Raw genomic sequence first — 57,671 nt, forward strand, 5'->3', positions numbered from 1 at the left:
AGAGACATCGTCTGTCTCGATCAGATAGTTATGGAGTTTGATAAAAAATGCGGCATCATCATTTTCATCGTAAGGAGCCGACAAGAGCAATTCACGCAGAAAGTCTTTAAGTGATACCTTTTCAAAAACATTATTTTTTACAGGAAGGTAGATAAAAACTAATCTGTTTGAAAAATTATCAATAAAGATGTCACGCTGGCTGAACACGAAGTTCTCGATATCCATGCCGGTTTCCCGGGCATCCACCAGTATTTCAGCAATGTTGAGGAAGCTATTGTATAGCTGTTCTTTCGTTGCTGGCGTGGAATTCAGCATTTCAAGCGTGTTATCGGAAATCATGTCATAGCGAAGAAAGCAGTTATCTCCCTCAAGAATCGCAGAACATGGCAGAATTCCCGGAATTCGGCTCGTCCTCAAAAGCTCAACCTGGCTGCCATCGATGTCTGCCTTGCTTCCAGCATGAAAATAAAGGAATTTCGAAATTCCATAGCTTTCTAATTTAAAATCCGCATGTTTGATCATCGCGCTTCGACTCCAATTTTGAATTTATGTATGATTTTCTTCCTGAAAAGGGCTCGTTTTCAGGACTTATATTATTTACTTACATTTAGAGCACTCTAATTTAGCGGTTTCCGGCCTTATTTAACGGTTAGAGTAATTTATTTAACGGTTGATCATGGTTTAGATAGGGTTATCCGTAACCAGCGCATTTTTAATCCCCGTTAGACTGCAGTTAATCCCCGTTGGGTGCTGGATAATCCCCATTGAGTGACGGATAATCCCCGTTGATGCTTTTCCCACGGTACAGGGGTTATTTTACAGAAGGGCAAACTGCACCAGCCGCTTGCCCCATACCCTCTGTAAAAAGTGATTACTTAAAAGAGCTGGCGTTGTTGTTAATCGCAGTTTCTGCAGTGTTGTAGTTTGTGACAGTGTTATCCAAGAATTTGGCGTAGCTGTCGACGACCTGGCGATATTCTTCAAATCGTGGTGCAAGTGAGTTGAAGTTGCCGCGGATGGTGTTGGATGCGTCGGAGTTCCATGATGACGCTAGTGCGTTCATGTCCTTCTTGATTTCTTCTAATCTAGTGGATAATTGCTGGTTCAGGGTGCGGATTTGGCCCGCCGTTTTGCTAACCTCGCCGAGCGAGATTTTGATTCCATCTCCTGCCAATGTATTTCACCTCCTGCGTTATGTTATGGATTAGTTGCTCAATCTCTTAGCCTGGTTAATGACTTCCGATTGAGTGTCGCGGTATGTCTTCGCGCTCATTTTCAAGAACTCAGAGTACTGTCTCATCAACTGAGTCATTTTGTTAAAATCGTCCATGAAACCCTTGATTTGCGCAGTGTATGCCTGGTTATCAGCACCCTGCCAAGCAGCAGCCATGGCTTCAACTTCGCTGAAAAGAGCTTTGTAGTTTCTTTCATAGTCAGCTGCCTGCTGGTCAATTTTGTTAGCAGTCGTTTCAAGCTTTGCTGGTTCAACAGTGATTGATCTTGCCATTCTTTTCACCTCCTTTAAAGCGGTGTTTATATATGAACTCTAAAAGAGTCATATTCTTCTATCTTCAAACATCGTGAGGCCGAATACCGTTCCCATGTCACACCTGGGACACGAGAACCGTCCCCATGTCCCCCATGTCCCCAAAGAGTCATATTCTACGTAACTTGTAGCTTACATAGCGGTATTTTTCCGCGGACCGGCGCAAACCCGAGGCCGCTTTTACAGAACCGATGCCTTTAAACTCATGGCCGAGGCCATTCGAGATGTCCTCGAGCTCACGGGCGATGGCGTTCGCTTCTGCAGCAATCCTATTAATCTTGCTTCTCACTTTCGGATCCATTGTCTACCCCCTGATTGAACCAGCTTTTCCGGCAAGATACCTTTCACTCTGCTGTAAAAGCTCTGCCGTGCGGTTCAGGTAATTGATGCTTTCTGGAATCCGGATATCGAAAGATGAGGCGATATCCGCAGCGAGGACATTATCCAGTCCCATGACACCCGCTTCCCAGTACAAATCGTCGATCATATCGTTCAGCTGGGCGACACGCCTCTGTACCGAGCGAAGCCGATTGGCGTAATAGAACAGCCTTGGGATGTCGACTTTTATATAGGGTTCGACGGGGAAGTTGTTGCCGTTCAGGCTGTCTATAAAACTGCCGATTTTAACAGCGGCCTTTGTAATAAGATCTGTAAAAAATGAATTTACCTTCTCCTCAAGTTCTCTCTTTGCCTTTGCCAAGCCAACGACAAGCTTCACTGTCTGCTCCCTGATAAGATGGGCAGCTGCAGTCATTGCTTTTGCCGTATAATGCATGACATACTTCGCTGCATTGGCAACAACGTAAGCGGCCTTATAAGCCTTTATTGGCGTAGAGGTAGAAAGTCCATAAAAGATGTCTTCAAAGATCATATTGTTTAGAACATACCTGCCAAACGATTGTCCGTTCTCATATACTCGATATTTTCCATTCTCATCAAATCCTGCACTGCTCGTCAGGGAATGGGGATAAAATGGATCCTTTATATCATAATCCTTTTTAAGACCAATCGTTTTATCGACATATGGCACTTTGCCAAGCTGAGAGACTGGATCATACGCATAGACGATAAAATCATGCCGGTCTCCCATTAACACCTCTCGCTCCTTCTGTGATAAGGACCACCAATATAACGGAGCAGCATTTATTACATATGCCTTGGTGTTATCATCCAGGTTGTTAATGAAGACGTAATCAGCCAAATTGCCACCCTTTGAATGACCAAGCAACAGCCTTTCACCTGATGTATCAGACAAATATTTTTGATAAAATGCATTCGCTTCCTTCTGTTGCGTTATTTCCACTCCCATTGAAGCTTCAAAGTTGGAGGTCCAATCCGTCCTTAGGTGACCCATATCCCCCATTGGCTCACTGCCTCTAAAGACTGCAGTTGCGTTGCCACTATTATCCTTAAACGAATAGCCTACAAAGCCTGAGTTGGAGTCGACTTCCGAATTATTACCTGTGTTTGGGTTATGGTTTTGGTATCCCGAAAGTGTGAGGTTTTTTAAATTGGAACCATCGTATTTAGCTTCCATATAAGCCTCTATTGCCTTAAAGCTGTCTTTGCTTGGATCTGCCTGCAGCTTGGCTACTGACCAAATAGTATCAATTGATTTACCATCCAACTCTTTATCTGTCGGCAAATCGTAATATGAGAGCATTAATAAAACATTTTTTTCCTCTTCAGTCAGATTATTAATGGACATAAAATCACCCTTCAGACTTATCGTAGTGTTGGGCTATTTCATCTGGAGAATTGATTCCAGTTAAATTGTCTACCATTATAGTGCCGTAGACATTGGCCTTCAGGTTTGACCATGGGATATTGTTAATATTTGAGGTCCTCATGTAATCTGAGATATCCTCAGATTCGTCCACAAACCCTACAGAAACTCCATAAAATTTCGTATTCTCTTTTTTCAGAGCCTCCAGAAGATTATAAACAGGTTCTGCATATTTAGAGATATCCGGCTCTCCCTCTGTTTTAATCGCGATTTTAACAGTAACATCAACTTCTTTATTCTCTGTAACATACTGTGAAAAAGGAATGTCAATCATACTTGGATCATATTTATCTCCCTGGGCTAAGAGCAACGTTTTATATTCAACTTCTTGGCCAAAATCACTTTTTATTTGCTCACTATACTTAGCATCCAACTCTTTTGACCACTTGGATAGGACATAGGTATCGTAAAACACCCCTGCCTCATTTCTGCTTTCACCCGCAATGAATACTAATTCTGGTTTACCCTCAGGATGGGCTATTACTTTGTCTTTTCCGTACATTTCTGGAAAAATGTCGCTGCCCTCTTTGGTACTTTCTACTTCAAACCTCTCTGCGTAAACCTTCTCTAAATGATCTACTACCTTACTCTCCGAACTCATACACCCCGCACCTCCCATAATCACGAATAAAATTGCCGCAGTCAGCTTGATCCACTTCTTCAAGTTCTTCACACCTTCCGTTTTAAAAGCAGGGACGGTCCGGTTTTGATAACCGCCCCTTGATCCAATATTCAAATTCTATGAGACACGAGAACCGTCCCTGCGTCGCGTTCAATCCAGTGGGACACGAGAACCGTCCCCATGTCCCAGCGTCCCTAAATCAACATCAACTTTGCACCGTTCATCAACCCGATCTCTTCGACGGTCTGGTTGATGTTTAAAATGGTGCCGGTTTTGCGGTCACAGAGGATGGTGTCGGGTGTTGCTGAGAAGTATCCTTGTGACAGTTCGGTCATGGTTCCTGCGAGCAGGTAGACGACTTCGTGCAGTTTGCTTTCGAGTGGCAGGAAGACGTCGTATGATTTTTCGGAGGCTGGGATGAAGACCTCTACGAGCACCTTATCCATGGTACGCTACCTCCTCTTGTTTGCTTTGTACTGAGGATAACAGCTTCACAAGTGTTGGTTTTCCTTTTGTCACAACATAGCCGAAGTCCGGCGGGATTTCCTGGTACATATCGTTTGTCACCTTGCCAAGCTTCATCACATATTGGTCAGTGATGCCGTTGCCTGCCCAGATGAAATCGCTAAGCGATACATGCTGCTTGAACCAGCTTTCGAATGAGACGGAGCTCAGTTTGTCGGCGCTGTCTGAGATGATCAGGTTCACATTGAGGCCATTGCCCTTTTCAAGGAAAACCTTGAGCTTATCCTGGCCGTCCGGCGACAGATACATCATCAGATCGGTGAAGGAATCAATGATGCAGGTGATGTTGCCGAACACTGGCGGCTGTTCGCCTGCTTCAATAGCATCCTTCGTCGTGTTATTCCGGTGGACGAGCGTGTTGAACAGGTAGACAATCGTATCTTCAAATTCAGTTGACTCGCAAATATACTTGTAATCTTGCGTGCGGCCAGCCGCGAAGTGCTCATTAGGGTCGATGACGATCAGCTCCCTGCCTTCCGTAGCGGAGAACATTTCAGCGACGCCCTGCATAAAGCTTGAGCACTGGTCATTCTGCAACGCGGTGACGATGTTTACATAGTTGCCAAGGAAATCGAAATGAGCTGTTTTCAGCGAGTTTTTCTCAATGCCGACTGGCACTTTGTTGCTGTTCATATTTTTTGCTTCATCACGCAGGTAGTTCAGATCGACTTTCTCAGGAAGGATCGGAACGCGCATTGCGGCCGGCTGCGTCCATGATTCCCGCAGGCTGTTGCAATAATCGGTGATGAAGGTATACATATTGTCCATATCGCTTGTGATATGGGCCGTCTGGAATTCATATGTTGTATCACTCTTGAAAATGCCTCGGCCCTTCGATTTGGAAGGATACACTCCGTCTGTATTGCCCAGTACGCCCGAGTATTCAGTCTGGTCATTCAGCTGGAGCACATACATCTGTTTAAAGTTCTGCAGCAGCCTGTAGCGTATCGCCCCTGTATTGATTGCGCTGACGATGAAGTAAATGCCATACTTCAGGCCCTCACGCGTCAGGAATGAAACACCTTCCTCAAGTTCCTCGAACATCTCGGAGAACGCTGCGTAGTTGTGGATCGCCACAACGATCGATGGCAGGCTCTCACCGGACATTTGGTTGTATGTGATAAAATCTCCGCCGTAATTCGAAAGAAGCTTCTTTCTCCGTTCAATCTCGCCTGTAAGCATCTTGAACAGATTGTGAATCTTCTCGCTTTCATGTGACAGCATGACATCGCCAACATGCGGTGCTTCCTTGAACCAGACAAGTGTCTCGGAACCGAAGTCCAGCAGGTAAAAATTCACTTCGTTTGGCGTGTGCTCTTCCATTAGCGAATATAGCATCGTCGTCAGGAAGGTCGTTTTTCCGCTCCCTGCGATTCCATAAATAACAGCATTGCCTTCATGGGTGATCGGCATCCGCATGACCATCTGCCTCTGGTTCGCTGGATCATCATATTCACCGATGATCGGGTTCAGTTCGAAGCCCTGCTGGACGACAGTATATTTCTTTTTCAGCTTATCGACGTAAATGAGCTCAGGAATCGGCTCAAGCCATAGCTGGCGTACCTTGATGTTCTCCTGCTGTGCCATCTTTGCAAGATATTCCGTGATTTCATCGATTTGCTTCGGCGGATTCTTGACCGACGTTTTGCGCTTGTCGATACGGGCATTTTTAATGACGCGTCCGAGGTCATCGATGACAACGACGCTGTCATCTTTGTGCTTTTCAACCCTGTCAGACGGATAGTAAGGCGCACCGGCCCATGCTGACTGTCCTAGCTCGAACAATTCGTTGAAGCCGACCTGGAGATAGAAACGTCCGGTCTGCTTCAATTCTGCGGCATCAGGACGCTTAATGACCTCCATACTGTCCGCTTTTTCCTGTACCTTCAAAGAGATACGGAATTTACTGTTGCTCCAGATTTGGTCATCGACGACACCTGATGGCTTTTGCGTTGCCAGGATCAGGTGGACGCCAAGGCTTCGGCCGATACGCGCTGCACTGACAAGCTGATCCATGAATTCAGGCTGCTGTGCCTTCAGCTCAGCAAACTCGTCGGAAATGATGAATAAGTGCTGCAGCGGCTCTGTAACCAGTCCTTCGCGATATAGTTTCTGATATTTATAGATATCGATGTTACTTTGATCAACAACTCTGCTCGTTTCGCTAAAGATAGCCTGACGGCGCTTCAGCTCACTCTGAATCGAAATAAGCGATCGGTTGACGGCGGCTCCATCAAGGTTTGTGATCGTCCCAGCAAGGTGCGGCAGATCCTCAAACGCATTGGCCATACCACCACCCTTGTAGTCAATCAGGATGAACGCAATCTCGTCCGGGTGATAATTGACCGCAAGCGATAAAATGAACGTCATGATAAATTCACTTTTTCCAGAACCGGTCATCCCGGCAATCAAGCCGTGCGGGCCATGGTATTTTTCGTGCAGATCAATCATGAATGGATCGCCCTGCGTATCGACGCCGATCTGAGTTTCGATCGTATGGACAGGATTGTTTTCCTTCCATCTCGTGAGCGCATTGAGATGCTCGATTTTACCGACACCAAACATTTCCAGGAATGTCAGCATATCAGGCAGGGTATAAGCTTTCTGTGAGGTATTAAGCTGGATATTGGCCAATTTTACGGCAAGATCTTCGGCATCCTCCTCCAAATAGCTGTCAGCATTAAAACCTACATACTTACCAGAGATATCATCCTTGTCATAGACCTTCGAAAAACTCTTGTCTAGTTCGATGACATTCGTACATTCCTTTGGCAGGTTTTTCAGCTCATCATAAAGGGCAATGAAGCTGAATTTGATGTTCTTCTTTTCTTTTAAAATAAGATTGATCATTTCGGCCTTCGATGCGAGGCTCTTGCTCATCGAGAAGACAATATAATGCTGATCGACTTCTGCAAGGTCTTCCTCAGCGAGCGCCTGGCGCGCAGTGATTTCTTTTTCAAAATAAGCCGAGAGCTCCTTGATTTCATTTGCATCTGTGGCAACGAAACGGATTGTCTTGCCATCATCCCAAACATGCGGCAGCCACTTCACGAAGTTCCACGTATCATGCTCGTGTTCGTCATAAATGAACACCAATTTTAACTCGTCATAGCTATGCAGTGCTGTCAGCTGAAAAATCAGCCCCTGGACGAAGCTCTTCACTTCTTCCCGTCTGCCAATGATTCCGGTGATCCGTTCCTCTGTCAGGTCAACCGTGACCGGAACATCCTTGAGGATTTGTGGCTTATCAACAATCTGGTAAAGCTCATCCTGAAGGTTATCGTCCTCAAGCATGAAGCGTTTTTCCGGATACTTGATTTCTGCGTTTAAGGGCAGGTCACCTATTCCAAGACGCACTTTCAGAAAATCATTCTGTCCTATCCCGCGTTCCCACAGGTTCCGCTGGCGGCGCTTGATCCTCGTCAGGCAGTTTTCCAGCGTGACGTGATTCTCTAACAGAATTTCACTCTGGTGCTTGCACTCATCCGCAATTACCTGCTTCATTTCCGCAAGGTATTTCAGATATTTTTCCTGGCGAATGCCTTCGAGTTTGATGCGGCGCTTTTTCTCATATTTCTTTGTCAGGATCGGCCAGAGCACAGTCCCAACCATCATGCTGATCGACATAACGAGCATTGGCAGCGCTTGAATAATATCTCCGTCTCTGCTCATGACGTTCTGTAACATCAGGAGTCCTGTGAACAAGGAAGCCATCCCCATGGTGATCGACGGTCCCAACAATAGCATGAGTGGCGTTTCGTCAGGGTTTTGCTGCTGCGGCGGCGGATCGATTTTAATGGTCGTTTCCTCAATATCCCGTTTGAAGCGCGGGGAACGGTAAAACAGCTGATCATTTTCTTCTTCAATATGTATTTCATCGAGGTTGATTTCTTTTTTCACTACCGGTTTTTCAGCAATAAAGGAGTTAAACGCGTTCCGGTCAAGGAACACGGATTTATGAGGATTGTTCAGCGACAATAGGCGGCCATTGAAAATAATTTTAAGACCCATGATGAAGATGACATCTCCTACATCCAGCACCTTCTCTTTAATTCTCTCACCATTAACATAGGTACCATTTGAACTGTTGAAATCTTTGATGACAGCCTTGCCATCGTCGCTGCTGTATTCAATGACACAGTGTGAGCCGGATACAAGTTTATTCGAAAAACAAATTTGGCTGTCCTGTGAGCGTCCGATTTTAATGACATTACTGGTGGCGATATGTTTTGTGAATTCGTTGCGATCCGCCGTTTGCGGCTCGACATAAACTAGCGCGGATTGATCATTGTTGCGGTGAATACTATATGTTTTGAATGGTTCTATGAGGACCTTTGATTGTATTTCGTTTGCGGTATCTTTCAAGAATGCATGTTTATTAGATTTTAGGTACCAGCGGCCATCTTCCGCCTCAACAGCCAGCATATCTACTGGGTTATGGTCCTTATCTTCAGTATTCAGTATGTATCTCCCGGTTACCCGTTCGGGCAGCACGAGGTCAAACGCCCGATTGCGGTCAAAAAGTGTGAGAATCAACTCCATACCCCCATCCCAAAATATTTCTATTCCTATAGTATGTATAGTGGTAATTTCATATTTTTTACCATTTTAGCTCAAAAAGTGTAATTTTACATCAAACCTTTGGTTCATCTCTAAATATATAAATATCTTACAATATCAGGAATTATATTCAACTAATTACCCCCTTAATTGGAAAAATAGGGATATTAGTCCTAGTTGAGCTTTAAGTGGTTTCGGATAAAATGAGTTTCAGGTCGGAACTAATATTAAGACAATAGTAAAACTAGTTCAATTTACCCTCATAAAATACATTTCAAACCTCAATATATCTAAAATATCCCAAATATTATCCTTAAATTTTACATTTTTCATGTGTTATTACTGGGATTTTTTTCAATAACGTAATATAATCTAAGAATCTAAAACGAGCAGGTGATCCAGATGAAGATTAATGTTGGCCAGGCGTATTCACAGGCGAATAGAATCAGTGATTACGCGCAAGATCTAAACGATATCAAAAGCAGGCTGCAGGACTTCAAGGGGAATCTAAACAGCGGATGGCAGGCCCAGGAGATGGTTTATATCAATAACGCCATCAACAGTATCAGCAGGGAAATTTCCGAACTTCAGACACTTCTTTTTTCGATTGGCCCTGATATTGTGGCAGTCGCGAATGAGATAAGAAGGGAAGAAGAGGCAAGAGAGGCAGCAGAACGAGCAGCTGCAGAAAAAGCAGCGGCGGAACGGAGGCCAGGCTAAAAAAAACTGGGCTACGATAAAGCAGCTAGGGGCATGCCGGCACTCAAGGACCGGCATGTCCACTTTTACGCATGATAAAAAGGCGGCAGCCTCCGCTATGTATAAAAGCAGAATCATACACGCCTTTTGTGGCGATGCCCGGCTTTTCTAAATCTAAGCTGGGCATTTTTCATTTTGTTGTCGGCAATGATCACACAGCTGAATTACGGTCCCTCCAATCTGTTAGTTTCAATACTTTTTCACTTAACCGGCTCTTCTTCCCTTTCCTCTTTGCGGTACTTCATTTTCGTGGCTTCCCCGCCTCTCAGATGGCGGATTGATTTATGATAATCAAGGATTTCTTTTACTTCATTGGCAAGGTCAGGGTTGATCTCAGGCAATCTTTCTGTCAGGTCTTTATGGACTGTACTTTTGGATACGCCAAACTCCTTCGCTATGACGCGAACTGTTTTTCTCGTCTCCACGATATACTTTCCAATCTTGATTGTTCTCTCTTTGATGTAATCGTGCACACCACTCGCCCTCCCTAAATTGGATGTGAGAAGTGTGAAATGAGACTCGCTTTTATCTGCTAATACTGTATTCCGCAAAAGTTGCATTGCGGCAGAAGGTTGGTCCTTCTGGATATTACTAAGATTAATCATGTCCCCGGCTGAATCCTCATATTGTTCAAACGACTCCTCACCTCAAACACTCTCTTTGTCAGGTTTGTAACATTTTATTAGCTTGGTTGAGGATATATGCACGAAAAAAGCAATAGGGACAAGGTATAGTGAAGTTTTTTGAAAAATACAACTATTTTAAAGGAGAAAAACTTTCCTATATACCCATATTTATGTACATAAAAACCTGTTTCTAAGCGAATTTCTGTTGAGGAGTTATTTTTCATTGGGGGAGAAGCAGACTTGATTACCTACAGACAAACTAGAAAACAGAGAATCAGAGAGCAGAAACGCAAAGTGACTTTGAAACGAAACAGAAAACTGATTGGCGTAGCGGTAGCCGGATCGGTGGCGGCAGGATTGATGCTTGGTATCAGTCAAAAGAAAACAGATGCAATAGGGTCCTCTTATACCGTCAAAAAAGGCGATACACTATACAGCCTGGCGAAGGAATATGATACATCGGTTGAATTGCTGAAGGAAGTAAACTCGTTACCTTCAGATATCATTAAAACAGGACAGAAACTAGAGGTACCTGTAGAGGCTGAAGCGGGGATTTATATCGTTAAAAAAGGCGATACATTGTTTTCCCTTGCTAAAAAGTACGGCGTTACCGTCAAGGACTTAAAAAAGGAAAATAAATTGGTCACCGATTCCATTTATGTTGGACAAGCCCTTTCAGTACCAACCCATGGCTTTGAAAACAATGAAGGAGTTTACGTGGTCAATCCAGGGGATACATTGTTCAATATCTCCCAGCGATTCGGTGTAAGCTTGAAAGAATTAAAGCAAGCTAGTGGTCTGAAGGAAGACATGGTGCTGATCGGCCAGCAGCTGGTCATTCCAGGGGAAATTGAATTCATGGAAGCAACAGTTACAGGGGCAGCGGATAATTTCACCGTTGAGTTTGAGGCGGACGGTAAAGCCATTCCGTTGAAGGTTTCCTATAAGACCGCACGGAAGTATGAGGAACTGGCAGGACAACGAGTTGTCGTTATATATCGCAATGGTGCTTTAATTAATATTCAATAAAACAAAATGCTTAGAGTTTCTCTAAGCATTTTTCTTATATCCATATGAGATAATAAACACCCGCAGCAATCACTGCTATTGACATGGCTGCCGCACTTTGTTTAACACTTTTATCCAGGAGATCAAGACCACCATAAAACCAGCCAATAAATAGTATAGATGCCCCGGTGTGCTGAATAACGGGATTAAAAGCAATCATCCCAGAAAACATCAAAGCAAAACCTATATATCTAAATCCATCGTCCAGGTAATATAAGGGGTTTTTTAGCGAGGCTTTGATTTCCGCTTGCTCCTCTTCATTCATCTTCCTGTACATCCGTATAAAACGGACAATTGGTACACCCCACAACAATACCAAAAACACTATTTGCACGGCATCCATGCATTTCCCCCATTTTCCATGACAAGTAGAATAAAACTACATTTTTACAAAATTGCAAAATACATATTTTTACACTATCAGCATTATATGAGATGATCAAGACAGAATCCACCTCGAATCGCCGAGCGATATGCCTTTTTCCTAATCAAATACTTTCGATCACGTATCGCTGGCCGATATATCCGTTTCCACTTAAAACTGCATCGACCTCATCTGGCTTTCGGTAGCCTTGATCAGCTCCCCCCAGGTGGAATGCCCCCGGTCTTTGAACTGTTGCAAGAGTTCAGTGAACAGGTAAGCTGTAGTCAATGCATCGCCCACCGCACTGTGGCGTTCATATATCCGTGTGCCAAATGCCATCGCGTATCGTTCCAAGTCACGCATATCATATGAGGGAGCAATAAAACCAATCAGATCGAGTGTATCGATGGTGAACAGCTTTTTCAGCGCCAGCATTTCCCGTTTTAGTTCACTTTTCAGCACGAGGTGATCGAAGCCGACATAATGGCCGACGAGGCATACTGCCTCGTGCGACCCAACATAGTCAAAGAAGTCATGTATTGCCTCTGTTGCCACCGGTGCTCCCGTAACTTTGTCATTCGAAATCGATGTCAACTCCATTATTTCCCGAGAAATTTGTCGCTCCGGGTTCACATATGTCTGGAAACGGTCATTTTCCTCCACCTTCAGCCCCCTTACCGGCACACCGCCAATTTCAATGAGCCGGTCAGTGGTCGCCACCTGGAATCCCGTCGTCTCCGTGTCGAAAACAACAAACGTAAGATCATCGATTTTAGTCGATAAAGGAATCTTTTCATACCTAAGCGGGCAGGAAATATTCTTCCGTTGAAAAAACATGCCAGCCTCCTTTCACGGTGCCTGTTTTCGTTAAGATTTTGCCGGATTTCTTTCTTGTTTTAGGGGCGCATTGACAATCATCATCCGAATCTCAAAAATCCCTTTCTAGTAATATGTGCGGCCTCTGAACTTTGTCGAAACGATATTACACTGAGAATCTAGCAAAAACCATTCCTTGAAGTTCGCGGAGTGTTCGCAGGCTCAAGATTAGTTCTTCTTTTTGTCTGGTCGACATGGTGGCAAATGATAGGACGGAGCTGCCGCCATTATTGCCCCACCTTTGCCTGATATAAAGGTCTAACACGTGGCTGAAGGCTTCTTTGAGGTCCTCTGTGTACCCTTCGGTAAAGATACCCTTTTCTTTTAAACTAGCGATTTTCTCTAGTGGCGTTCCCGGGATTCCTCCGTAATAAAGTGATAGGATTTGCAGGCTGTGGTGGAAGGGAAACAAGATTTCTTTTTTCATATCAATGCTCTTCCTTCCGAGCTTGAACAGCGCGCGGATTGGTTCATCCAGCGTCGGGATTTCCTGCTCACGTTCGGCCTGGACCATCCGATACAGGAAGATTTTTGAGCGGTCAAGCAGCTCGGCAATTTTTGCTTCGAACTCCACGTCTAGCACTTCGCTCCCCGCTACGAAACGATAGGAGAAAAAGTTTTGTGCCAGCAGAAGATTTTCGTTTGTGGACTGCAGCATCCACTTCCTGACGCGATCCTGCCATTGTAGCAGCGTCCCTCTCCACTGCTCCTCACTCGACATCATCAAGCCCTTGCAGCGAGCGTAGCCGGCTGCCTCCAGCCTTGCAGTGATCTCCGCTCCTAATTTTTCAAAGTAGCCATGTTCACTCGTTTCTCCATACACAAGGAAATGATCCTGATCCGTCAGCATGAACTGTTCCCCTCGGCCTGCAGAACCCATTAAATAAAACGCAAAAGGTGCTGGGGGCTCCAATCCTTTCTCGCAAAGTGCCTTAAGAGATAGTTCGACTGCTCTCCCTATCAATCGGTCGTATAATTTCGTGATGATATCAAGCAACGCTAGAGGCGGAACTCGGTCTCGCAACAGCGTTTCGGTAATTTCATAGATTGCTGCCTTGATCTCAGGAAGGCTCGTTTCATCGGTCTCTTCAATTTTCTTTATTGTCCTCATCACACTATCATTCTTTTTCCGGAGCAAATCGGTCAGTGTGACAACCCCGGAAATTTTCCCATCATCAACCACCGGCAGATGCTTGATTCCGTTCAGCAAAATTTTCGATAACGCATCGTAATAGTAAGCAAACCTGGATATCGTTACGGGTTTCTCCGTCATCACTAGCCTGGATGGCTCTTCAACAGAAATTCCCTTCGCCACCACCCGACCGACGATGTCCCGTTCGGTGATGATTCCTTTTAACTCTTGCTGTTCCACGACAAGTACCGAGCTTGTCTGTGAATCGGCCATCTTCTGCGCAGTTTCTTTGATGCTTGTTACTGGAGAAACTGATACTATTTCTTCAGTCATCAGATCCTGGACCCTCGCTAAAATCGTCTCTCCCTCGCCAATTCCCTTCGCCATTTTCACCTGCTCCGCAAGTGATCCATAAACATCTTTCAGCCTGATCGAAACCTGGGACAGCAGGTAATCATGGACATCCTGATCATCCCACCTTTTTGCCAGGACGGAAAAAGGAATCAGCAGTGCCTGAACATCGTCTACAGACCTGACCTCGACATTGGCCTGTGGTTTATCGGCACTCGTAAATCCGAGGAACTCTGCCAGACTTGAAAACCCAACAATTTCACCTTTTCGGATGACTTCAAGGACTTCTTCCTGGCCGGCGGCATTTTTCACGAACACCTCAGCAATTCCCTGTAAAATCAATAAAAGCCCCTGACGTGGTGTGTCCGTCTTGAGCATCATTTCTTTTTTTACATAGGTAAGAGCTTCGCATTCCTCGACAAGGGAAAGGGCCGTGCGTTCATCCACCCCCTGAAACAGGGGATGGAACTGCACAGCCTTCCAAATTTCCTTATTAAGCTTTTGTTGCATCGTCATTCATCCAAACTTCGCCGTTCTTATAAGTCATCTGTTCAGGATAGCGAAGGTCGAGTACTTCCTCCTGAATTTTTTGCGATGGAGCCGGAGTCGCAAGTGAAACAATGACGTTCGCAAGGAATGCAGCTGTCGCGCCGAATACCCCAGCACCAGTATCGATGATGCCAAGAATCGTGAAACCGCCGTATTTTGCTGCGAAAATGTATCCGAGTGTCACAGCAAGACCGATGAGCATACCGGCGATGACACCTTGTGAATTCGAACGCTTCCACCATACACCAAGGATCAGGGCTGGGAAGAACGTTCCGCTAGCAAGAGCGAAGGCCCAGGCAACGATTTGCGTGATCGCTCCCGGAGGATTAAGGGCGATCAAGCCTGCAAACAATGTAGCGACAACGATTGAAATACGCGCCACATTCAGGCGAGTTTTTTCCGTAGCGTTTGGCTTCATGACACGGTAGTATATATCGTGCGCAAAAGCTGATGATATTGCGATCATCAAGCCGCCGGCTGTAGAAAGGGCTGCGGCCATAGCGCCTGCCGCTACAAGGCCGATGACGAATACCCCTAGGTTTGCGATCTCAGGTGTAGCCATAACGACGATATCGTTGGAGATGATCAACTCACTCCACTGAAGGACTCCATCGCCATTTCCGTCGGCAACTTGAAGCTTTCCAGTATCGACCCATGTTTTGGTCCAGGCAGGAAGCTCACTGATTTTGCTGCCTGCTACCTTTGTCATTAGGATGAAGCGTGAGAACGCCGCATAAGCAGGCGCTGACAGGTAAAGCAACCCGATGAAAAGAAGTGCCCAGGCGCCTGACCAGCGAGCAGCCTTCATCGTTGATACAGTATAGAAACGGACGATTACGTGCGGAAGACCCGCCGTACCGGCCATCAATGTAAACATAAGGGCAAGGAACTGCCATTTCGTGCCGTTTGTAAATGGCGCGAAGTATTCCGAGATACCGAGTTCACGATCAAGCTCTCCCATTTTTCCAACGAGCTCACCGTAAGAAAGCCATGGAAGCGCGCTGCTTGTAACCTGGAGAGACATGAAAATGACCGGAATCAAGTACGCAATGATCAATATGATATACTGCGCAACCTGTGTCCATGTAATCCCTTTCATACCGCCAAAAGCAGCGTATGTTGCGATCAGGACCACACCGATCATCGTGCCGAGCTTCGCATCGATTTCGAACAGTCGCCCGATAACCACACCGGAACCGGAAAGCTGCCCAATCGAATAGGTAAAGCTGATGATGATCGTTGAAATCGCCGCGATGACGCGTGCCGTATGGCTGTTGTATCGGTCACCAATAAATTCAGGAACCGTGTAGCGGCCGTACTTCCTGAGCTGTGGCGCTAGCAGGAAGGTCAGGAGCAAATATCCGCCCGTCCAGCCCATGATATACGCAAGGCCGTCATAGCCAAGCAGCATGATGGTACCGGCCATCCCGATAAAGGATGCAGCACTCATCCAGTCAGCGCCAATCGCCATACCATTAAAAATTGGCGGAACGCCGCGACTGGCAACATAGAAGTCAGACGTCTGCTTAGCCGTATTGTAAATCGCAATCCCGATATACAAACCAAATGTAGCTAAAATAATAGATAATGAGACCAAGAATTGTGTATCCAAAGTTCTCCCCCTTATTCAAACGCTCTTTTTTCTTTCTCCGTGACTTAGTGGTCCAGGCTCTTTCCTTCGCTCAGCTTGACGTTCTTCTCCTCATCGATTCCATACTTCCTGTCAATTCCATCGCTAAGTTTGGCATTGACAAACAGCAGGATGATGAATGTTACCACTGCACCCTGCGCTCCCATGAAATAGTGGAACGGGAAGCCTCCGATTGAAATCTCGCTTAGCGGCTCGGCAATCATCACTGTGCCGAACGAAACGAGGAACCAGATGATGAAATAGATGATCATGTTACGGGTCTTTTCACGGAAATACGCGTCAGCAACTGACTTATCAATTTTCTTCACATTTACACCCCTTTGGTTTTGCTAATCCCCTTTGTATAATCCTTCATGAATGACAGACACAGCCTTACAATTGAAAGCTTTCTTCACTCCTTTATTTATGGATTTGAATTATAAGCTCTGTTAAACACGGCTGTTGATTTTCGTTCCAGGCGCTTCGCTTTCCGCGGGCAGTCCGGGAGCCTCCTCGGCGCTTCAAGCGCCTGCGGGGTCTCCCGATGACTTGCTCATCCCGCAGGAGTCTTCGCGCCTTCCACTACAATCAACAGGATGTAAAAACAAAATTTAGCTTTAACAGAGCCAGATTATATGAACCTTGTGTCAAGCAAGGTTTATAACTATTTCTGTGGAAAAATGATATGGAATCTGGATGAATTAACTCAAGCTGAAGATGAATTTTAGCGTTTCGAAAAATGGTGCCGGTACCATGATGATCTGGATGAGGAAGTAGAGAAATATGCTCAGGAACGGGACTGCCAGGAAAATTAACTTGTTTTTCTTTAAGCCAAGGAAAAGGCTTATGCCGGTAATCACCAGCAGGCCGATTAAAATGATCACGTTGATTCCTCCTGTGTAAAAGTTAATGACGATATATTTGCATAGATGTGAATAAAAATTATTTAACTAAATCTTTAGAAAATTTAATTTAATTATCCATATAATGTCCAGGCAGGTCAATACGTTATTTCTAAAAAATGTAACCGCTTTCTATGTCGATATTTTTCCGGTCGTGGAAAAAATGTGAGTAATCATAAGGATTTACGGGGATATGAGCCCGAGGTGTTTGTCGAAAAAATTTTTTTAGCTGGTGCGGTATATTTCCCATAGTTTTGTATCGTTTGTAATGATTTTACAGAATAGTAAAAGGAACACTCTCCAGCGAGTGTTCCTTCATTAGAATATAATTTACCAACAGGCAATTGCGCCGTCGGTTCTCATTTCCGTTCCGCCGGTCAGCACGCCGGTTTCTGGATTGCGGACGATGACCTGGCCGCGGCCGAAGCTTCCGCCATCATATGCTACCTTCATCTTGTGCCCGCGTGAGGCGAGCTCCTTGACGATATGGTTCGGGAAGTTGTGCTCCACTTCGATTTGCTTGCCTTCGATCCATTGCCAGCGCGGTGCATCAAGCGCCGCCTGAGGATTCAAGCCAAAGTCAATCATATTCATCGCCACCTGAACATGCCCCTGTGGCTGCATATAGCCACCCATCACGCCGAATGGACCAACTGCCTGGCCATCCTTTGTGATGAAGCCTGGAATGATCGTATGGTATGTCTTCTTGCCCGGAGCAAGCGCGTTCGCATGACTTGGGTCAAGCGAGAAGTCATGTCCGCGGTTTTGCAGGCCTATTCCGGTGCCAGGCACGACAACCCCTGAGCCGAAGCCCATGTAGTTACTCTGAATGAAGGAAACCATGTTGCCTTCTCCATCCGCAGTCGACAGATAAACCGTTCCGCCTTTAGGAAGAGAACCCGGTTCAGGCATTCTAGCCTCATCGCTGATTTTCGCCCGAGCATCCTCACCATACTGCTCTGATAGTAGATCGGCTACCTTCGCCTGCATCGTATTAGGGTCGGTGACGTATTCCTTGCCGTCCGTGAACGCCTGCTTCATCGCTTCTAGCTGATGATGGACGCCCTGGACGTCATCACGATGGGTAAACTCATAACCTTTTAAAATATTCAATGCCATCAAGGCAACGATTCCCTGTCCATTCGGAGGGATTTCCCAGACTTCGTGCCCGCGGTATGAAACAGAAATCGGCTCTACCCACTCAGGGTGATAGTTTTCCAAATCGGATTTCCTCAGGAAAGCACCCGCTTTTTCAGAAGCTTCTGAGATTCTATCAGCAAGCGCCCCCCTGTAAAAGCTTTCTCCATTCGTTTCGGCGATTTCCTGGAGCGTGTTCGCATGGTCCTCCGATTTCCACATCTCGCCCACCTCAGGAACCTTGCCATTAGGAGCGAACACCCGGAACCACTCATCGTACTCCTCGCCCTGGAAGCGAGTCTTGTATGCATTGTAAGCACCCTTCCAGTATTTTGCGAGAATAGGAGTCAGCGGGTACCCATTGCGCGCATAATCAATCGCCGGCTGCAGCACTTCCGTAAGCGGCAGGCGACCAAATTTCTTCGATAACTCTGCCCAGGCTGATGGTGCTCCCGGAACTGTAACCGGAATCCAGCCATGTGAAGGCATTTTTTCATGGCCAAGCTCTTTCACTTTCTCAATCGAAATTGATTGTGGAGCAGGACCGCTCGCATTCAAGCCATACAGCTTATCTTTTACCCAAACAAGCGCGAACGCGTCGCCGCCAATCCCGTTAGAAGTCGGCTCAACAACCGTCAGACAAGCCGCTGTCGCAATCGCCGCATCAATCGCATTGCCGCCTTTTTTAAAAATATCAAGCCCAGCCTGAGCAGCAAGCGGCTGTGACGTAGCAACCATCCCATTGCGGGCCACTGACGCCATCCGCTGGGAAGGATAAGGATATGTATGCAAAGACATTTAGATTCCCCCAATATATTTTCGTCTTACGAAATATTATAGCAAAATAGCTGAAAATTCGAAATAAAAATTCTCGATAAAAAAGCCCGGCCAGTTCCGGCCGGACTTATCTACATTCCACTCTGTAATTTCAACTCATAAAATTCCTTCACTCGTGTGACAACGTCCTTTGAACCTGAATCTTCAATCATCATTGCGACGATCATGTCGGTGGATTGCAGGTTGTAGGCGACGAACCATCCTAGTTCTTTGCCCTTTTCGCCCTGCTTCTCTTTGATTTCCGCTGTGCCTGTTTTACCGGCTAATGGATAATTGGCGATCAGGCCATTGTGGGCGGTTCCTTTTGGATCGGTGATGACCTTTGTCAGCATGTTGCTCAAAGCCGCTGCATTTTCGGGGCTGACCACGCCTTCCTGCCACACCTGTCCCTGCTCATCCTCCATATTCAAAATCGGCTTAACAAGGTTGCCCTCGTTTACCAATGGTGAATAAGTGGTTGCAAGATGCAGGATATTCATTTCAACCTGCCCCTGTCCGTAGGCTGAGTCCGCCAGTCTGATTTCGCTGTCAATCTTGCCGATTTGTGATGGCTCGATTGGATAGAGATATTCAGGCTGATCTTCAAAGCCGAATTTCTTCAAGCCTTCTGCAAAAGTATCCTTGCCCATCCCAAGGGTTGCCCTCGCGAAGTAAATGTTATCCGAATAGATCAGTGCTTTTTCAAGGTTGATGCTTCCTTTTACATCTGAGTACCTTGTTACTTTATAATTGCCCCATGATGCGTCCTTCTGCCACTGCTTTTCGTTGATTTCAAATGCTGTATCAAGCTTCAACTTATCACTTTCAAGACCGATTGCCGATGTGATTGGCTTGATTACCGAACCAGGCACATAGGTCAGCTTGAATCTATTAAGGAATGGTTTTAATGGGTCCTCTTCTAGAATTTTGCGTTTGTTTTGCGAGATTCCGAGCGTCATTTCATTCGGGTCAAATCCTGGTGCACTGACCAATGCCAGCGTCTCACCTGTTGTCGGATTAATTGCCGATGCCGTACCCGCTTTTCCTTTTAGCTGGTCGTATAACTGTTGCTGGGCCACGACATCAATTGTCAGCTTGACATCCTGCCCATTCTCCACCGGTTTTTCAGCAAGTGTTTTGACCGTGCCGTCTTCTTTTACGATTGAAATCCTGACTCCGTTTGTTCCTTTTAACTTTTCTTCAAGCACCTGCTCCAAACCGCGTCGGCCAATGATATCAGTGCTTGTGTACCCTTTGCCCTCAAGTTTTTTTAGATCGTCGGCAGTTACCGGCCCAATATAGCCCAGCAAATGGGACAGCGCTTCCCCGTAAGGATATTCCCTTGCCCCTACCATCTGGCTGGTTACTCCATCGAGCGCAAACAATTTTTCATGGAGAGCTTTATCCGTCTTCGAAACTTTTTTCAACGGCACGAACAGATCAGGTTTTACCCAGCCTGCATTCATCGCCTTGTTGATACTTTCCTCAGTCATATCGAGCAGTTCCGCTAGCTTTGCAATTGTCTGATCTTTTGGCTCGGCCAACTCACTAGGGACTACTCCGACCTGGACAGCTGTCCCATTGATCGCGAGTCCATTACCTGAACGGTCAAGGATGCTGGCCCGTTCTGCCTGGACATTTTTGAAGCTGATTTTATCTCCTGCTTCAAGCTCCGGGAAGATATATGACGTATTCCAATCGACATACCAATTTGTTTCTTTTTCACGTTCTTCTTTTACAAGAACAGCATTATGGTCGAATTCTATCGGACCAGCAGCGCTATTCATTTTAGCCGAAAAAGGAAGTTCCGCGTTCGCCTCATGTTCTTGTTCTTCCTCAGGCTGTTTATAGCTTACCCTCAGCTGGTCAATCTCCAAATCTTTATAAATTTTATTATAGCGACTGACGAATTCCTCCTTAGTGATGGAATCCTTCGCTTTCTCTGATAAAAATTCATACATTTCTTCAAACTTCTGGTCGTTCCAAAGTTTTACGTATTGAGAAAATCGTTCTTCGGGAGTCGGTTCCTTGCTGCAGCCTGATATGATGGCGGCGATTACGACCGACATGATTATAAATAAAGCACGTTTCATATGTATCCCTCCTCTTGTCTGATTTTACCATAGAATTGCCATCGAGATAAGTTTGGAGTTTTTCTGATTAATCCCATAAAAAAACCCACCTTTATAGCAAGGCGGGTTCCAAAATTTTATTTTTTATTAAGAGTTTGTTGAAGTATCAGAGTCAGTTGAAGAATCTTTGTCTTTATCTTCTCCTGCGTCCTTATCTTCGTCTTTTTTATCAGATCCGCCTTCAGCAGGCTTGTCTTCCGCTGGAGTTGTGCCTTCAGCATCTTCCTCTGAGCTTCCTTCTACATCTTCTTCGGCAGCATCTTCAGACTTGCCTGCATCTGCATCAGAAGAAGCTTTCTCTTCTGCCACATTTGCATCCTGCAATGCGCTTAGAGGCTTGTTGAAGAACTCATGCGGATTGACAGGGACATTGTCCTTGCGGATTTCAAAGTGTACGTGGTTGCCAGCCTTCTCATTGATCAGGCTTGTTCCGGACTTCGCAATGACTTGTCCTTGCTCAACCTCGTCGCCAACCTTAACTTGGTAGTCTTTAACTGACTGATATTGTGTTACAATACCTTTGTCATGCTCGATTTCAATGACATTTCCAAGCACTGCATCTTCCATGACATTTGTGACAGTACCACTTAGTGATGCGATTACATCAAATTCCTTGCCATCTTTTGAAGCAATGTCTAACCCAGTGTTCGGATGGTACGTATTATCATAGAACACTAGAGCTGCTTCTTGCTCAGCCGCGTCGCCGTCATTGTCATAGAATTGCATTTGGATGACAGCATCGTCTTCATTCACCACTGGCATTACAAAGTTCTCCATCGCGCGGTTAACTTCAACTGCTGGCTGATCATTGATCTTTTTGCCAGGCATGTCAGTCGCTTTGTACTCGGACTGATCCAGGTTTTCGGTTCCGCTGTTTTGATACCATAGGACACCAGTTAGAATGATTGCGGCACTAGCAATATAAACTGTTGGATACACCCACCGCTTCTTGAAAAAGCTGTTCTTGCTTTTGTCTTGAGAAGATCTTTTTTCTTCCTCTCTCATTTTCATCACCTCAGCAATCAGTTTGAACAGAAGCGAAAAAATATATACATAGAGTTGAAAAATTTTTTACTGCTTATTTTTCGACAAAGGTGCGGATTTTATGCAAAAAAGATTTTTAGGTTGTATTACGTACATTGGTTACTACATTGTGTTCTACCATATAGTTTTGTTTGGAACTCTTTTGTGTCCTAACAAATTAATTATGTCTGTCACTCCATTCGAGTTACTACTATAAAGTGAGGTATCACCATGAAAAAGTTATTAGTATGGTTTTTACGCATTCTTCCGCTGTTCTATATGGCGGCAATCTGGGTCATGTCCAGCAATCCTGCAGATGCATTGGTTGAGCTGCCAAATCAGGGACTCGACCGTTTTATAAAAGAATCTCTCCACCTCGTCGAGTTCGGGATCCTGTATGTGCTCCTCGTCGTGGCTGCGTTGACGACCGGGCGTTTCACACCGGTGATGAGCTTTGCATTCATGGGCGTGGCAATCCTGTACGGACTGCTGGACGAGGTTCATCAAAGCTTCGTCCCATATCGATCCGCCACACTGATTGATTTTATAAAAGACGTAATTGGGGTTTTAGCGGCCTCCCACTTCATCCACCATGCATACTTCAGCGGCAAGTTCCCGCGGCTGGGGAAGGTTTTGCGTGGGATTGAGGAGAAAGTTCGGGGATATTAGCTGGATTTGTTTTTAAGATAGTTATTAGTTACGGTTTTTAAGGGGCTGGCCTTGTTATGGGGGCTGGCTTTTTTGTTTTTTTGTCTGGCTAGGGCGAAATTTAAGGGCAGATTAAGCACTTTGGCTAAAACCGGGATTAAAAGATGAGAAACTAGGATTAAAAATTCCAAAACTAGGATTATGATTTTTGAAACTGGGATTATATCTCCCCAAACTGGGATTATCTTTAAACTCCTATGATTATTCATATAAAATTCGTTTATTACAGTTACCCATAAAGGTATTTTCTATTAGTTTGTTGAAATCTAATATAAAATAATTAAGGAAGTGACCATTTTGATACTAAAAGAAAGAGCATATCCACTTCGGCTTCTTATGTATGAGGCTTTATTGGATAGAATCTTGAAAAACCATCCTAAAATCCCTTTAATCGAACAAGATTATAAAGCCTGGCTTGCTGGTTACAAAGGAGAACTTCAAACCGATTACCGTTTGAGCTTTTTACCTGAAAAAGGGTACTTTATTCTTCGGGATTTACGACTTGCTGATGAACCATGGTACTTTCAAATTGATACCCTCATCTTAACGCTTCGCTATATACTTCTTATTGAAACAAAGAACTACGCAGGAACCCTTTTCTTTGATAAAGATTCTGAACAACTCACTCAAACAAAAGATGATAGAGAAAAATCATATGATAACCCGGTAAACCAAGTAAGGATGCAGGCATGGCACTTAAAAAGATGGCTCCTACAAAATAAATTCAATGTCCCACCAATATATCAATTGGTTGTAATAAGTAATACCTCCACTATTATCAGGACCAATGACCGATCGCTAAATAAGGTAGTAGTAAAAGGGGATGTATTATTAAGTCGTGTACTCCAACTCGATGGTTTTCATTCAAACACGATATTCACCGAGAAAGAGGTAAGAAAATTATCAAAATTACTTATAAAAAAGCATACTCCCCAACATCCTGATATTTTAAAACCATATTCACTCACTCAAGCAGATCTTCAAACTGGTGTACAATGCCCCTCCTGCCATACATTTGGTATGCAAAGAGAGAAATGGGTGTGGGAATGCCCGGTGTGCGGACATAGGTCACAAACTGCACACTATCAAACTGTAAAAGATCTTTTCCTTCTTATTAGTCCTACCATTAATAATCAAGCATTTAGAGATTTTGTGGGTTGTTTATCCATAAAGAAAGCCAGCAATATATTATCTTCCATGAACCTCCCCCACACTGGCACCAAAAAAGGCCGCATCTACCACATGCCACCTGACATCGAGACGTTCTTCAATCCCGCGAAAAAATAATAGTTACCCAAACCAATTCCAAATCGCGCTAAAAAGCCAGGGCGCTGTTTGCCCTGGCCTGGTCATTATTCGGTTTATTAGCTTAGCGGTGGCAATAATGATTTTATTTCTTCGCCGTAACCTTCGTCAGCATGCTATCGGCTTCGCTGATCTCAACGCCTTTGTAGTAGTGTTTGACGATGTCCTGGTAGGTCTTGCCTTCGGTGGCCATGCCGTTGGCTCCGTATTGGCTCATGCCAACGCCGTGGCCGAAGCCTTCGGTGGTGATGACGACGTTGCTGCCTTTTAGCTCCCAGGTGAAGTCGCTGGAGCGGAGTTTTAGCTTCTCACGGACTTCCTTCCCTGTAAGGACCTTGCCGCCGATATCGATTTTTGCAACGCGGTTGCCTGATGTTCTCGAGATGACTTTGCCAATCTCCGAAGTGTTCGGCAGCTTGACACCAAGCTTTGATTCCACCTCAGCAACCGTCATTACCGTTTGGCTGCGGAATTTAGGTGACTGCAGATCCCACGGGCTTTCTACACTACGCAAATACGGCAGGGAATTGGACCAGTATTCCTCTGAGTTTTCGGTAAAGCCGTTCGATGTCGAGAAGAAGGTCGCATCGATCGGTGCTCCGTCAAATGTGAGCACCTGGCCATCGGTTGCTTTCACAGCCTCAGCAATCTTCTTGATTTTCCATTTGTAGTCGACGCCCCATTGCTTTTTCAATTCTTCTTTATTTTTAAAAACCTGGTGGATTTCTGTATCATTCAACTGGGCGCCTTCAGGTACGCCTACTTTATTTGGGCTCAGCATTTGTTTTACATAATAAGTCCTTGCTGACAGTGCCTGTGCCTTCAATGCCTCTAGCTCGAACTCAGCGGGCATTTCAGCAGCAACAACGCCAATCAAGTAATCATCAAGCGGAAGCTTCTCTGTCTTGGACAACGCTGTCCGGTAAACGGCTACCTCAACAGCCGAGTCTGCTGTTGGGACCGCGGCAACATCCTTTGCCTCACTTTGCAGCTCTTCCCCCAGTTTTCCGCCTGCCTTTTCTTCCATAAAAGGGAGGACGAGCAAGGATGGGATCAGGAGTGTGACGGCGAATAGAATTGCAGCTAGTACGATGAGTGGTTTGAATTTTAACATAGAAAAAGCCTCCATTATGAAATTAATCCGGTCGAAAACCGTCTCATTTCATTCATATGGAGGCGGACAAGCTTTTATGACAGAAATCGAAAATGCATATTCGTCTGTCGAAAGTCTCATAATAAGTCGGTCAAAACAAATTCACGAAATTGGACATGAATTTTCAGGCTCTAACCAGCCCATTTAAATCAAAAAACCGCAGAACTATACGTTAAAGCACAATTCTCCGGTTCATTGAGTAGTAATATTTATGCGTTCATGTCTGAGACTAATTTATCCGTTACTGGCTGCTCTTCTACTTCGCTGACGCGTTCGATGTCTGCGCCAAGTGCTGCAAGTTTATGATGGAAGTCAACGTATCCACGGTCAAGGTGATACAGCTCTGTTACGCGAGTCATTCCATCTGCTACAAGTCCAGTCAGGATCAGTGATGCTGCGGCACGCAGGTCAGTTGCTGCCACTTCTGCTCCCTGAAGGTTTGATGGTCCGTTCATGATGACAGAGCGGCCATCGATTTTGATGTTTGCGTTCATGCGGCGGAATTCTTCCACGTGCATGAAGCGGTTTTCGAAAACAGTTTCCGTGATCATGCTTGTGCCCTGAGCGCGCAATAGCAATGCCATCATTTGAGATTGCATATCTGTCGGGAAACCAGGGTGCGGCATCGTCTTGATGTCGACTGCTTTCAATTTTTCAGGTCCGATAACACGAAGACCTTCTTCTTCTTCAATGATGGTAACGCCCATTTCTTCCATCTTGGCGACCAATGAAGAAAGATGTTCAGGAACAGCGCCTTTTACAAGGACGTTTCCGCCAGTGATGGCAGACGCAACCATGAAGGTTCCTGCTTCGATTCGGTCAGGAATGATGTTGTGGTCAGCACCAAACAGTACTTCAACACCTTCAATCTTGATTGTGCCAGTGCCGGCGCCTTTTACCTTCGCTCCCATTTTGTTCAGGAAGTTGGCAAGGTCGACGATTTCTGGTTCTTTTGCAACGTTTTCGATGACTGTTGTTCCTTTTGCAAGGACTGCCGCCATCATAATGTTTTCCGTAGCACCTACGCTAGGGAAATCAAGGTATATTTTAGCTCCGTGCAAACCATTGACAGCTTCGGCTTCGATAAAACCGTTGCCTACCTTGACAGTCGCACCCATTGCTTCAAAGCCTTTCAGGTGCTGGTCGATAGGACGGGAACCGATTGCGCAGCCGCCTGGCAATGCAACGCGAGCACGGCCATTCCTGGCAAGCAGGGATCCCATTACTAATACAGAAGCACGCATTTTACGAACATACTCAAAAGGTGCTTCTATTTTTAACTCTCTGGATGCATCTACTGTAATCGTGTTATTTTCAAACTCCACTACGGCGTTTAAAGAACGTAATACTTCGTTGATGGTATATACATCGGAGAGAGTTGGCACATCACGAATTACGCTTTTTCCGTCACTAGCTAATAATGTTGCAGCGATAACAGGCAAGACGGCATTCTTAGCTCCTTCAACCTTTACAGAACCGCTTAGCCTTTGTCCGCCGCGGACGATGATTTTTTCCAAGTGTATTCCCCTCCGCGTCCAATTTCTCTATATTAATATTCAATCGTTATGATGGGTGTGCCAACTACGAGGGTAGTCTTTGCGCCCAATCGATCAGTTTTCCGTAATCCAAGCTGCATATTCATCTCATGGTCATTGCTCAAAGAGTTGTCGAACAAAGGCGAAACAGCGGATGTGGAAATAAATGAGTCTTCTTCCAATCCTTCGACTTCCTCGGCTTGAAAAGCCTTTAGCAATTTAGTTTTATAAACAGGTAAAGCCGATTTTATCTTATCATTGATTTCGCCTTCAATACAAGAGAAAGTTGTGGCATTTCCTCGAAAAATGTCAAATATTCTGCCTGGTAAATTTTTGTTTAAAAAGGTTTCTGTATTTTTATTCCAATGCTGACCTCTGACCTCATACATCACATACGTATGTATCGGGCCATTTGTGTCGGTAGAAACAATTTTAATTTTTTCCTGGATCTCAGAAGAATTCGAAACAGCTGTGAGTTCTCCATTGCGGTGGTCCCATGTCCAATCCGGGAGCTGGACCTTCAATTCTTTTACCAAAGCTTCGACATTTTCTTCTTCCAATGTTTCCCTTGCATAGATAGACCAACCAGTGATCAAAATATTTTCGTCCTGCAAAACTGAGGCCAGAGTTTTTATTTCATGATCAGCGTCAGCTACAGTCGTCTTATTCCCAGCTTGAAGCACAATAAAACCAATAATGCCAAAAATTGATAAAATAAATGGAATCTTCTTCATATGTCTTTCACTCTCCCCTTATTACCATTCTTACCAGGAGAGCAAATCGCATACTTGGGAATTCTCGTCACTTTTTGACATCATTCTATGTACCAACTTTGCCGGGTGTTCATTGTTTGTGAAAAAATAAACATGCTTATGCAAAAAACAAGCACAAAGACAATCATACTCGAATTTCCGCATTTTTGGAACATGTATGAAGACCTAATTTTTTACCAATTTGTTTAGAACTAACAGCAGATGGGCTAAAAGTTGTTACTGAAGGCTGTTTTCGCATTGATTGCTGCTTTTCGTATATGTTTTAATAATCGGTGTCGTCGCTCATTTCGAGAGACTTCTGAATACAGATTGTTTATTTTGGATTGAGAAAGCGACAAAGTTTACGAAAAGAGCCTTACTGAAAAATCATCGGAAGCTGCTGTGACCATTGGAGGTAATCAAGGAAGAAATTACTTACTGTGGATCCTAGCGCGATGGAAGCAAGAATATATAAAACTCGGGCTTGAAGCACATGGTTTGCCCGGAGCAGCTTATCGAATTGGAGTGCTTGAAGAGCCCACCATGAAATGGCGATAAAAACAAGATGTGTTAGAATGCTGGTCAGCGCGAAGCCGCCAAAACCTGTTATCATAATCTGTCCCCCCTTATCATGTTTATTTTAACATAAACGTGATGATTACCTGTATTTTAGACGTATCAGAATTCGGAAAGTTTCATGTAATGAACGTTCTTTTTTCACTCGCTTTTCGGGCACAAGTTTCCCTTTCTTGTGACCGTCATTCTTGTTTCCACCTTCTGGCGGGCACATGTTTCCCTTTCTTGTGACCGTCATTCTTGATTTCACCTTTTGGCGGTCAAAAACATGTCCACCATCATGTGACCCTAGTTCCCTGTTTCAACTTTCAACGGGCACAAAATAAAAAAACTGGCCCGCTATCAAAGCAAGGCCAGCTGAATTTACCCCTTTGTTTCCATGAGTAGATTTTCCCCAAAATCCATACATGATTCGTGTTTTCCTGAGCTTGTTCTTACTTCCTAGTTAGCGAAGTAACAAACTTATCTCATAAAGTCGACGAACTGGTTGAAATTACTGTGCATAAAGTCGATTGCCAGGTTTGGCATGACTCCGAACAGGATCGTTCCGATGACTGTTACCAGGATCACGACGAGTGTTCCGATTGGCAGCTGGATTTTTTCGTCACTTGCTGCCGGGCGGAAGAACATTTGTGTCATGATTCCGAAGTAGTAGAAATAGGATACGACTGTTGTTGCAATCATGATCGATACGAGAACGTAGTGTGCCTGGTCGACCATCAATGCTCCCATGAAGATGTTCAACTTGCCGATGAAGCCTGCTGTACCTGGGATTCCTGCGAGTGACAGGATGAAGATTCCCATTCCCACTGCCAGCAGCGGTGAACGGCGGTAGAGGCCCGCGAAGTGGCTGATATCTTCTGAGCCAGTTTTCATTGTGATCAGCTGGATCACGGCGAATGCACCAAGGTTCATTAATACGTAAGCAAGCATGTAGAACCAGATTGCATCGAAGGTCACGAATGACATAGCTGTCAGAGCGACAAGGATGTAACCGGCATGCGCAATACTTGAGTAAGCGAACATGCGCTTGATGTTGCGCTGTCTTAAGGCGACGACGTTACCAATGATCATCGTTGCTCCCGCCAGGAATGCAATGTAATCCTGTACTGCGAACAGAAGCGGAATTGGCTGTCCATCTTCCTGAGCGACAGGAATATATCCAAAAATGGATAACAGGATGCGAATGATGATCACAAATCCAGCCGTTTTTGAGACGACGCTCAAGAACGCTGTCACTGGAGTTGGTGCTCCTTCGTATACATCAGGTGCCCACATATGGAATGGAGCAGATGCCAGCTTGAATGACAGGCCGACGAAAATCATGAAGAATGCCAGTCCAAGAATGTAAATGTGCTGAGGATCACTCAGACCTCCAAAGACTTGAGCGATTTCTCTTAAGTTTGTTGTGCCGGCGATTCCGTACACATAGCTCATACCGAACAATGTGATCGCGGAGGAAATTCCACCGTTAATGACGTATTTCATTGCTGCTTCATTCGATTTCAGGTTACGTTTGCGCATACCTGCTAGGACGTAAGACGGAATGGACAGCAATTCAAGGCCGACGAACAATGTGATCAAGTCGCCGCTTGATGCCATGAACATCGTTCCAAGCAATGCAGTGAGGAACAGGTAGAAAAATTCTCCCTTATATTCCTCAAGTCCATCATTCGTCCTGTAGTCAATCGCCAACAGCATAACAAGTGCTGCTCCAAGAAGGAGGATCAGCTTGAAGGCGATGGCGAATGAATCCAATCGGAATGTATCGTATAAAATCGTTGTGGTTTCAGTACCAATCAGCGAAACGAGTGAAATCAGCGCTAATACCACACCTGCAAAGCCAGCCCAGCCAAGGACTTTCCGGTCGACTTGCTTAGGCATGAATAAATCAGCGACCGATAAAATTGCGATCATACCAAGGATGATGAATTCCGGAGTCATCGTCCCCCAATCAAATGATAGAAGTGTATCTAGATCCATCCTTCATCACCCCCCTATTCCCATCAAGATAGTCTCTAAAGTTGCCTGAAGCGGTTCACTAAGAACAGCTGGATATACACCAATCAGGACGATCAAGCCGATAAGCACTAACACTGGAGCCCATTCAAATGAGCGGATGTCTGTAACTCCGGCAAATTCTCGTTCTGGATTGCCATACGTGATGGCAAGGACTGCACGCAGCAGGTAAACGGCTGTCATGATGATTCCGATTGTACCAACCGCTGCGAGGACTGGCATTTCTTCGAATAGTCCAAGGAATGCCATGAATTCACTGACGAAACCAGACATACCAGGCAATCCAAGCGATGCCATCGCGCCTGCAAGCAAGAAGCCAGAAGCTAGGGGCATTCCCTTTGCCATGCCGCCGAGATTCACAAGCGTTGTAGTATGCGTGCGTTCATACAACACACCGACAAGGAAGAATAATAATGCTGAAATCAAGCCGTGTGATACGACCTGGAAAATAGCACCTTGGATTCCTGCTTCATTTAATGCTCCAAGTCCGATTAAAACGATCCCCATATGGGAAATAGAAGAGTAAGCAAGGACCATTTTGAAATCTGTCTGGATAAAAGCAAGGAACGCTCCGTATAAAAGGTTAATGACACCCAGTACCGCAAGCAGCCCTGCTAATTCCGCGAATTGTTCAGGGAAAATCCCCATCCCGAAGCGGATCAAACCGAATGCACCGATCTTAAGCAAGATCCCTGAGTGGATCATGACGATGGATGGCGGTGCTTCAACGTGGACGCGCAGCATCCAGCTGTGCAGCGGGAAGATTGGCAGCTTGACACCGAATGCGACAAGCAAGGCGATCAATAATCCCATTTTCAATGACTCAGAAACCGGCGCGAATAATGGCGCATTGTCTGTGTTCATCATGACTGACAGCATTTCGATATTGGATGTGCCTGTTCTTGAAAATAACACCATGATGACGATCAGCAAGATTGCTGAGCCAAGTCCGTTATAAATCAAGAAGCTGTAGGCCGCCTTTTCTTTTTCGTAATAGCCCCATTTTCCAATCAGGAAAAACATTGGAATCAAGGTGATTTCGAAGAAAAGGAAGAACAAGATCAAGTTTTCTGATGTGAATACTCCCAGCATCCCGATTTCAAGAAGCAAGAACAGCATGTAGTAGCCTTTCCATTCTTTTTTGATATGGAAAGACGCGATTGCCGCAAGCGTCGCGATCACTGCTGTGAGAACCACCATAATCAAACCGAATCCATCGATGCCAAGTTCATAGTTCACTGAGAACATGCCAGATTGCTCGGCACCCTGGCCGCCGAATTGGATCCAGCGGAATTTTTCCGAAAAATTAGCAAGGTCATTGCCGCCGCGATACGAAAAGTATGCGATCAACGCAAGGATCAATGACGGCAGTGTTGCCAATACTCCAAGCATTTTGATGCCTGATTCGTTTGTCTTTGGCATGAATGCCAATAGCAGGATTCCTAGTAAAGGGGAGAATACCAGCAAGGTAAGAAAATAGTTGAAATCCATTATAAATACCCCCCTGTCAGCGCATAGATGACGATCAGGACTGCAAGGCCGACAAAGGCGATTGTGCCGTAAGTCTGTACCTGGCCGTTCTGGATTTTCGCACCGGTTTTACCAAGTCCCTGGACAGCTGCTGTTGTCAGCTTTACGAGTCCCTCAACAAGGAAGACCTCGATGAAACGCAGGAACAAGCTGATCGCTTTCGCTCCAAATACGATGCTCTGATTGTAAATCTCATCGATATAGTACTTATTTTTCACGATGCCATAAGCAAGTGGCGTTCTGCTGGACAGCCAATCGCGAGAAATCGACTTTTTGCTGTACATCATCCATGCAAGCAGGATGCCGAGCAAGGAAACAACTGTAGCGACGATCATGATCCAGCCTGGGCCTTCTATATGTCCATGGCCAAGCGCTTCGTTTCCTTCAACGAGCCAGTCGCCAAGGAATGTGCCGAACCAAGGTGTGTTCACATAACCAGCTACAACAGCCAGTACAGCCAAAACTACCATAGGCAAAGTCATGACAGATGGCGATTCATGAACATTCTTCATTTCGCTGCGTGCTTCACCGGAGAAGACCATGAAGAACAGGCGGAACATGTAGAATGCTGTGAAGAACGCCGCAATCACTGCCAGCCAGAACAATGGGTAATTGCCATTTGCCCATGCAGCGATCAAAATTTCATCTTTACTGAAAAAGCCTGAGAACAATGGGACACCACTGATTGCCAGGGTTCCGATCAGGAACAAAGGACCAGTGAAGGTAAGCTTTTTCCAAAGCCCGCCCATTTTTTCAATATCCTGAGTATGTACAGCATGGATGACGCTACCTGCTGCAAGGAATAACAATGCTTTAAAGAACGCGTGAGTCATCAAGTGGAATACTCCGGCAACATAACCGGCAGATCCCAATGCAAGCATCATGTAGCCAAGCTGGCTGACAGTCGAGAATGCAAGAACACGCTTGATGTCAGTCTGGACTAGGCCAATCGTTGCTGCAAAAATCGCTGTGAAGGCACCGATGATCGCAACAGTCAGCATAGCCGTTTCACTCGCATTGAATAGCGGGAACAGCGATGCGACCAAGTAAACACCGGCTGCAACCATCGTCGCTGCGTGGATTAACGCAGAAACTGGCGTCGGACCTTCCATCGCGTCTGGAAGCCACGTGTGAAGCGGGAACTGACCTGATTTACCAACCGCACCGATGAAGATCAGGATCGCAGTAAGGGTAATCATCGTTCCGGAAATCGCGCCTTCTTCTACCGCAGCGAAAATTTCATCATATTCGAAGCTGCCAGTTTGCCAGAATAAAAGAATCATTCCGATCAGCAGCCCGACATCCCCGATACGGGTCATGATGAAGGCTTTCTTTGCAGCTGCTTTGGCGCTTTCTTTGTAAAAATAGAATCCAATCAACAGGAATGAACCTACACCGACCAATTCCCAGAAAATATATGTCTGTAAAAGATTCGGTGAGATTACAAGACCAAGCATTGCAAAAGTAAATAGTCCTAGATAAGCATAGAAGACCGGGATGCGCTCATCACCATGCATATACCCTTTTGAATAGGTATGCACAAGGAAGCTGACAAGAGACACGATCACCAGCATCAATGCATTTAATTGATTTACTTCAAAGCCCGCAGTTAGTTCCAGATTCCCTATTGTCAGCCAAACGGCTTCAGCTTTGAATGTAGACTCCGAAAAGCGCTCGATCAGCACAAGGATGGAGTATACAAGAGAGGCAAGCGTCGCAAGAATCCCAACGAATGCGCTCGCTTCTTTAAGCTTTTTACCGAACAGCAGCAGGAATAGAAAGGATACAAGCGGGAACAGCGGAATGAGCCAAGCATTCTCCATTAATATCACAATCCCCTTTTTTGAACGTGCGCTATCTATCATATATACGCCCGTCAGATTGAGGCCCGTCTTTCACGGGGCAGTCCAGCTACAAGAAATCTTCTGATTTCAGCGGCAAATGCCGCCTATGAAAAATCCATCAATCTAATTTTTCAACTGATTCATTTCATCAATATTGACCGTACTGCGGTTGCGGTAAAGCGATATCAGAATCGCAAGTCCTACCGCTACTTCAGCTGCTGCTACCGCGATGGAGAACAGCGCGAAAACCTGGCCAGTGATCGAAGGATTCACTCCGTATTTACTGAAGGTTACCAGATTGATATTGACCGCATTAAGCATCAATTCGATTGAGATCAATACAATAACTGTGTTCTTTTTTGTCAGGGCACCGAAGAGGCCGATGCAAAAAAGAATAAGTGCAAGAGCTAGATAGGCTGAAACCGGAACAGAACTCATTCCTGATCACCCTCCTTTTCGTCATCCTTGCGCGCCAGTACAATTGCGCCTACAAGCGCGGCTAGCAGGATCACGGATGTCAGTTCAAACGGGATAATGTAATGCGAGAACAGTGATACCCCGATTTGTTCTGTATTGTTTTCATGCAGTGTATTTGGTACTGCTTCGAAATTCAAATCGTAAATTCCGAAATATACTGCTGCTCCAAAGCCGAGTACGCCGAGCAGCAATGCAAGCTTGCGCAGCATACCGCCTTTTGGTTCAGCATCGTCACCATGGTGGCGGGTAAGCATGATTCCGAACAGCATCATGATTGTGATGGCGCCGGAATAGATCATTACTTGGATGACCGCCAGGAATTCAGCGGACAAGAGCACATAAATACCTGCAATACTGACGAAAGTAAAGACGAGCGCTACGACCATGTGGATGACCTTCGTGAGGTTCAATAAAAGCACGCCGCCGATTACCGCCACTAAAGCAAGTGACATAAACGCAAAAAATTCGCCTGTTAACGTCATGCTTTATTCACCTTCCGTATATTCTCATCATTTTCGTCAAGCCATTCCAGGTTCTTGAATAAATCATCCCGGCTGTATTCAGCAAGTTCAAAGTTGTTCGTCATGATGATCGCTTCAGTCGGGCAAACTTCTGTGCACAGGTCACAGAGGATGCAAAGTTCGAAGTTGATATCATACGTATCAATGATTTTGCCTTTTTTTGTTGGATCAGGATGCTTTTTACCAGTCAAGTTAATGCAATCTGTCGGGCAAATATTGGCACACTGGTTGCAGACGATGCATTTTTCAGGATAAAACTTCTGGATCCCGCGGAATCTGTCAGGAAGCGGAATCGGTTCGTTTGGATAATCGTAAGTCAGCTTTTCGCGAGTCAATTGTTTAAGGGTATAAGCTAATCCTTTAGTCCATCCTAGCACGTAATTCACCCCTTTAATGCAGGAAGCAATGCTGCTTCCATTCCTATTTTAGAAAAAATTCTTTAATCAAAGCAGTTAGGAAAATGTTTGCCAGCGCTACCGGCAGAAGCACTTTCCATGCGAATTCCATCAATTGGTCGGCGCGGATACGCGGGAACGTAGCACGGAACCAAATGAGGATGTAGACCACTAAGCTGAACTTGAGCGAGAACCATACAGCTCCAGGAATGAAGCCGAGGAACGGCAGCGGCAGCCAGCCTCCAAGGAATAATACAGTGATCAACGCAGACATTGCGAACATATACACATATTCAGCAAGCATGAACATCGCCCAGCGGAAGCCAGAGTACTCTGTGTGGAAACCGGCAACAAGCTCATTTTCCGCTTCAGCAAGGTCGAACGGAACCCTGTTCAATTCGGCAGTAGCAGCGATGAAGAACACAATGAACGCGATTGGCTGCCATAGGATGAACCAGCCATTGTCACCTTGTGCTGCAACAATCTCATTAAGATTGAGGCTGCCTGTCAGCAGGACGATTCCAATAACGCTCATGACAAGCGGGATTTCGTAGGAAATCATCTGTGCCGCGGCACGCATACCGCCAAGCAATGAGTACTTGTTGTTGGATGCCCAGCCTGCCATCAGCATGCCGACGATCGTCAGCCCTGAAATAGCGATGTAATACAGAAATCCGACATTCAAGTCAGCAAATTGCAATTTGTCAGTCAAAGGAATCGTCGCCATGACCATGAAGGACGGCGCGAACGCGATAACTGGTGCGATAATGAACAGCGGCTTATCCGCTGCTTTTGGAATTAAGTCTTCTTTGACAAGAAGCTTTACGACGTCGGCTACGGATTGCAAGAGTCCCCATTTACCGCCGACATGGGATGGACCATAACGGCCCTGCATGAAACCAAGCACTTTCCTCTCTGCCAGAATCGCCATGGTTACGAATCCAAGGATTACGAACAGCAGGACGACGGCCAGAACGAAGAAGATACTGAAATTCATGAGGCCTGCGCTTGATTCGAGTAGATCCTGAACCATTATCCGTCTACCTCCCCAAGAACGATATCAACCGCTCCTAAAATTGCAATCAGATTTGAGATACTTTCTCCTTCGAGCAGTTTAGGAAGGATTTGCAGATTGTAGAAGCTCGGTCTTCTGAACTTGAGACGGTACGGCTCTTTTTTTCCATCGCTGGATATGTAGCATCCGATCTCACCTCGGGAGCCTTCGATCCGGACAAACGCTTCCCCTTTTGGAGCCTTGATGATTTTTGGAACCTTGGCTATGATTTCCCCATCTTTCGGGAATTGCTGTACAGCCTGTTCGATGATCTTTAGAGATTCTTCGATTTCACCCATTCTTACGTGGTAACGGGCAAGCGCATCGCCTTCTTCGCGAGTGACAATGTCGAAGTCGAAGCGATCATAGATTGAATACGGCTCATCCTTGCGCAAATCCCATTTCACGCCTGTAGAGCGCAGGTTCGGTCCGCTCAATGAGTAATTGATTGCGTCTTCCTTTGTATAAGTACCAATGTTCTTTGTACGGTTAAGGAAGATTTCGTTTCCTGATACAAGCTGATGGTAGCCTTTCAGCTGGCCTCTTAGGTAAGGGACAAACTCTGCCACCTTTTCAATCCAGCCTTCCGGAGCATCCCACTTTACGCCGCCTACACGCATGTAGTTGAACGTCAGACGAGCACCAGACAATTCATTCAACAGGTTCAGGATCATCTCGCGGTCACGGAATGCGTAAAGCAATGGGCTTGTCGCACCGAAGTCGAGGATGAATGTTCCCCACCACAACAAGTGGCTGGCAACCCTGTTCAATTCCATCGCCAGTATCCTTAGATACTCGGCGCGTTCAGGCACCTGTAAGCCCATCATCGTTTCGACTGCATGGACGATTACATAGTTATTCGTCATCGCCGAAACGTAGTCCATCCGGTCTGTATACGGAATGATCTGTGTATATTGCAGGTCTTCGGCAAGCTTTTCAGTCCCGCGGTGCAAATAACCGATGACCGGCTTAGCTTCAACGATAATTTCACCGTCAATTTTCAGAACGAGGCGGAATACACCGTGTGTACTAGGGTGCTGCGGGCCCACGTTCAAGAGCATTTCTTCTGTGCGTATCACGGGCTACACCTCCACATCATACGGTTCATAGTCTTTTCTTAACGGGTGGCCTACCCAGTCTTCACCAAGCATGATGCGATGGAGGTTAGGATGGCCTTCGAATTTGATGCCAAGCAAGTCATACGTTTCACACTCTGGCCAATCAGCTCCTGCCCATAGTGGCTGGACGGACTGAGTAACAGGCTGATCGCGGTCAAGCTTGACCTTTAACGCAACTGACTGTCTGTTTTTGTATGAGTACAAGTGAACATATACTTCCATATGTGTCTGGAAATCCGTGCCGTGAAGCTCTGAAAGGTAATCAAAACCTAATAGTTCGTTGTACTTCAGGAATTCAGCCAGTCGGTAATAAGATTCTTTCTTCGCGACAAGCGTTGGGACATCTTTTGAAAGAGGGTTAATATAGGAATCTTCCAAAATATCATCACCAAGGTTGTCTGTAATCGCTTTTACATATTTATCTAAGTAAGGCTGGTTTGGAGACGGTTTTTTCTCTTCAACAGGCTCTTCTGCTCCTGCTTTTGCGCCAGCTGCCGATTTAGCTTTCGCTGCAGCGGCTGCTTTTGCCTTCGCTGCGGCAATCGCTTTCGCTTTTTCGTCGTCGGCTGAGCCCCCGCCGGCTGCGGCTTTGGCTTTCGCTGCTGCAGCTGCCTTAGCTTTTGCTACTGCTGCGGCTTTCTTTTTCGCAAGATCATCGTCGTCCGTTGAAGCGTCTGCTCCTCCGCCTGCCTCCTGGGCTTTCCTTTTTGCTGCCGCTGCTGCCTTTGCCTTCGCTACGGCCGCGGCTTTCTTTTTCGCAAGGTCATCATCGTCGTCCGCTGAAGCTTCAGTGGCTGCTGGAGTTTCCACTTCAGCGTTTTCCTCCACCTGGCCAGTTGCCTTCATTTTTGCAAGAGCGGCTGCTTTCGCTTTTGCTGCTGCAGCAGCTTTTTTCTTCGCTAATTCAGCGTCTTGACCTTCTACCGGAGCCGATACTTCTTCTTTGGCTTCCGACGATTCATCTGTGGCCTGGCCATTCGCTTTCATTTTCGCCAGTGCAGCTGCCTTTGCCTTCGCTGCTGCGGCGGCTTTCTTTTTAGCGAGTTCAGCATCGTCACCTGCTGGTGCTTCTGCCTTTGTCTCGGTTTCCTTCACTTCAGGTTCTGCGACTTGGTCGGCAACCTCTTTCGGGTCGTTTCCTTCCCCTGCTTGTTTAGCTGCTTGACGCTGCTTCGCAAGCTCTTTTGCTTTTTGGGCTGCTTCTCTCTTTATCTGCTCTAAATCCTTTTCCCCGCTCATCGGTTAGATCACCTTCTTCCCGGTTTTCGCCTCATAACGGATTTTCTCTTTCAATTTATTAATCCCGTAAATCAATGCTGCTGGATTCGGCGGGCAACCCGGTATGTAAACATCGACCGGCACAATCTGATCGACACCTTTTACAACTGAGTATGATTTTACATATGGACCGCCTGCTGTCGCGCATGATCCCATCGCGATTACCCACTTTGGTTCTGCCAGCTGATCGTACAGCCTGCGGACAGTCGGAGCCATTTTCTTCGTTACAGTACCTGAAACAATCATGACATCAGACTGACGAGGTGAGTTCCGGTAGAACGTTCCAAAACGGTCAAGGTCATAGTGAGCCGAACTGGACGCCATCATTTCGATCGCGCAGCACGCAAGACCGAAAGTCATTGGCCACATCGAGTTGCTTCTGGCCCATCCCTTTACCTGCTCAAGAGATGTCACAAATACATTTCTTTGGAGTTCTGCAGCTTCTGCTGGTGATAAATCATCCAATTTTAAATCCATTTTAGCACCTTCTTTTTCCATGCGTAGATGAGTCCGATCAGAAGCATTACGACGAAAATCAGCATTTCAATCAATGCGAAGATTCCCAGCTTCTCATAGGCGACAGCCCATGGATACAAAAACGCTGTTTCTACATCAAAAATAACGAACATAAGAGCAAAAACATAATAACGGACATTAAACTGGACCCGCGCATCGCTGAACGGTTCCATCCCGCTCTCGTAGGTGGTATATTTCCGCTCGTCTTCCTTGTATTTCGGCCTCAAAAGCTTAGCCGCAAACAAGGCTACGATTGGAAGCAATACCCCGAGACATAGGAACACAAAGACTATCAAATAGTTATTTTGATATAGATTCAACTGCTCCATGCCCATCCCTCCAATGTTGTGAAATTTTCATACTTTTTAATCTTGTAACCGATAACAATTATACCATTGTTGCAATAGTGTGTCGACAAGCCTTTGAACAATCTGGCAACCTTCTTCCAAGCCTTTTTCAATAGAAAAATAGTTTCTGATTGAGGTCTGGATGTACCGGAGGAAAGAGTCGTCCCCTTCCATACTTAGTTGTCCGGAAGGTAATTTATTCTCATTGTTTTCTCCAGGCTTTTTCTTGCCGTGGCAGCGCATCGATTTGGAGTGTGCAGCCCCCTTGTTTCGGTATCCACTGCTCCTAAAATAAGACAATCGGTTACATTTTATATTAAATACATTTTGGGGTAAGTTGTCAGTGACGTTTGTCAACATTATGGCAATCTGTTGGGTAAGAGTGATGTTGAATTGTTTTTGGCGATCTTTTTTTGTGATTTTGCATGAAAATTGTTGATGGAATGTTGAATTCTTCTGATATTACTTAAAAAGTGTGGATGGGATGAGATATTCTTCTGTAAAGCGGAGAGTAAATTGGCTGTTGTTTAGTTTTATTGGCGGTTTTCACATTTTTATTGGCGATAATTTCGATTTATTGGCGAAAAAAACTTTTTATTGGCGAAAATTAAAATTTATTGGCGATTTTCACTACTATATTGGCGAAACGGAAGCTGCCCCCAAAATTGCAAATAATTTGGTAGCGGATTCGCCTCCTCACTCTACATGATAAAAAACACCCCCCAGCATCACCGGAGGGTGTTCAATCTAAAAATTAAATTCTGCGTTCTGCAACTGAAATACGGTTGATCGCACGTTGCAGGGCAAGTTCTGCACGCTTGAAGTCGATGTTCTCCTGCTTTCTTTCATGCAGGCGCTGCTCAGCGCGTTCTTTTGCTTTTAGTGCACGTTCAAGATCGATTTCAGATGATTGTTCTGCAGATTGAGCAAGGATGGTTACCTGCTCGGGACGGACCTCGAGGAAGCCGCCGCTGACTGCAATGAACTCGTTATTGCTGCCATTTTTCAAACGGACAGCGCCAATTTGTAGCGGTGCAACCATAGGAATGTGGCCTGGCAAGATTCCAAGTTCGCCTGTGCTCGCTTTTGTGCTTACCATTTCAACATCTGATTCATACACCGGCCCATCGGGAGTAACAACACTGACTTTAATCGTCTTCATTTTTTACCCTCCTGGTCCGTTATTAGACCTCTACACCCATACGTTTTGCATTCTCGATAACTTCTTCGATTCGGCCAACTAGGCGGAATGCATCTTCTGGAAGGTGGTCATATTTGCCGTCAAGGATTTCTGTGAATCCTTTAACTGTTTCTTTAACTGGCACGTAAGAACCTTTCTGTCCTGTGAACTGTTCGGCTACGTGGAAGTTTTGTGACAGGTAGAACTGGATGCGGCGAGCGCGGTGTACAGTTAGCTTATCTTCGTCAGAAAGCTCATCCATACCAAGGATCGCGATGATATCCTGAAGTTCTCTGTAACGCTGTAATGTTTGCTGTACGCGACGAGCTACTGAATAGTGGTCTTCGCCAACGATTTCAGGTGTCAATGCACGTGAAGTCGAAGCAAGTGGATCCACCGCAGGGTAGATACCCATTTCAGAAAGCTTACGCTCAAGGTTCGTTGTTGCATCCAAGTGAGCGAAAGTTGTAGCCGGAGCCGGGTCAGTGTAGTCATCGGCTGGTACATAGATCGCCTGAATGGAAGTAACAGAACCTACGTTAGTAGATGTGATACGTTCCTGCAATTTACCCATTTCAGTTGCAAGAGTTGGCTGGTAACCTACCGCAGATGGCATACGGCCAAGTAGCGCGGAAACCTCAGAACCTGCTTGCGTGAAACGGAAGATGTTATCCATGAAGAAAAGAACGTCCTGTCCTTGCTCATCACGGAAATATTCAGCCATTGTCAAACCAGTCAGGGCAACACGCATACGTGCTCCTGGCGGCTCGTTCATCTGTCCGAATACCATTGCTGTTTGCTTGATAACGCCAGAGTCAGTCATTTCGTGGTAAAGGTCATTACCTTCACGTGTACGCTCACCAACACCGGCGAATACAGAAATACCGCTGTGCTCTTGAGCGATGTTGTTAATCAATTCCTGGATTAATACGGTTTTACCTACACCGGCACCACCGAACAATCCGATCTTACCACCCTTGATATATGGAGCAAGAAGGTCAACTACCTTAATCCCTGTTTCAAGGATTTCAACCTCAGTTGAAAGCTGTTCGAATGTTGGAGCTTCCCTGTGGATTGAATCGCGGCGTGAATCAGCAGCGACTGGAGCTTCAAGGTCGATTGACTCACCCAATACGTTGAATACACGTCCTAGTGTTACGTCCCCAACCGGAACGGAGATTGGAGCACCTGTATCTAATACTTCGACGCCACGCTTAAGGCCGTCTGTGGAAGACATCGCGATTGTACGAACTGTGTCATCGCCTAAGTGAAGGGCTACTTCAAGAGTTAGCTCGATGTTCACATCCGCATCGCTGGTTACAATTTTCAAAGCGTTATAGATCTCTGGAAGATTGCCGCTTTCAAACTTAACGTCAACAACCGGACCCATAACCTGGAGAACGCGTCCTTTGTTCATCTTGTTCCCTCCTATCGTACTAGTTGAAATATATACATCATGATGGGATGCGGCATCAAGCCACATCCCCTGTTATTGAAAAATCTATTCGAGTGCTGCAGCTCCACCGACGATTTCGGTGATTTCCTGGGTAATGGCAGCCTGACGCGCACGGTTGTAGCTCAAGCTGAGGGAATTGATCAGCTCTTTCGCATTGTCCGTTGCGTTTCTCATGGCTGTCATACGTGCAGCGTGTTCACTTGCTTTGCTATCAAGCAGTGCTCCGTAAATCAAGCTTTCTGCGTATTGCGGCAAGAGAACTTCCAGGATCTCCTCAGCGTTCGGCTCAAATTCATAAGAGGTAAGCTTTGTTGATGCTCCGCCAATATCCGTTAACGGAAGCAGCTTCTTATCTGTTACTTCTTGAGCGATCGCGCTGACGTAATGACTGTAGTAAATATATAATTCATCAAATGTTCCGTCCGAGAACATGCCAACTGTGTTGCTGGCGATATCCTGGATTTCCGCGAAGGACGGCTGATCTGCAATGCCGACGATGTCAAGGACAACGTTCATGCCACGGCTTTGGAAGAAGTCACGGCCGACACGCCCGATCGCGATAATCGCAAACTCATCATTTGATTTATGGCGTTGCTGGATCGTCTGATACAGCTGGCGCAGGACGTTACTGTTGTAAGCACCTGCAAGTCCGCGATCAGATGTAATCACTAGATATCCCGTCTTCTTGACTGGACGGCTGTTCAGCATTGGGTGGTTGGAATCCTTGCTGCCCATTGCGATGGAGGCAGTCACTTCCTGGATTTTCTCCATGTAAGGGACGAATGCTTTCGCGTTCATGACTCCACGGTTCCATTTAGCTGCGGATACCATTTCCATTGCCTTAGTAATCTGGCTCGTCTTTTTAGTCGAAGTAATACGGTTTTTTATATCGCGTAAAGATGCCATTTCGGTTCTCACCACCCTTTTACAAAAGAATTGTTAGTCCAAGGTCAGGCAGGACCAGCTAATGGCTGGCACTGCTCCTCATCAAGCTTCAGCGATCAAGCGCTTCCGCTAATTAAATTACTCGGATACTGCAAACGTCTTTTTGAAAGCGTTTAGTGCAGCAGCCATATCGTCGTCTGAAGGTAGTTCCTTCGTTGAACGGATATGATCTAACACTTCTGTATGGTTGTGGTCTAACCATGAAAGGTATTCACCTTCGAAGCGGCGGATATCCTGCAATGGAATATCGTCAAGGAAACCGCGAGTAAGTGCATATAGGATTGCTACTTGCTTTTCAACAGCAAGCGGCCTGTTAAGATCTTGTTTAAGAACTTCTACCGTACGGGCACCGCGGTTCAGTTTTGCCTGAGTTGCTTTGTCAAGGTCAGAACCGAACTGTGCGAATGCTTCCAATTCACGGTATGAAGCAAGGTCAAGACGTAGTGTACCAGATACCTTCTTCATCGCTTTGATTTGAGCGGATCCACCTACACGGGATACAGAAAGACCTGCGTTGATCGCTGGGCGTACGCCAGAGAAGAATAGGTCAGACTGCAAGAAGATCTGTCCGTCTGTGATTGAGATAACGTTCGTTGGAATGTAAGCAGATACGTCGCCTGCTTGTGTTTCAATGAACGGAAGTGCTGTGATTGAACCTGCGCCTTTAGCGTCGCTCAACTTAGCAGCACGCTCTAGCAAGCGTGAGTGCAAGTAGAATACATCCCCTGGGTAAGCTTCACGACCTGGAGGACGGCGAAGCAGCAAGGAAAGTTCACGGTAAGCTGCCGCTTGTTTTGAAAGGTCATCATATACGACAAGCACGTGCTTGCCATTGTACATGAATTCTTCACCCATTGTTACACCAGCGTAAGGAGCTAGGTATAGCAATGGAGCTGGCTGGGAAGCAGATGCTGTAACAACGATAGAGTAATCTAACGCGCCGTGCTTACGGAGAGTTTCAACCGCGTTACGTACAGTTGATTCCTTCTGTCCGATTGCAACGTAGATACAGATCATGTCCTGGCCTTTTTGGTTAAGGATTGTATCGATCGCTACAGATGTTTTACCAGTCTGGCGGTCACCGATGATCAATTCACGCTGTCCGCGTCCGATTGGAACAAGAGCGTCAATCGCCTTGATACCAGTCTGCAAAGGCTCATGAACGGATTTACGATCCATAACGCCTGGTGCACCGTACTCGATTGGACGAGTTTTAGTTGTATTGATTGGACCCATGCCATCTACTGGCTGTCCAAGAGGGTTTACGACGCGGCCGATAAGCTGTTCCCCTACAGGAACCTCCATGATGCGGCCCGTACGGCGTACCTCGTCGCCTTCGCGGATGTCCGTGAAAGGTCCAAGAATGATGATACCGACGTTATTTTCTTCCAGGTTTTGTGCCATACCCATAACGCCATTTGAAAATTCAACAAGTTCTCCAGCCATGACATTGTCGAGGCCATGAGCACGGGCGATACCGTCACCAACATTGATAACTGTACCCACATCACTCACTTGAATTTCCGACTGATAATTTTCGATTTGCGATTTTATCAGCGCACTGATTTCTTCAGCTTTGATGCTCATGAGTTTCACCCCTATCTACGAATCTTAGCCTAGCAATTTACGTTCTAAGCGGTCTAGCTTGCCGCGCAAGCTGCCGTCAAAAATGCGGTTTCCAATGCGAAGCTTTACGCCTCCAAGCAAATTGGAATCTACAATGTTTTCAATATGAAGTGACTGTTTGCCAACCTGCGGCGCGAACGAAGCTGAAAGTGCTTCAGCCTGCTCAGCCGAGAGCGGCTGGACACTATAAACTTTTGCTTCAGCCACGCCTTTTGCATCATTTGCAAGGGCGATGAACTGATCAGCAACGTCTGCGATCTGGTCTTCGCGGTGGCGGTCAACCAAAATCATCAGAGTATTAAGGACATATGTGCTTACTGAACCGAAAGCTGTCTTTAAAACCTCTTTCTTCTTCTCGTTCGGAAGCTTTGGAGACTTTAAAAATGCAGTCAATTCCGGATTGTTCACAACAACTTCTTTTACAGTGCGAAGCTCTTCCTCAACCTGCGGGAGAGCCTGCTTTTCAGAAGCGAGTTGAAAAAGTGCCAGGGCATAGCGTTTTGCTACTGTCGAGTTGCTCATCGGGCATTACCCGCCTCTTGAATGTATTCATTGATGAGCTTTTCCTGGTCAGCCGCAGAGATTTCCTTCTCGATTACTTTAGAAGCAATCAATACAGAAAGTGAAGCCACTTGTTCGCGGATTGCCGCAACAGCCTGCTCCTTCTGCTGTTCAATTTCAAGCTTCGCAGATTCTTTGATTCTGTCAGATTCAGTGCGTGCCAATGCAATGATTTCATCACGCTGTACATCGCCCTGTTTCTTTGCGTTTTCAATTAGGCCCTGTGCTTCTGTGCGTGCTTGCTTAAGCATGTCACGCTGTTCTTCCAAAAGTTTCTGTGCTTCAGCACGGCTTTTTTCAGCCGCTCCGATTTCGCCAGCAATATGCTCTTCACGTTCCTTCATGATGCCCATCAATGGACCCCAAGCGAACTTCTTAAGCAATGCTAACAAAACAAGGAACATAAAAAGCTGGAACAAGATATCGCCTGTGTTAAGGCCGGCTGCCGCTCCCAATACAAAATTCATTGTTAACACCCTCGATTCACTCCCTTCAAGAGTTGTACCATGATTAAAAAGGTCCAACATGCGTCATCTCGCTAAAAGCCTACGGCTAGAAACCGACGCATAAGGCTGCCCGTTAGAAATCCCAGGCTTGCCCGATTTTATTTCAAACGATTGCTTGCATTCAAATTCAGGTATGCTCTCGCCGGATTGAACCGGCAGAAAGCCTACATAGTAGAATGGCGAAGGTTCGCGCGGAATGATCTTCGCCATCTTAAATTCTTATAATGAATTAACCACCAATAACCATGAACGCGATAACTACAGCGATGATAGGAATCGCTTCAACCAATGCAACCCCGATGAACATTGTAGTTTGAAGCATACCACGAGCTTCTGGCTGACGAGCGATACCTTCTACTGTACGTGATACGATCAAACCGTTACCAATACCTGCACCAAGTGCTGCCAAACCGATTGCGATTGCTGCTGCTAAAAGACCCATTATAAAGTTCCTCCTTTAATGTATGAAAAAATGTTTTTTTGAGTTTTGTCCATTAAATGAACAGGTATATATTAATGGTCATGGCTCACTTTATGAGAGAGATAAACCATCGTTAACATTGTGAAGATAAATGCCTGGATTGCTCCGACGAAAACGGAGAAACCTTGCCATACAAGCATCGGAAGTGCTGCGGCCAAGTGTCCGCCTACTCCGGTTGCGAGGCTGGCTGCAAGCAGACCCAACAGGATCTCACCTGCGTAAATGTTACCGTAAAGACGAAGACCAAGTGTGAGCGTGTTCGCGAACTCTTCAATAATCTTGATCGGGAACATGAACCAAAATGGTTTAAAAAATTCTTTGCCGTATTCGGCAGTCCCTTTAAGCTTGACACCATAATAATGGGAAAGTCCTACTACCATGACTGCTAGAGTCAAAGTAATGACCGGGTCAGCTGTCGGTGATTTCCACCATAGGACGTTGTCGTAAACGACCGCGAAAGGCAGTCCCAGCATGTTTGAAACAAACACATACATCAGCAATGTGATCCCGAGGACGTGGAACCTTCCTCCATCCTTCCAGTCCATCGTACTGTTGATGATTCCTTTGACGAAATCCATAATCCATTCCATGAAGTTCTGAATCCCGGTCGGTTTCATCGCCAGTTTACGAGTGGAAAGAACTGCAATGATGAATACAAGAGCGCTCGCTATTGTGATCATCAGCAAATTTGCTAAGTTAAAAGTAAGCCCAAATAAATCTAATAATGGAGCTTCATGATGCATCAATTATTCACCTCTCTTCCCCGCTATTTACGTGATTGAAAAGACTGGACAAAAAAATCTATCATAATGACAATGTAAGCTGTCATTAATCCCAAAACCGTAAATACAAGGTCAATGCGATCGGGGTATTCCATTGCAACGATCACAGCAAGCGCTCCGGTAGCAAGCCTCGACAACGAGCCGAGCGAGCGCACCTTCTTCCCCTGTACAACCGAATCACCGAAGTTGTTCATTTTCCTCGCAAGCAGCCATAAATTAAAAAGGCTCAGGCTTGTACCAAAGATCAACCCGGCAAAAACAGATTGATAGCTTGTAAAGCCGTACCCGAGTACGTATAAAGACAACAGGGTGAATATGTATTTGCGCTGGCGGATAAACAAGTCCTGAATTTCCATAGATGGCTAGTCTCCCGAAAAGAAGTGTTGGATGAGGCGGAGCATGGCATAAACACCTGCCGCCAATCCGATCAGCAATCCGAATATTAAGAAAAGTGGCTCTGTACCAAGACTCTGGTCCAGCCATCTTCCGGAAAAAATGCCAATTAAAATGGAGCCTACCAATTGAGATAGTATAGCGGACATGAGTGCCATCGCTTGAAAAGGGTGGCGGTTGTTTCGGCGCATAAAAAACGCATCCTCACTTTTGAGAATGGGAGCTTCAGGGGGTGAAAAATCATTTTCCGAAAAAACAATATTTTCACAAAAAAAGCTTGCATATCAACATTGAAAACCTTATCATTTTATGCCCTTTGTAAGCATACAATAGGCTATTGTCAATGTCAATCCATAGCGGTGAAAAAATTCACAAAGTTTTCACTTAAAATATATACCAATAACCCTATGCTAGTATTATATTATAAAAGCTTATTTTTGCCTGAATTTTCTCAGTGTTTTTTTCCATTAATGCCGTTTTTGAAGTGTGACACGGATACTGCGAGAAAACAAATAGTTTAATGAAAATAATATAGGGCCGGAAAGGAATTACCTTTCTCCGGCCCTTGTATTATTTATAAACCACTGCTTCAATCGTGCTCTCCAGACCTTATATTTTTACCTATAAAAATCATCGCGTCTATCGTGCTCTCTCGCCCTTTTTTCTTTGCGAATACTTTGGCAAGGTAAAGTCCTTCTTCCGGCAATTTTTCCAGAGGTATTTCCTTTCCTACCATTCCCTTTTCCAGCTTTCTTCCCCAATCAAGGAATCCGACGAAGCGGTATTGATCTGGATCAAAAAGCGCGATGCCAAATTCGTCTGCTCCTCCCGGCAAATAGACTTCATAGCGATAAGCCTTACCGTTATCTGCCGGCGCGAAGTCGAAGCCCATCACCCGCGGGTAATCCGGTTCTTCCAGAACATACAAGTATGGAATCCTTATCTTGTTTTTCCCATCATCCATAACGAGGCTGCCATCATGGATTTTATCTTTTAACAAATCCGGAGTGGCTTTCATCGCTAGCTCCAAGTTTTTCGCTTCATTCGGTTTCAGCGAAAAGCTCATTGGAAGCTCCCATTCTATTCCCTGTTCTTTTTTTGGAATAGAAAATGAATAAGTTTTAGTGGCTGAACTTGTATTTTTGACTGAAAGCTTCGCACTATGACGATGCATATTATCGGCAAGCTGGAATTTACCGAATTGAAGCGACCCTGGAATGACCAGGCTCTCCGTATTGATCGCTGCCTCCAGCTGGATTCTTCCTGCTCCCTGCTCGAATGTCCGGTACCTAATGCCGTCACGGTCGCTAATATCCTTGGCCGTGTTCATGATTGCCGCCTTGATTTCAGCCGGGGTCCAATCGGGATGGGCCTGCTTGATCAGGGCTGCCGCTCCTGCAATATGGGGCGCTGCCATACTCGTTCCCTGCAGCGGGAGGTAGCCTCCTGGAATTGTACTGTTGATCGCAACGCCGGGAGCGACGATGTCCGGCTTGATTTCCCATGTGACAGTCACCGGCCCGCGGGAGCTGAAGTCAGCAAGTATATCTCTTTCTTCTATTAAATTCATGCGGATCAGCATCGAGTTTTTATTGAGATGTTTTTTTAGCGCCAATCCTGCTTCTTTACTGATCGCGGCCACTGGGATTGGCAGATTCTCTTCGAGGTTTCCAAAGAATGTTCCCTTTGTGTTGTTATAGATGATCACCCCGATTGCGCCAGCTTGAAGTGCATTCTTCGCTTTTTCGGTAAAAGTAAGCTTACCCCGTTCTACTAACACGAGCTTATCCCTTACACTCTTCACCTCCTCTTTCGTGCCCAGTCCTGCAAATACAAGGTTTTCACTTTGGGTAATGTTCCAATTGTCCGAACCCTGTAAAAGTTCTAGCCGTATTTCTTTAGATAGTCCTGGGGCGTTGAGATACGGCACCTGCATTGGAGGTGTTGACGCACCTACTGAAATGGCTTTTGAAGCCGTACCCGGTGAGCCCACAGTCCAGCGATTAGGACCCGAATTCCCGGATGAAGTTACGGCGACGATTCCTTCATCGACCGCCTTATTGAGCGCCAAGCTGATGGGGAGGTCCGGACCATTAACATCATTTCCGAGCGAAAGATTCAGGATATCCACCTTATCCTTTATCGCTTCATCAATAGCAGCTATGACCTGTTCTGTCGTTCCGCTGCCACCTGGACCCAGCGCCCGGTAGGCAATTATTTTCGCATCGGGAGCCATCCCTCGCATTCTTCCATTCGCTGCGATGACGCCCGCCACATGCGTTCCGTGCAGGGTGCTTCTAAAGCCGGCACCCTTCGTTTCCATCGGATCATCATCGCCATCAACCAGGTCATGGCCCCCGGAAAAACTTCTCCGCAAGTCAGGATGCTCATAATCGATCCCTGTGTCGATTACGCCGATCGTCACACCCTTCCCCGTTAGACGATTGCCTTTTTCATCAAGAAGCCCGCGGACTGCCTCCGTTCCAATCAATTCGAAATTATCGATAAAGCTTTCGCTTGGCTTGTATCGGTTTGGCAGGTGGGCTGAGTTCTCAACCTTGTACGTATTTACTTCGGATAAAAATTGGATGTCATTGGATTTTTCAAGCTGTTGAAGCTCGCAGATAGGTCCCTTAACGGAATATCCATTGACCGCATGCGTGAAGATGCGGCGGAGCTTTGTGTTTTTTAGGTTTTTTAGCTGATTTTTGATTTGCTGTTCTTCCACCGGCTGCTCCATCAGCACGATCGCAACTTTTTCAGTCTGGGGATCTTCTTGAGGAATCGGCGGGAGCTCCCGTTTTTGCGGTTCGAATGCAGTGAGGATTGCTATTGATAGAAGAATTAAGAAAAAATTACGCTTTTTCATGAAAAATAGCCCCTCCCTTTTAACTTAGCGTCTCATTTAAGGGAGTTTTGTATTCAGATTACATTTATTCCGCGAAAACGCTGTGCAATTCCGCGAAAAAAGTGTTGAATTCCGCGAAAAAGTTCCATAATTCCGCGAAATCAACCCTTAATTCCGCGAACTAGAATAATTCTAATCCCATAACGAAAAAAAGCACCTCTATTTAAAGAGGTGCATCAGTAAAATCTCCTTATTTTGTCCCGAATAAACGATCTCCTGCGTCTCCCAGTCCAGGTACGATGTATCCGTGGTCATTCAGCTTTTCATCTAGTGCAGCAATGTAAATGTCTACATCAGGGTGCGCTTCTTTTACCGTTTCTACCCCTTCAGGAGCGGCAATCAAACACATGAATTTGATATGCTTTGCGCCGCGCTTTTTAAGAGAGTTGATCGCTTCTACTGCAGATCCGCCTGTCGCAAGCATTGGATCGACGACGATGAAATCGCGCTCTTCGACGTCACTTGGAAGTTTTACATAGTATTCAACCGGCATTAATGTTTCTGGATCGCGGTAAAGTCCGATATGGCCCACTTTCGCTGCCGGGATCAACTTCAGGATGCCGTCAACCATTCCGATTCCTGCACGAAGAATCGGGATGATGCCGAGCTTCTTGCCTGAAAGAACTTTTGATTTTGTCTTTTCGACTGGTGTTTCAATTTCAATTTCCTCAAGCGGCATGTCACGCGTGATTTCGAACGCCATCAGCGTTGCAACTTCATCTACAAGCTCGCGGAATTCCTTTGTGCCTGTGCTTTTTTCGCGGATATAAGTAAGTTTATGCTGGATCAATGGATGGTCAAATACGTATACTTTTGCCATGTGTATCGCTCCTTTTAAAGGTAAATGAGTTGTGAACACCTGTCTGTTATATGTAAGATCTGTTGAATCACACTTCGTATAATTTTACAGAAAAACCTCTGTACAAGCAACCGCTACAGTGTAATGATTTTTCCCGGAAAAAGCGGCCCTCATTCATGGAGGGCCGCCGGGTAAAAATCTTATCTCTCTGGATATAGTTCAAACTTGCTTGTCAAATCTTCGACGCGTTTGCTTGCTTCTTCCAGCTTCGCCTCGTCTTCGTGATTTTTCAATGTGAAGGCAATGATTGAAGCGATTTCGTCCATTTCTTCATGCCCGAAACCGCGGCTTGTGACTGCGGCTGTACCGATGCGGACTCCGCTTGTTACAAATGGGCTTTCCGGATCGAATGGAATCGTATTCTTATTGACAGTGATGCCGATATCATCAAGAACCTTTTCTGCTACTTTTCCAGTCAGGCCAAGTGAACGCAAGTCTACCAATAACAAATGGTTGTCTGTTCCGCCGGATACAAGGTCGATTCCTTCCTTCTTCAAGCCTTCAGCAAGGCGGTTGGCATTCGAAATGATATTCTGCGCGTATTCTTTAAAAGAATCCTGAAGCGCTTCGCCGAATGCTACTGCTTTCGCAGCGATCACGTGCATAAGCGGGCCACCCTGAATTCCAGGGAAGATTGATTTATCGATTTTCTTCGCGAATTCTTCTTTGCAGAGAATCATTCCGCCGCGCGGGCCGCGAAGAGTTTTATGAGTCGTCGTTGTAACAAAGTCAGCGTATGGCACCGGATTCTGATGGAGGCCAGCTGCGACAAGACCAGCGATATGCGCCATATCGACCATCAAATAAGCGCCCACTTCATCAGCGATTTCACGGAAACGCTTGAAGTCAATCGCTCTTGGGTAAGCACTTGCACCGGCAACGATCAGCTTCGGCTTGTGCTCACGAGCTTTTTCTAGAACAACATCATAGTTGATTGTATGTGTAACTTCATCGACACCGTACTCGACGAAATTATACTGGATGCCGCTGAAGTTTACCGGGCTACCGTGCGTCAAGTGCCCACCGTGGGAAAGATTCATCCCAAGCACAGTGTCTCCCTGCTCAAGAATCGTGAAATAAACAGCCATATTGGCTTGTGCGCCCGAGTGCGGCTGAACATTCACGTGCTCTGCTCCGAAGATTTCCTTCGCGCGATCGCGGGCAATATTTTCAGCAACATCGACATATTCGCATCCGCCATAGTAGCGGCGGCCTGGATAGCCCTCTGCATACTTATTTGTAAGTACAGACCCCTGCGCTTCCATTACGGCTTCACTGACAAAGTTCTCTGATGCGATCAATTCGATTTTCGTGCGCTGACGCTTCAATTCATCCTGCATTGCAGCGTATAGCTGGCTGTCCTGCTGTGACAAGTGCTTCACTTAAGTTCCCCCTCTTATATGTATTCCCTTGTTCATTTATTAGAAAATTCATTCTTATTTTAGCCGATATTATAATGAAAGAAAAGGAGGAAGGTAAAAGTAGATCTGAATATCAGGCCTGCAGTTTCCTTCAATACCTTTCCCCTGTCAGTAAAACCTAGTTTCCCAACTCTATCAGCAAGACTCGTTTTCCTTCGTTTGCTCGTAAACTGCACGAGCGCCGCCGATCAGCTTCGGCCTCGTCTTCGCCAGAGTAACATGCGCATGGCCAATGCTCTTTTGCTGAACACGTACAGGCACAGCGACATGCTTCATTTGCATGCCAATCAGCGTGTCACCAATATCAATGCCGGCGTCAGCCTTGATGAATTCTACAACCACCGCGTCATCAAGATTTTTGTACGCGTAAGCTGCCATCGCGCCGCCCGCCTTCCTCACCGGTATCACGGTCACTTCATCCAGCTGCTTATGTTCAGCCGTTTCCCGCTCGACGACAATCGCCCGGTTCAAATGCTCGCAACACTGGAACGCCAGCTGGATACCCGTTTTACCCTGCAGTTCACGGAGCTGCCCGAATACCATTTCCGCAACCTCGTCTGTACCAGCCGTGCCAATCCGCTGGCCGATGATTTCACTCGTGCTGCAGCCGACGACCAGCACCTGGCCTTTTTTCAGTTGGACTTGCTCATTAAATTCAGTAAGGATGGAGTTCAATTCTGCTTCCCATTGTTCAATAGACAGTGTCAGCGCCTCCCTAAGATTAATGTTTGGAAAATATGCTGGAAGTCCTCCAGCCTATCTGTTTTCATAGTCCTTTATTTTACCGACGCGGTTTTCGTGGCGACCGCCTTCGAATTCCGTAGATAGCCATGTTGCTGCGATTTCACGCGCTAAACCTGGTCCGATGACACGTTCGCCCATTGCCAGTACATTGGTGTCATTGTGCTGGCGTGTCGCCTTTGCGCTGAATACGTCATGCACAAGCGCGCATCTGATTCCTTTTACCTTGTTAGCCGCAATACTCATGCCAATGCCTGTTCCGCAAATCAGGATCCCTTTATCGAACTCACCGTTCGCCACTTTCTCAGCAACCGGAAGCGCATAGTCCGGATAATCAACAGATGTACCGCATTCGCATCCGAAATCTTCGTACTGGATATTCATTTCGTCCATCAAACTCTTAATTTCTTCGCGGATATTCACTCCGCCATGGTCTGAAGCAATAGCAACTTTCATTGTAAAATCCTCCTATGTAATCCCGGCTCGCGGGGCGATCAAATCTATCGTTATTTTCTCATATTCGATGAGATTTATAAAGAAAACGGGTCAGTTTGCATGGAAGAGATGAAATCGCTTTAATAAAAAGTGACAAGACAACCCGAAAATGCCTCAAATCCAAAAGGATATCGAACACATTTTGATTTATTTCAGCGGATTTTTGAATTTATCGACCACTTTTTCAATTTTATCGACCACATCTCGAATTATATCAGCGGATTTTCAATTTTATCGACCACATTCCCCAATATATCGACCAAGTAACATTTTACACAAAATAAAACCACAGCATCATCCAGCTGTGGTCCAAATTCTATAACGAAAACTTCGTAATCGTACCTTTTAATTTTTCAGCTTGATTCTTCAATTCAACCGCCAGGTCTTCGACATTCGCGATGACTTCTGCCTGCTGTTCAGCTGCTGATGCTACGCTGACCGCTCCGGCGGATGTTTCTTCTGCGATTGCTGCCATTTCCTGCGATTGGGTTGATGTGTGCTGGATCGTTTCCATTTGTGTTTCAACTAAGGCGGCGATGGTATGAATGACGTCTGCCATCTCATGAATCGTTGAGGTCATCGCGTCGATCACCTGGTTCGTTTTCTCGCCTTTTTTCGCTTCTCCGTTCGCCGTTTCAACCTGTCTGCTGATCTGGCCGACAACATTCTGGACTTCAGACTGGATGTTCTGGATCAGTTCAGAAATCCCCTGGACCGCGTCCGCACTCTGGTCAGCAAGCTTCCTGACTTCTTCGGCAACGACAGCAAATCCTTTTCCGTGCTCGCCAGCCCTTGCTGCTTCAATCGATGCATTCAACGCTAGCAAATTCGTCTGTGCTGCGATATCGCCAACAAGCTGGATGATTTGCTCTACTTTTGCTGCGTTTTCTTCCAATCTTTTTACCGTCCCAAGTGATTCACGGTTATCATTTGCAAGTGTCTCGATGCCGGAAATCAGTGAATGGATTGCATTCTTCGATTCCTGCAAGTCTTTCACCATTTCCACTGAAATGGATTCAGATGTCCGCGCTTTTTCCTGCACATCCTCGGCGATTCGGATGACTTCATCGACAGACTCTGCAGTTGTCTGTGTAGATAATGCTGAAGAATCCGCCCCAGCGGCAATCTCTTTGATCGTTGTCGAGATGATCGACGCCTGCTCAGATGCTGCGGCAGACTGCCCGGAAATCTGGATGACTTTTTCATTTGTTTCTTTGAAGTTACTATCAATCTGGCGGACCATCTCACGCAGATTTGCGAGCATATTATTGAAGGCCAGTCCCAAAGAGCGGATCTCGTCATCTGATTTTGAAACTTCTGCATTCTCGCCAATTTCACCATTCGCTGCTTTTAATGCAGACTGCTCAAGCCTTTGCAATGGCTTTGTAATCAGGCCGGCAGCCATATACGCAAGCATCCCTGACCAGAAAATCCCCATTCCAAGAACTGCAACATTAAAAACGACTGAATTGATTTCAATGAAATTTTGAACGTAAGGATACAGGAAATAAATAAAAAATGCGCTTGTTGAATAAGTGATGATCGCCAACACAGTCGTCAGCATGACCATTTTCTTTCTTAATCCCATTTTGTAGCTGCGTTTAGACCCCACTGATAATCCCCCTGAAAATTAATAAAAACTTCCTCATGAGTATTATCGGATTTTATCTAAGATTCTTTCGATACTTTTTTGAATTTCTCTAAAAGCTTCGCGATAAATTTGTTCATTGCCGCCAAATGGATCTGCCACATCCAGGTTTCCCTTTTCATCAGCAAATTCTTTCAATGTAAAAGTTTTATCCGCAGCGTCTGGGTACTGGCTCAAGATCAAGCCTTTATGACTCTGTGTCATCGTCAAAACTAAAGTTGCCCAGTCGATGCTTTCTTTTGTTAATGTTGAGGAGCGATGATCATGGGTGATATTGTTTTCCTCGAGCACGGTCTTCGCGTTGACAGAAGCCTCCGCACCATTCGGAGCATAAACTCCTGCCGATTTCACCTCGACTCCAGGCAACTTTTTGCTTTTTAAAACCGCTTCTGCCATCGGGCTGCGGCATGTGTTTCCGGTACAGACAAATAAGATGCGCGCCATGCTTGTCCCTCCTGTGAATAACTTTTCTCCATTATATGATAATCGGCCAGCATTTTCATTTTGCTAGAGAAAAAACACCTGTCTGGCAGGTACATGAAAGTTTTATGTAAAAAAATACACCTGACGAGCAGGTGCTTAAAAAAGTTTTATAGAGGAAGAAGCAATTTGAGCCCGAAAGCGAGCAAAATGCTGCCACCCAAGGCCTCACTGTATGTACCAAGCCAACCCTGCACTCTTTTTCCAACCAGGAGGCCCGCCCACGTAAGGACCATTGCCGCTACACCAAAACAGATCAGTACAAGCAGCGTCCTTGCGCCGTAAATGCCAAGTGTCAGTCCTACTGAAAAACTGTCAAGGCTGACGCTGAGGGCAAAAATAAATAAACCCTTGCCAACCGGGGTAATCACGCTTGTCTCATCTTCCTTGAAGCTTGCCCAGATCATCTGGACACCCAGCACGATCAAGAGCAGGCCGCCAATATATCCAGCTATTGCCCCGAACTGCTCGGACAAAAATCTCCCAGCCACCATTCCAAGCAGCGGCATCCACACATGGAACAAACCAATCGTGACGCCAATTTTAAATATATGCCTTTTCGTCAGTCTGAACATGCCCATTCCGAGACCAACGGAAAAGGCATCCATTCCCAACGCAAATGCCATCAACATAAGTGTGAATAATTCGCCGGCTATTGCTGCCATGTCTTCGCCCCCTCGGACTTGCTAATTCAGCATATGCACGTCCAAAAGGATTTAGAAGTATGGAATTTTCAGGTTTCGAAATGATTAGCAGTTTTGTCCACAAGGATATTTTCAGGGAGTGTCATTTGCTTCAACTGGTATTAAGATGGTTTTTAAATCGTGACCAACTAGTATTATTTCGTTCCCAACTGGTATTTTCCGCAATCTAATCTTAATACTAAAAGCGCTTCAACAACCGAAGCGCTTCTCTCTAAGTCTCTATTTTTCAATAATCGGCAGTCCTGAAGCTTTTGACAGCCGATTCATTATTGCTTGGCCGACACCATGCTCCGGGAAAATCTCGCCAAAAATGATATCGAGCTCTTCCTGATTGAAGGCTCGGAGTGTATCATAGAGCGCTTCTGCGACTGTTTCGAGTCTTGCTCTTTCGCCGCAAGCAATCACCGTGCTAGCGTCATAAAAATCTTGGTTTTCCTTTGTTGTCATCACGCCGACTTTCAGGCCTTCCACCCGCTTTTCATTTACCAGCTGCTGGATTTGTTCTCTAGTTCCATCCACAAGATAGAAAGGCGCATTTGGTGCATAGTGACGATATTTCATTCCAGGGGATTTTGGTGCCTGATTTGAATCTTTCAGGGCTGGATCGACGGTGATTTCACCGACTACTTCCTCCAGTTGTTCCTTTGTTACGCCGCCCGGTCTTAAAATCGCAGGAATCTCACCGGTGCAATCGACAACTGTTGATTCAAGGCCTACTCCGGTCGCTCCGCCATCGACAATTCCGGTAATCCGTCCCGTCAAATCATCGGCAACGTGATTCGCAGTCGTCGGGCTCGGCTTGCCTGACAGGTTTGCGCTCGGGGCTGCCAGTGGCAAACCGGATGCTTCTATAATCGCCAGTGCGATCGGGTGGTCGGGCATCCTGACAGCAACTGTGGACAACCCAGCAGTTGCTTTTTCGGAAAGCGCACCTTCCTTTTTTTCAAGGATAA

Annotated in this window: 57 protein-coding genes (2 of these 57 only partly in view); 5 read left to right on the forward strand and 52 right to left on the reverse strand. The window is 45.7% G+C overall.

The features are described from left to right. From AC0VX7_RS22640 to essC, 8 genes are all read right to left on the reverse strand, one after another. Positions 1-522, reverse strand: partial view of an FHA domain-containing protein gene (locus tag AC0VX7_RS22640; protein WP_475426038.1) — the beginning only. 795 nt of this gene lie to the left of the window's left edge; only the first 522 of its 1,317 coding nucleotides appear in the window; the start codon lies at positions 520-522; its stop codon lies beyond the left edge, outside the window. Between the two features lie 349 nt (positions 523-871). Continuing rightward, positions 872-1,174: a pore-forming ESAT-6 family protein gene (locus tag AC0VX7_RS22645; protein WP_041964573.1), complete on the reverse strand. Its 303-nt coding sequence runs from the start codon at positions 1,172-1,174 to the stop codon at positions 872-874. Positions 1,175-1,204: 30 nt separating this feature from the next. Further along, on the reverse strand, positions 1,205-1,507 hold the full coding sequence (locus AC0VX7_RS22650; RefSeq protein ID WP_041964574.1) for a WXG100 family type VII secretion target: 303 nt from the start codon (positions 1,505-1,507) through the stop codon (positions 1,205-1,207). 148 nt (positions 1,508-1,655) lie between these two features. Further along, positions 1,656-1,847: a hypothetical protein gene (locus AC0VX7_RS22655; protein WP_226602913.1), complete on the reverse strand. Its 192-nt coding sequence runs from the start codon at positions 1,845-1,847 to the stop codon at positions 1,656-1,658. Between the two features lie 3 nt (positions 1,848-1,850). Continuing rightward, positions 1,851-3,254: an Mbeg1-like protein gene (locus AC0VX7_RS22660; protein ID WP_475426039.1), complete on the reverse strand. Its 1,404-nt coding sequence runs from the start codon at positions 3,252-3,254 to the stop codon at positions 1,851-1,853. Between the two features lie 4 nt (positions 3,255-3,258). Further along, on the reverse strand, positions 3,259-3,996 hold the full coding sequence (locus AC0VX7_RS22665; RefSeq protein ID WP_475426040.1) for a hypothetical protein: 738 nt from the start codon (positions 3,994-3,996) through the stop codon (positions 3,259-3,261). A 152-nt stretch (positions 3,997-4,148) separates the two neighbouring features. After that, a complete protein-coding gene (locus AC0VX7_RS22670; protein WP_475426041.1) occupies positions 4,149-4,400 on the reverse strand; it encodes a methyltransferase in 252 nt (83 codons plus the stop codon). Next, positions 4,393-9,015 (reverse strand): type VII secretion protein EssC, encoded by a 4,623-nt coding sequence (gene essC, locus AC0VX7_RS22675; protein WP_475426042.1) that lies wholly within the window; start codon positions 9,013-9,015, stop codon positions 4,393-4,395. The genes AC0VX7_RS22670 and essC overlap by 8 nt, the downstream gene beginning before the upstream one ends. Before the next feature lie 426 nt (positions 9,016-9,441). On the opposite strand from essC, the gene AC0VX7_RS22680 reads away from it, so the two are divergent. After that, positions 9,442-9,759, forward strand: coding sequence for a hypothetical protein (locus AC0VX7_RS22680; RefSeq protein ID WP_475426043.1), 318 nt, complete (start codon positions 9,442-9,444; stop codon positions 9,757-9,759). A 239-nt stretch (positions 9,760-9,998) separates the two neighbouring features. Here the strand turns inward: AC0VX7_RS22680 and spoIIID are convergent, their stop codons facing one another. Then, positions 9,999-10,271: a sporulation transcriptional regulator SpoIIID gene (gene spoIIID / locus AC0VX7_RS22685; protein ID WP_031307660.1), complete on the reverse strand. Its 273-nt coding sequence runs from the start codon at positions 10,269-10,271 to the stop codon at positions 9,999-10,001. 393 nt (positions 10,272-10,664) lie between these two features. Here spoIIID and AC0VX7_RS22690 point away from each other — a divergent pair, with 393 nt between their 5' ends. Beyond that, positions 10,665-11,453 (forward strand): LysM peptidoglycan-binding domain-containing protein, encoded by a 789-nt coding sequence (locus AC0VX7_RS22690; protein ID WP_475426044.1) that lies wholly within the window; start codon positions 10,665-10,667, stop codon positions 11,451-11,453. Between the two features lie 34 nt (positions 11,454-11,487). Here AC0VX7_RS22690 and AC0VX7_RS22695 read toward each other — a convergent pair whose 3' ends face one another. The 9 genes from AC0VX7_RS22695 to AC0VX7_RS22735 form a co-directional block, all read right to left on the reverse strand. Further along, positions 11,488-11,835, reverse strand: a complete 348-nt coding sequence (locus tag AC0VX7_RS22695; RefSeq protein WP_475426045.1) for a hypothetical protein — start codon at positions 11,833-11,835, stop codon at positions 11,488-11,490. Positions 11,836-12,027: 192 nt separating this feature from the next. Next, positions 12,028-12,693: a 3'-5' exonuclease gene (locus tag AC0VX7_RS22700; RefSeq protein WP_475426046.1), complete on the reverse strand. Its 666-nt coding sequence runs from the start codon at positions 12,691-12,693 to the stop codon at positions 12,028-12,030. A 145-nt stretch (positions 12,694-12,838) separates the two neighbouring features. After that, on the reverse strand, positions 12,839-14,725 hold the full coding sequence (locus AC0VX7_RS22705) for a DUF294 nucleotidyltransferase-like domain-containing protein (RefSeq protein ID WP_475426047.1): 1,887 nt from the start codon (positions 14,723-14,725) through the stop codon (positions 12,839-12,841). Continuing rightward, positions 14,709-16,376, reverse strand: coding sequence for a sodium:solute symporter family protein (locus AC0VX7_RS22710; protein ID WP_475426048.1), 1,668 nt, complete (start codon positions 16,374-16,376; stop codon positions 14,709-14,711). The genes AC0VX7_RS22705 and AC0VX7_RS22710 overlap by 17 nt, the downstream gene beginning before the upstream one ends. A 44-nt stretch (positions 16,377-16,420) precedes the next feature. After that, complete coding sequence (locus tag AC0VX7_RS22715) at positions 16,421-16,723, reverse strand: DUF4212 domain-containing protein (protein WP_475426049.1); 303 nt, start codon at positions 16,721-16,723, stop codon at positions 16,421-16,423. Between the two features lie 372 nt (positions 16,724-17,095). Beyond that, complete coding sequence (locus AC0VX7_RS22720) at positions 17,096-17,278, reverse strand: hypothetical protein (RefSeq protein WP_215032141.1); 183 nt, start codon at positions 17,276-17,278, stop codon at positions 17,096-17,098. Between the two features lie 348 nt (positions 17,279-17,626). Further along, a complete protein-coding gene (locus AC0VX7_RS22725) occupies positions 17,627-19,231 on the reverse strand; it encodes a gamma-glutamyltransferase family protein (RefSeq protein ID WP_475426050.1) in 1,605 nt (534 codons plus the stop codon). A 110-nt stretch (positions 19,232-19,341) separates the two neighbouring features. Continuing rightward, positions 19,342-21,342, reverse strand: coding sequence for a penicillin-binding transpeptidase domain-containing protein (locus AC0VX7_RS22730; RefSeq protein WP_475426051.1), 2,001 nt, complete (start codon positions 21,340-21,342; stop codon positions 19,342-19,344). A gap of 126 nt (positions 21,343-21,468) precedes the next feature. After that, positions 21,469-22,386, reverse strand: a complete 918-nt coding sequence (locus AC0VX7_RS22735) for a peptidoglycan DD-metalloendopeptidase family protein (RefSeq protein ID WP_475426052.1) — start codon at positions 22,384-22,386, stop codon at positions 21,469-21,471. 249 nt (positions 22,387-22,635) lie between these two features. On the opposite strand from AC0VX7_RS22735, the gene AC0VX7_RS22740 reads away from it, so the two are divergent. Together AC0VX7_RS22740 and AC0VX7_RS22745 are read left to right on the forward strand one after the other, a co-directional pair. Then, positions 22,636-23,073 carry a VanZ family protein gene (locus tag AC0VX7_RS22740; RefSeq protein ID WP_475426053.1) on the forward strand — a complete coding sequence of 146 codons (438 nt, stop codon included), beginning with the start codon at positions 22,636-22,638 and terminating at the stop codon, positions 23,071-23,073. Between the two features lie 336 nt (positions 23,074-23,409). Next, positions 23,410-24,399, forward strand: coding sequence for a nuclease-related domain-containing protein (locus AC0VX7_RS22745; protein WP_475426054.1), 990 nt, complete (start codon positions 23,410-23,412; stop codon positions 24,397-24,399). 103 nt (positions 24,400-24,502) lie between these two features. On the opposite strand, the gene spoIID is transcribed toward AC0VX7_RS22745, so the two are convergent. From spoIID to AC0VX7_RS22820, 15 genes are all read right to left on the reverse strand, one after another. Beyond that, a complete protein-coding gene (gene spoIID / locus AC0VX7_RS22750; protein ID WP_475426055.1) occupies positions 24,503-25,531 on the reverse strand; it encodes a stage II sporulation protein D in 1,029 nt (342 codons plus the stop codon). Between the two features lie 248 nt (positions 25,532-25,779). Further along, positions 25,780-27,087 carry a UDP-N-acetylglucosamine 1-carboxyvinyltransferase gene (gene murA / locus AC0VX7_RS22755; RefSeq protein ID WP_475426056.1) on the reverse strand — a complete coding sequence of 436 codons (1,308 nt, stop codon included), beginning with the start codon at positions 27,085-27,087 and terminating at the stop codon, positions 25,780-25,782. Positions 27,088-27,119: 32 nt separating this feature from the next. After that, positions 27,120-27,839, reverse strand: a complete 720-nt coding sequence (locus tag AC0VX7_RS22760) for a YwmB family TATA-box binding protein (RefSeq protein WP_475426057.1) — start codon at positions 27,837-27,839, stop codon at positions 27,120-27,122. 394 nt (positions 27,840-28,233) lie between these two features. Then, positions 28,234-28,470, reverse strand: a complete 237-nt coding sequence (locus AC0VX7_RS22765; RefSeq protein WP_102264569.1) for a DUF1146 family protein — start codon at positions 28,468-28,470, stop codon at positions 28,234-28,236. A 425-nt stretch (positions 28,471-28,895) separates the two neighbouring features. Beyond that, a complete protein-coding gene (gene nuoN / locus AC0VX7_RS22770) occupies positions 28,896-30,416 on the reverse strand; it encodes an NADH-quinone oxidoreductase subunit NuoN (RefSeq protein ID WP_475426058.1) in 1,521 nt (506 codons plus the stop codon). A gap of 6 nt (positions 30,417-30,422) precedes the next feature. Then, positions 30,423-31,943, reverse strand: coding sequence for an NADH-quinone oxidoreductase subunit M (locus tag AC0VX7_RS22775; RefSeq protein ID WP_475426059.1), 1,521 nt, complete (start codon positions 31,941-31,943; stop codon positions 30,423-30,425). After that, positions 31,943-33,805: an NADH-quinone oxidoreductase subunit L gene (gene nuoL, locus AC0VX7_RS22780; RefSeq protein WP_475426060.1), complete on the reverse strand. Its 1,863-nt coding sequence runs from the start codon at positions 33,803-33,805 to the stop codon at positions 31,943-31,945. The genes AC0VX7_RS22775 and nuoL overlap by 1 nt, the downstream gene beginning before the upstream one ends. A 144-nt stretch (positions 33,806-33,949) precedes the next feature. Further along, the gene (nuoK, locus tag AC0VX7_RS22785; protein ID WP_475426061.1) at positions 33,950-34,264 is read right to left on the reverse strand and encodes an NADH-quinone oxidoreductase subunit NuoK; all 315 of its coding nucleotides are present in this window, start codon (positions 34,262-34,264) and stop codon (positions 33,950-33,952) included. Beyond that, on the reverse strand, positions 34,261-34,785 hold the full coding sequence (locus tag AC0VX7_RS22790; protein ID WP_214903015.1) for an NADH-quinone oxidoreductase subunit J: 525 nt from the start codon (positions 34,783-34,785) through the stop codon (positions 34,261-34,263). Before AC0VX7_RS22790 ends, nuoK begins: the two co-directional genes overlap by 4 nt. Then, positions 34,782-35,201, reverse strand: a complete 420-nt coding sequence (gene nuoI, locus AC0VX7_RS22795) for an NADH-quinone oxidoreductase subunit NuoI (RefSeq protein ID WP_023613591.1) — start codon at positions 35,199-35,201, stop codon at positions 34,782-34,784. Before nuoI ends, AC0VX7_RS22790 begins: the two co-directional genes overlap by 4 nt. A gap of 43 nt (positions 35,202-35,244) precedes the next feature. Beyond that, entirely contained in the window at positions 35,245-36,252 is a 1,008-nt protein-coding gene (nuoH, locus tag AC0VX7_RS22800) for an NADH-quinone oxidoreductase subunit NuoH (protein WP_475426062.1), read from the reverse strand. Continuing rightward, on the reverse strand, positions 36,252-37,352 hold the full coding sequence (locus AC0VX7_RS22805; RefSeq protein WP_192471856.1) for an NADH-quinone oxidoreductase subunit D: 1,101 nt from the start codon (positions 37,350-37,352) through the stop codon (positions 36,252-36,254). The genes nuoH and AC0VX7_RS22805 overlap by 1 nt, the downstream gene beginning before the upstream one ends. 3 nt (positions 37,353-37,355) lie before the next feature. After that, positions 37,356-38,630: an NADH-quinone oxidoreductase subunit C gene (locus AC0VX7_RS22810; RefSeq protein ID WP_475426063.1), complete on the reverse strand. Its 1,275-nt coding sequence runs from the start codon at positions 38,628-38,630 to the stop codon at positions 37,356-37,358. Positions 38,631-38,633: 3 nt separating this feature from the next. Beyond that, a complete protein-coding gene (locus tag AC0VX7_RS22815) occupies positions 38,634-39,146 on the reverse strand; it encodes a NuoB/complex I 20 kDa subunit family protein (RefSeq protein WP_215032191.1) in 513 nt (170 codons plus the stop codon). Beyond that, on the reverse strand, positions 39,137-39,514 hold the full coding sequence (locus tag AC0VX7_RS22820; protein WP_214738662.1) for an NADH-quinone oxidoreductase subunit A: 378 nt from the start codon (positions 39,512-39,514) through the stop codon (positions 39,137-39,139). The genes AC0VX7_RS22815 and AC0VX7_RS22820 overlap by 10 nt, the downstream gene beginning before the upstream one ends. A gap of 502 nt (positions 39,515-40,016) precedes the next feature. Between AC0VX7_RS22820 and AC0VX7_RS22825 the strand changes: the two genes are divergently transcribed. Further along, positions 40,017-40,241 carry a hypothetical protein gene (locus AC0VX7_RS22825; RefSeq protein WP_475426064.1) on the forward strand — a complete coding sequence of 75 codons (225 nt, stop codon included), beginning with the start codon at positions 40,017-40,019 and terminating at the stop codon, positions 40,239-40,241. Positions 40,242-40,286: 45 nt separating this feature from the next. Here AC0VX7_RS22825 and AC0VX7_RS22830 read toward each other — a convergent pair whose 3' ends face one another. The 19 genes from AC0VX7_RS22830 to AC0VX7_RS22920 all read right to left on the reverse strand — a co-directional run. After that, complete coding sequence (locus tag AC0VX7_RS22830) at positions 40,287-40,694, reverse strand: F0F1 ATP synthase subunit epsilon (protein WP_102264580.1); 408 nt, start codon at positions 40,692-40,694, stop codon at positions 40,287-40,289. A gap of 22 nt (positions 40,695-40,716) precedes the next feature. Then, entirely contained in the window at positions 40,717-42,129 is a 1,413-nt protein-coding gene (gene atpD, locus AC0VX7_RS22835; protein WP_215032193.1) for a F0F1 ATP synthase subunit beta, read from the reverse strand. Positions 42,130-42,213: 84 nt separating this feature from the next. Further along, positions 42,214-43,074 carry a F0F1 ATP synthase subunit gamma gene (locus tag AC0VX7_RS22840; protein ID WP_023613583.1) on the reverse strand — a complete coding sequence of 287 codons (861 nt, stop codon included), beginning with the start codon at positions 43,072-43,074 and terminating at the stop codon, positions 42,214-42,216. A gap of 117 nt (positions 43,075-43,191) precedes the next feature. Beyond that, positions 43,192-44,700, reverse strand: a complete 1,509-nt coding sequence (atpA, locus tag AC0VX7_RS22845; protein WP_475426065.1) for a F0F1 ATP synthase subunit alpha — start codon at positions 44,698-44,700, stop codon at positions 43,192-43,194. A 24-nt stretch (positions 44,701-44,724) separates the two neighbouring features. Then, positions 44,725-45,261 (reverse strand): F0F1 ATP synthase subunit delta, encoded by a 537-nt coding sequence (locus AC0VX7_RS22850; protein ID WP_215032198.1) that lies wholly within the window; start codon positions 45,259-45,261, stop codon positions 44,725-44,727. After that, the gene (locus tag AC0VX7_RS22855; protein WP_475426066.1) at positions 45,258-45,776 is read right to left on the reverse strand and encodes a F0F1 ATP synthase subunit B; all 519 of its coding nucleotides are present in this window, start codon (positions 45,774-45,776) and stop codon (positions 45,258-45,260) included. Before AC0VX7_RS22855 ends, AC0VX7_RS22850 begins: the two co-directional genes overlap by 4 nt. A 259-nt stretch (positions 45,777-46,035) precedes the next feature. After that, on the reverse strand, positions 46,036-46,248 hold the full coding sequence (gene atpE / locus AC0VX7_RS22860) for a F0F1 ATP synthase subunit C (RefSeq protein WP_023613579.1): 213 nt from the start codon (positions 46,246-46,248) through the stop codon (positions 46,036-46,038). 71 nt (positions 46,249-46,319) lie between these two features. Then, complete coding sequence (gene atpB, locus AC0VX7_RS22865; protein ID WP_475428229.1) at positions 46,320-47,030, reverse strand: F0F1 ATP synthase subunit A; 711 nt, start codon at positions 47,028-47,030, stop codon at positions 46,320-46,322. Between the two features lie 23 nt (positions 47,031-47,053). After that, positions 47,054-47,425, reverse strand: a complete 372-nt coding sequence (locus tag AC0VX7_RS22870; RefSeq protein ID WP_215032201.1) for an ATP synthase subunit I — start codon at positions 47,423-47,425, stop codon at positions 47,054-47,056. 6 nt (positions 47,426-47,431) lie between these two features. After that, positions 47,432-47,653: an AtpZ/AtpI family protein gene (locus tag AC0VX7_RS22875; RefSeq protein WP_102264588.1), complete on the reverse strand. Its 222-nt coding sequence runs from the start codon at positions 47,651-47,653 to the stop codon at positions 47,432-47,434. Between the two features lie 398 nt (positions 47,654-48,051). Then, positions 48,052-50,331 carry a S8 family serine peptidase gene (locus tag AC0VX7_RS22880; protein WP_475426067.1) on the reverse strand — a complete coding sequence of 760 codons (2,280 nt, stop codon included), beginning with the start codon at positions 50,329-50,331 and terminating at the stop codon, positions 48,052-48,054. A gap of 229 nt (positions 50,332-50,560) precedes the next feature. Beyond that, positions 50,561-51,190, reverse strand: a complete 630-nt coding sequence (gene upp, locus AC0VX7_RS22885; protein ID WP_079506306.1) for a uracil phosphoribosyltransferase — start codon at positions 51,188-51,190, stop codon at positions 50,561-50,563. Positions 51,191-51,369: 179 nt separating this feature from the next. Further along, a complete protein-coding gene (locus AC0VX7_RS22890; RefSeq protein WP_475426068.1) occupies positions 51,370-52,611 on the reverse strand; it encodes a serine hydroxymethyltransferase in 1,242 nt (413 codons plus the stop codon). A 174-nt stretch (positions 52,612-52,785) separates the two neighbouring features. After that, positions 52,786-53,358: a TIGR01440 family protein gene (locus AC0VX7_RS22895; protein ID WP_475428230.1), complete on the reverse strand. Its 573-nt coding sequence runs from the start codon at positions 53,356-53,358 to the stop codon at positions 52,786-52,788. Positions 53,359-53,406: 48 nt separating this feature from the next. Further along, positions 53,407-53,847 carry a ribose 5-phosphate isomerase B gene (gene rpiB, locus AC0VX7_RS22900; RefSeq protein WP_475426069.1) on the reverse strand — a complete coding sequence of 147 codons (441 nt, stop codon included), beginning with the start codon at positions 53,845-53,847 and terminating at the stop codon, positions 53,407-53,409. Between the two features lie 355 nt (positions 53,848-54,202). Further along, the gene (locus AC0VX7_RS22905; protein WP_475426070.1) at positions 54,203-55,498 is read right to left on the reverse strand and encodes a methyl-accepting chemotaxis protein; all 1,296 of its coding nucleotides are present in this window, start codon (positions 55,496-55,498) and stop codon (positions 54,203-54,205) included. 42 nt (positions 55,499-55,540) lie between these two features. After that, complete coding sequence (locus tag AC0VX7_RS22910) at positions 55,541-55,978, reverse strand: low molecular weight protein arginine phosphatase (RefSeq protein WP_475426071.1); 438 nt, start codon at positions 55,976-55,978, stop codon at positions 55,541-55,543. Between the two features lie 146 nt (positions 55,979-56,124). Beyond that, complete coding sequence (locus AC0VX7_RS22915; protein ID WP_475426072.1) at positions 56,125-56,679, reverse strand: manganese efflux pump MntP; 555 nt, start codon at positions 56,677-56,679, stop codon at positions 56,125-56,127. A 258-nt stretch (positions 56,680-56,937) separates the two neighbouring features. Further along, positions 56,938-57,671, reverse strand: the 3' portion of a protein-coding gene (locus AC0VX7_RS22920) for an L-threonylcarbamoyladenylate synthase (protein ID WP_475426073.1). The gene runs 310 nt beyond the window's last position; the window shows 734 of its 1,044 coding nt (coding positions 311-1,044); its start codon lies beyond the right edge, outside the window; it ends in the stop codon at positions 56,938-56,940.

This window comes from Mesobacillus sp. QJM3NY_10 (assembly GCF_056173465.1).

Bases quoted from the DNA above. Each gene is read 5' to 3' on its own strand.
- spoIID (WP_475426055.1), bottom strand. From the start codon at position 25,531: ATGTTAAAATTCAAACCACTCATCGTACTAGCTGCAATTCTATTCGCC.
- rpiB (WP_475426069.1), bottom strand. From the start codon at position 53,847: ATGAAAGTTGCTATTGCTTCAGACCATGGCGGAGTGAATATCCGCGAA.
- AC0VX7_RS22775 (WP_475426059.1), bottom strand. From the start codon at position 31,943: ATGGATTTCAACTATTTTCTTACCTTGCTGGTATTCTCCCCTTTACTA.
- AC0VX7_RS22875 (WP_102264588.1), bottom strand. From the start codon at position 47,653: ATGCGCCGAAACAACCGCCACCCTTTTCAAGCGATGGCACTCATGTCC.
- AC0VX7_RS22695 (WP_475426045.1), bottom strand. From the start codon at position 11,835: ATGGATGCCGTGCAAATAGTGTTTTTGGTATTGTTGTGGGGTGTACCA.
- AC0VX7_RS22740 (WP_475426053.1), top strand. From the start codon at position 22,636: ATGAAAAAGTTATTAGTATGGTTTTTACGCATTCTTCCGCTGTTCTAT.
- AC0VX7_RS22725 (WP_475426050.1), bottom strand. From the start codon at position 19,231: ATGTCTTTGCATACATATCCTTATCCTTCCCAGCGGATGGCGTCAGTG.
- AC0VX7_RS22790 (WP_214903015.1), bottom strand. From the start codon at position 34,785: ATGACGTTAACAGGCGAATTTTTTGCGTTTATGTCACTTGCTTTAGTG.
- atpA (WP_475426065.1), bottom strand. From the start codon at position 44,700: ATGAGCATCAAAGCTGAAGAAATCAGTGCGCTGATAAAATCGCAAATC.
- nuoK (WP_475426061.1), bottom strand. From the start codon at position 34,264: ATGAGTTCTGTTCCGGTTTCAGCCTATCTAGCTCTTGCACTTATTCTT.
- AC0VX7_RS22660 (WP_475426039.1), bottom strand. From the start codon at position 3,254: ATGTCCATTAATAATCTGACTGAAGAGGAAAAAAATGTTTTATTAATG.
- AC0VX7_RS22810 (WP_475426063.1), bottom strand. From the start codon at position 38,630: ATGAGCGGGGAAAAGGATTTAGAGCAGATAAAGAGAGAAGCAGCCCAA.
- AC0VX7_RS22760 (WP_475426057.1), bottom strand. From the start codon at position 27,839: ATGAAGAAGATTCCATTTATTTTATCAATTTTTGGCATTATTGGTTTT.
- nuoN (WP_475426058.1), bottom strand. From the start codon at position 30,416: ATGGATCTAGATACACTTCTATCATTTGATTGGGGGACGATGACTCCG.
- AC0VX7_RS22765 (WP_102264569.1), bottom strand. From the start codon at position 28,470: ATGATAACAGGTTTTGGCGGCTTCGCGCTGACCAGCATTCTAACACAT.
- nuoH (WP_475426062.1), bottom strand. From the start codon at position 36,252: ATGGTTCAGGATCTACTCGAATCAAGCGCAGGCCTCATGAATTTCAGT.
- AC0VX7_RS22735 (WP_475426052.1), bottom strand. From the start codon at position 22,386: ATGAGAGAGGAAGAAAAAAGATCTTCTCAAGACAAAAGCAAGAACAGC.
- AC0VX7_RS22830 (WP_102264580.1), bottom strand. From the start codon at position 40,694: ATGAAGACGATTAAAGTCAGTGTTGTTACTCCCGATGGGCCGGTGTAT.
- AC0VX7_RS22650 (WP_041964574.1), bottom strand. From the start codon at position 1,507: ATGGCAAGATCAATCACTGTTGAACCAGCAAAGCTTGAAACGACTGCT.
- AC0VX7_RS22670 (WP_475426041.1), bottom strand. From the start codon at position 4,400: ATGGATAAGGTGCTCGTAGAGGTCTTCATCCCAGCCTCCGAAAAATCA.
- AC0VX7_RS22840 (WP_023613583.1), bottom strand. From the start codon at position 43,074: ATGGCATCTTTACGCGATATAAAAAACCGTATTACTTCGACTAAAAAG.
- AC0VX7_RS22820 (WP_214738662.1), bottom strand. From the start codon at position 39,514: ATGGAGCAGTTGAATCTATATCAAAATAACTATTTGATAGTCTTTGTG.
- AC0VX7_RS22705 (WP_475426047.1), bottom strand. From the start codon at position 14,725: ATGCAACAAAAGCTTAATAAGGAAATTTGGAAGGCTGTGCAGTTCCAT.
- AC0VX7_RS22850 (WP_215032198.1), bottom strand. From the start codon at position 45,261: ATGAGCAACTCGACAGTAGCAAAACGCTATGCCCTGGCACTTTTTCAA.
- AC0VX7_RS22880 (WP_475426067.1), bottom strand. From the start codon at position 50,331: ATGAAAAAGCGTAATTTTTTCTTAATTCTTCTATCAATAGCAATCCTC.
- atpB (WP_475428229.1), bottom strand. From the start codon at position 47,030: ATGCATCATGAAGCTCCATTATTAGATTTATTTGGGCTTACTTTTAAC.
- AC0VX7_RS22730 (WP_475426051.1), bottom strand. From the start codon at position 21,342: ATGAAACGTGCTTTATTTATAATCATGTCGGTCGTAATCGCCGCCATC.
- upp (WP_079506306.1), bottom strand. From the start codon at position 51,190: ATGGCAAAAGTATACGTATTTGACCATCCATTGATCCAGCATAAACTT.
- AC0VX7_RS22825 (WP_475426064.1), top strand. From the start codon at position 40,017: ATGAGATATTCTTCTGTAAAGCGGAGAGTAAATTGGCTGTTGTTTAGT.
- AC0VX7_RS22915 (WP_475426072.1), bottom strand. From the start codon at position 56,679: ATGGCAGCAATAGCCGGCGAATTATTCACACTTATGTTGATGGCATTT.
- atpD (WP_215032193.1), bottom strand. From the start codon at position 42,129: ATGAACAAAGGACGCGTTCTCCAGGTTATGGGTCCGGTTGTTGACGTT.
- AC0VX7_RS22870 (WP_215032201.1), bottom strand. From the start codon at position 47,425: ATGGAAATTCAGGACTTGTTTATCCGCCAGCGCAAATACATATTCACC.
- AC0VX7_RS22815 (WP_215032191.1), bottom strand. From the start codon at position 39,146: ATGGATTTAAAATTGGATGATTTATCACCAGCAGAAGCTGCAGAACTC.
- AC0VX7_RS22700 (WP_475426046.1), bottom strand. From the start codon at position 12,693: ATGTTTTTTCAACGGAAGAATATTTCCTGCCCGCTTAGGTATGAAAAG.
- AC0VX7_RS22655 (WP_226602913.1), bottom strand. From the start codon at position 1,847: ATGGATCCGAAAGTGAGAAGCAAGATTAATAGGATTGCTGCAGAAGCG.
- atpE (WP_023613579.1), bottom strand. From the start codon at position 46,248: ATGGGTCTTTTAGCAGCAGCAATCGCAATCGGTTTGGCAGCACTTGGT.
- AC0VX7_RS22910 (WP_475426071.1), bottom strand. From the start codon at position 55,978: ATGGCGCGCATCTTATTTGTCTGTACCGGAAACACATGCCGCAGCCCG.
- AC0VX7_RS22680 (WP_475426043.1), top strand. From the start codon at position 9,442: ATGAAGATTAATGTTGGCCAGGCGTATTCACAGGCGAATAGAATCAGT.
- nuoL (WP_475426060.1), bottom strand. From the start codon at position 33,805: ATGGAGAATGCTTGGCTCATTCCGCTGTTCCCGCTTGTATCCTTTCTA.